At 61.3% G+C, this 56,269-nt stretch carries 52 protein-coding genes and 3 pseudogenes; 37 read left to right on the top strand and 18 right to left on the bottom strand.

Annotation, left to right across the window (positions count from 1 at the left end; genetic code table 11):
- Positions 1 to 218 (top strand): hypothetical protein (locus NKH73_RS30495; protein WP_352799390.1); only part of this gene is annotated, 218 nt, incomplete at its 5' end.
- 16 nt (positions 219 to 234) lie between these two features.
- Here NKH73_RS30495 and groL read toward each other — a convergent pair.
- The 11 genes from groL to NKH73_RS30440 form a co-directional block, all read right to left on the bottom strand.
- Positions 235 to 1,899: a chaperonin GroEL gene (groL, locus tag NKH73_RS30490; RefSeq protein ID WP_352487661.1), complete on the bottom strand. Its 1,665-nt coding sequence runs from the start codon at positions 1,897 to 1,899 to the stop codon at positions 235 to 237.
- A 63-nt stretch (positions 1,900 to 1,962) separates the two neighbouring features.
- Positions 1,963 to 2,259, bottom strand: a complete 297-nt coding sequence (groES, locus tag NKH73_RS30485) for a co-chaperone GroES (RefSeq protein WP_019863563.1) — start codon at positions 2,257 to 2,259, stop codon at positions 1,963 to 1,965.
- Positions 2,260 to 2,689: 430 nt separating this feature from the next.
- Positions 2,690 to 3,673 (bottom strand): 3-oxopimeloyl-[acyl-carrier-protein] synthase BioZ, encoded by a 984-nt coding sequence (gene bioZ / locus NKH73_RS30480; RefSeq protein WP_352938748.1) that lies wholly within the window; start codon positions 3,671 to 3,673, stop codon positions 2,690 to 2,692.
- A complete protein-coding gene (locus NKH73_RS30475) occupies positions 3,670 to 4,935 on the bottom strand; it encodes an adenosylmethionine--8-amino-7-oxononanoate transaminase (RefSeq protein WP_352938746.1) in 1,266 nt (421 codons plus the stop codon). Before NKH73_RS30475 ends, bioZ begins: the two co-directional genes overlap by 4 nt.
- On the bottom strand, positions 4,935 to 5,570 hold the full coding sequence (gene bioD, locus NKH73_RS30470) for a dethiobiotin synthase (protein WP_023735844.1): 636 nt from the start codon (positions 5,568 to 5,570) through the stop codon (positions 4,935 to 4,937). Before bioD ends, NKH73_RS30475 begins: the two co-directional genes overlap by 1 nt.
- On the bottom strand, positions 5,567 to 6,721 hold the full coding sequence (locus tag NKH73_RS30465) for an 8-amino-7-oxononanoate synthase (RefSeq protein ID WP_352938743.1): 1,155 nt from the start codon (positions 6,719 to 6,721) through the stop codon (positions 5,567 to 5,569). The genes bioD and NKH73_RS30465 overlap by 4 nt, the downstream gene beginning before the upstream one ends.
- Complete coding sequence (bioB, locus tag NKH73_RS30460; RefSeq protein ID WP_352938760.1) at positions 6,718 to 7,716, bottom strand: biotin synthase BioB; 999 nt, start codon at positions 7,714 to 7,716, stop codon at positions 6,718 to 6,720. Before bioB ends, NKH73_RS30465 begins: the two co-directional genes overlap by 4 nt.
- Positions 7,717 to 7,810: 94 nt before the next feature.
- Positions 7,811 to 8,665, bottom strand: coding sequence for a carboxylating nicotinate-nucleotide diphosphorylase (nadC, locus tag NKH73_RS30455; RefSeq protein ID WP_352631744.1), 855 nt, complete (start codon positions 8,663 to 8,665; stop codon positions 7,811 to 7,813).
- The gene (locus NKH73_RS30450) at positions 8,665 to 10,206 is read right to left on the bottom strand and encodes an L-aspartate oxidase (protein WP_352631742.1); all 1,542 of its coding nucleotides are present in this window, start codon (positions 10,204 to 10,206) and stop codon (positions 8,665 to 8,667) included. The genes nadC and NKH73_RS30450 overlap by 1 nt, the downstream gene beginning before the upstream one ends.
- Complete coding sequence (gene nadA / locus NKH73_RS30445) at positions 10,203 to 11,177, bottom strand: quinolinate synthase NadA (protein WP_352631740.1); 975 nt, start codon at positions 11,175 to 11,177, stop codon at positions 10,203 to 10,205. The genes NKH73_RS30450 and nadA overlap by 4 nt, the downstream gene beginning before the upstream one ends.
- 67 nt (positions 11,178 to 11,244) lie before the next feature.
- Entirely contained in the window at positions 11,245 to 12,213 is a 969-nt protein-coding gene (locus NKH73_RS30440) for an NUDIX hydrolase (RefSeq protein WP_352938740.1), read from the bottom strand.
- A gap of 169 nt (positions 12,214 to 12,382) precedes the next feature.
- On the opposite strand from NKH73_RS30440, the gene panB reads away from it, so the two are divergent.
- The 7 genes and pseudogenes from panB to NKH73_RS30405 all read left to right on the top strand — a co-directional run.
- On the top strand, positions 12,383 to 13,243 hold the full coding sequence (panB, locus tag NKH73_RS30435) for a 3-methyl-2-oxobutanoate hydroxymethyltransferase (RefSeq protein WP_352657666.1): 861 nt from the start codon (positions 12,383 to 12,385) through the stop codon (positions 13,241 to 13,243).
- Positions 13,240 to 14,103, top strand: coding sequence for a pantoate--beta-alanine ligase (gene panC / locus NKH73_RS30430; RefSeq protein ID WP_352938737.1), 864 nt, complete (start codon positions 13,240 to 13,242; stop codon positions 14,101 to 14,103). Before panB ends, panC begins: the two co-directional genes overlap by 4 nt.
- 92 nt (positions 14,104 to 14,195) lie before the next feature.
- Positions 14,196 to 14,921 (top strand): LuxR family transcriptional regulator, encoded by a 726-nt coding sequence (locus NKH73_RS30425; RefSeq protein ID WP_023735835.1) that lies wholly within the window; start codon positions 14,196 to 14,198, stop codon positions 14,919 to 14,921.
- Positions 14,922 to 15,014: 93 nt separating this feature from the next.
- Complete coding sequence (locus NKH73_RS30420; RefSeq protein WP_352938734.1) at positions 15,015 to 15,647, top strand: acyl-homoserine-lactone synthase; 633 nt, start codon at positions 15,015 to 15,017, stop codon at positions 15,645 to 15,647.
- A 22-nt stretch (positions 15,648 to 15,669) separates the two neighbouring features.
- Positions 15,670 to 16,044 carry a transcriptional regulator domain-containing protein gene (locus NKH73_RS30415; RefSeq protein WP_352487474.1) on the top strand — a complete coding sequence of 125 codons (375 nt, stop codon included), beginning with the start codon at positions 15,670 to 15,672 and terminating at the stop codon, positions 16,042 to 16,044.
- A gap of 58 nt (positions 16,045 to 16,102) precedes the next feature.
- A complete protein-coding gene (locus NKH73_RS30410) occupies positions 16,103 to 16,513 on the top strand; it encodes a DUF2285 domain-containing protein (RefSeq protein WP_023735833.1) in 411 nt (136 codons plus the stop codon).
- A 158-nt stretch (positions 16,514 to 16,671) separates the two neighbouring features.
- Positions 16,672 to 17,469: pseudogene (locus NKH73_RS30405) on the top strand (hypothetical protein); the annotation flags it as partial.
- Between the two features lie 487 nt (positions 17,470 to 17,956).
- Here NKH73_RS30405 and NKH73_RS30400 read toward each other — a convergent pair.
- Entirely contained in the window at positions 17,957 to 18,853 is an 897-nt protein-coding gene (locus NKH73_RS30400; RefSeq protein ID WP_352938730.1) for a hypothetical protein, read from the bottom strand.
- 728 nt (positions 18,854 to 19,581) lie between these two features.
- Here NKH73_RS30400 and NKH73_RS30395 point away from each other — a divergent pair.
- Positions 19,582 to 20,016: pseudogene (locus tag NKH73_RS30395) on the top strand (nitroreductase family protein).
- A gap of 11 nt (positions 20,017 to 20,027) precedes the next feature.
- Here the strand turns inward: NKH73_RS30395 and NKH73_RS30390 are convergent.
- Positions 20,028 to 20,339 (bottom strand): hypothetical protein, encoded by a 312-nt coding sequence (locus NKH73_RS30390; RefSeq protein ID WP_352938727.1) that lies wholly within the window; start codon positions 20,337 to 20,339, stop codon positions 20,028 to 20,030.
- On the opposite strand from NKH73_RS30390, the gene NKH73_RS30385 reads away from it, so the two are divergent.
- A complete protein-coding gene (locus NKH73_RS30385; RefSeq protein WP_352938724.1) occupies positions 20,332 to 20,508 on the top strand; it encodes a class I SAM-dependent methyltransferase in 177 nt (58 codons plus the stop codon). The two genes, NKH73_RS30390 and NKH73_RS30385, sit on opposite strands and share 8 nt — an antisense overlap.
- Positions 20,509 to 20,929: 421 nt before the next feature.
- Positions 20,930 to 22,750: a glutamine--fructose-6-phosphate transaminase (isomerizing) gene (glmS, locus tag NKH73_RS30380; protein ID WP_352611437.1), complete on the top strand. Its 1,821-nt coding sequence runs from the start codon at positions 20,930 to 20,932 to the stop codon at positions 22,748 to 22,750.
- Positions 22,751 to 24,442: 1,692 nt separating this feature from the next.
- Here glmS and NKH73_RS30375 read toward each other — a convergent pair.
- A complete protein-coding gene (locus NKH73_RS30375) occupies positions 24,443 to 24,832 on the bottom strand; it encodes a hypothetical protein (RefSeq protein ID WP_023735820.1) in 390 nt (129 codons plus the stop codon).
- Positions 24,833 to 25,235: 403 nt separating this feature from the next.
- On the opposite strand from NKH73_RS30375, the gene queC reads away from it, so the two are divergent.
- Genes queC through queE form a run of 3 tightly spaced genes read left to right on the top strand, consistent with a single transcriptional unit; the run spans position 25,236 to position 27,021 of the window.
- On the top strand, positions 25,236 to 25,934 hold the full coding sequence (gene queC, locus NKH73_RS30370) for a 7-cyano-7-deazaguanine synthase QueC (RefSeq protein WP_352938720.1): 699 nt from the start codon (positions 25,236 to 25,238) through the stop codon (positions 25,932 to 25,934).
- A complete protein-coding gene (gene queD / locus NKH73_RS30365) occupies positions 25,934 to 26,290 on the top strand; it encodes a 6-carboxytetrahydropterin synthase QueD (RefSeq protein ID WP_023673552.1) in 357 nt (118 codons plus the stop codon). Before queC ends, queD begins: the two co-directional genes overlap by 1 nt.
- Positions 26,287 to 27,021, top strand: a complete 735-nt coding sequence (gene queE, locus NKH73_RS30360; protein WP_023735817.1) for a 7-carboxy-7-deazaguanine synthase QueE — start codon at positions 26,287 to 26,289, stop codon at positions 27,019 to 27,021. Before queD ends, queE begins: the two co-directional genes overlap by 4 nt.
- Before the next feature lie 335 nt (positions 27,022 to 27,356).
- Here the strand turns inward: queE and hemN are convergent, their stop codons facing one another.
- A complete protein-coding gene (hemN, locus tag NKH73_RS30355; RefSeq protein ID WP_352938718.1) occupies positions 27,357 to 28,706 on the bottom strand; it encodes an oxygen-independent coproporphyrinogen III oxidase in 1,350 nt (449 codons plus the stop codon).
- 154 nt (positions 28,707 to 28,860) lie between these two features.
- On the opposite strand from hemN, the gene NKH73_RS30350 reads away from it, so the two are divergent.
- From NKH73_RS30350 to NKH73_RS30290, 13 genes and pseudogenes are all read left to right on the top strand, one after another.
- The gene (locus NKH73_RS30350) at positions 28,861 to 29,607 is read left to right on the top strand and encodes a Crp/Fnr family transcriptional regulator (protein ID WP_023766606.1); all 747 of its coding nucleotides are present in this window, start codon (positions 28,861 to 28,863) and stop codon (positions 29,605 to 29,607) included.
- A 543-nt stretch (positions 29,608 to 30,150) separates the two neighbouring features.
- Positions 30,151 to 31,761, top strand: coding sequence for a cytochrome-c oxidase, cbb3-type subunit I (gene ccoN / locus NKH73_RS30345; RefSeq protein WP_023809314.1), 1,611 nt, complete (start codon positions 30,151 to 30,153; stop codon positions 31,759 to 31,761).
- An 11-nt stretch (positions 31,762 to 31,772) separates the two neighbouring features.
- Complete coding sequence (gene ccoO, locus NKH73_RS30340) at positions 31,773 to 32,504, top strand: cytochrome-c oxidase, cbb3-type subunit II (protein WP_352938716.1); 732 nt, start codon at positions 31,773 to 31,775, stop codon at positions 32,502 to 32,504.
- Positions 32,505 to 32,515: 11 nt separating this feature from the next.
- The gene (locus NKH73_RS30335; RefSeq protein ID WP_023766610.1) at positions 32,516 to 32,665 is read left to right on the top strand and encodes a CcoQ/FixQ family Cbb3-type cytochrome c oxidase assembly chaperone; all 150 of its coding nucleotides are present in this window, start codon (positions 32,516 to 32,518) and stop codon (positions 32,663 to 32,665) included.
- A 2-nt stretch (positions 32,666 to 32,667) separates the two neighbouring features.
- A complete protein-coding gene (gene ccoP, locus NKH73_RS30330) occupies positions 32,668 to 33,531 on the top strand; it encodes a cytochrome-c oxidase, cbb3-type subunit III (RefSeq protein ID WP_023809313.1) in 864 nt (287 codons plus the stop codon).
- A 129-nt stretch (positions 33,532 to 33,660) separates the two neighbouring features.
- Positions 33,661 to 35,220 carry a cytochrome c oxidase accessory protein CcoG gene (gene ccoG, locus NKH73_RS30325; RefSeq protein ID WP_352938713.1) on the top strand — a complete coding sequence of 520 codons (1,560 nt, stop codon included), beginning with the start codon at positions 33,661 to 33,663 and terminating at the stop codon, positions 35,218 to 35,220.
- Positions 35,217 to 35,713 (top strand): annotated as a pseudogene (locus NKH73_RS30320) (FixH family protein). The gene ccoG and the pseudogene NKH73_RS30320 overlap by 4 nt, the downstream one beginning before the upstream one ends.
- Positions 35,710 to 37,998 (top strand): cation-translocating P-type ATPase, encoded by a 2,289-nt coding sequence (locus NKH73_RS30315; protein WP_352938710.1) that lies wholly within the window; start codon positions 35,710 to 35,712, stop codon positions 37,996 to 37,998. Before NKH73_RS30320 ends, NKH73_RS30315 begins: the two are co-directional and overlap by 4 nt.
- Complete coding sequence (gene ccoS / locus NKH73_RS30310) at positions 37,995 to 38,165, top strand: cbb3-type cytochrome oxidase assembly protein CcoS (protein WP_352938707.1); 171 nt, start codon at positions 37,995 to 37,997, stop codon at positions 38,163 to 38,165. The genes NKH73_RS30315 and ccoS overlap by 4 nt, the downstream gene beginning before the upstream one ends.
- Before the next feature lie 67 nt (positions 38,166 to 38,232).
- On the top strand, positions 38,233 to 38,508 hold the full coding sequence (locus NKH73_RS30305; RefSeq protein ID WP_245272648.1) for a CBS domain-containing protein: 276 nt from the start codon (positions 38,233 to 38,235) through the stop codon (positions 38,506 to 38,508).
- The gene (locus tag NKH73_RS30300; RefSeq protein ID WP_352938704.1) at positions 38,465 to 38,776 is read left to right on the top strand and encodes a BON domain-containing protein; all 312 of its coding nucleotides are present in this window, start codon (positions 38,465 to 38,467) and stop codon (positions 38,774 to 38,776) included. Before NKH73_RS30305 ends, NKH73_RS30300 begins: the two co-directional genes overlap by 44 nt.
- Positions 38,777 to 39,482: 706 nt before the next feature.
- Positions 39,483 to 40,664: a 5-demethoxyubiquinol-8 5-hydroxylase UbiM gene (gene ubiM, locus NKH73_RS30295; protein WP_352938757.1), complete on the top strand. Its 1,182-nt coding sequence runs from the start codon at positions 39,483 to 39,485 to the stop codon at positions 40,662 to 40,664.
- A 294-nt stretch (positions 40,665 to 40,958) separates the two neighbouring features.
- Complete coding sequence (locus tag NKH73_RS30290; RefSeq protein WP_023694859.1) at positions 40,959 to 42,869, top strand: putative bifunctional diguanylate cyclase/phosphodiesterase; 1,911 nt, start codon at positions 40,959 to 40,961, stop codon at positions 42,867 to 42,869.
- A gap of 94 nt (positions 42,870 to 42,963) precedes the next feature.
- On the opposite strand, the gene NKH73_RS30285 is transcribed toward NKH73_RS30290, so the two are convergent.
- A complete protein-coding gene (locus NKH73_RS30285) occupies positions 42,964 to 43,245 on the bottom strand; it encodes a DNA -binding domain-containing protein (protein ID WP_352938754.1) in 282 nt (93 codons plus the stop codon).
- A gap of 104 nt (positions 43,246 to 43,349) precedes the next feature.
- Here NKH73_RS30285 and NKH73_RS30280 point away from each other — a divergent pair, with 104 nt between their 5' ends.
- The 8 genes from NKH73_RS30280 (at position 43,350) to rlxS (ending at position 50,316) form a co-directional block, all read left to right on the top strand.
- On the top strand, positions 43,350 to 43,583 hold the full coding sequence (locus NKH73_RS30280) for a helix-turn-helix domain-containing protein (RefSeq protein ID WP_023735803.1): 234 nt from the start codon (positions 43,350 to 43,352) through the stop codon (positions 43,581 to 43,583).
- 537 nt (positions 43,584 to 44,120) lie between these two features.
- Entirely contained in the window at positions 44,121 to 45,083 is a 963-nt protein-coding gene (locus NKH73_RS30275; RefSeq protein ID WP_023766617.1) for an ArdC family protein, read from the top strand.
- A 348-nt stretch (positions 45,084 to 45,431) separates the two neighbouring features.
- Positions 45,432 to 45,677, top strand: a complete 246-nt coding sequence (locus NKH73_RS30270; RefSeq protein ID WP_156934444.1) for a hypothetical protein — start codon at positions 45,432 to 45,434, stop codon at positions 45,675 to 45,677.
- A gap of 502 nt (positions 45,678 to 46,179) precedes the next feature.
- A complete protein-coding gene (locus NKH73_RS30265; RefSeq protein ID WP_023735798.1) occupies positions 46,180 to 46,503 on the top strand; it encodes a DUF736 domain-containing protein in 324 nt (107 codons plus the stop codon).
- A gap of 168 nt (positions 46,504 to 46,671) precedes the next feature.
- Positions 46,672 to 46,941 carry a helix-turn-helix transcriptional regulator gene (locus NKH73_RS30260; RefSeq protein WP_023735797.1) on the top strand — a complete coding sequence of 90 codons (270 nt, stop codon included), beginning with the start codon at positions 46,672 to 46,674 and terminating at the stop codon, positions 46,939 to 46,941.
- On the top strand, positions 46,938 to 47,486 hold the full coding sequence (locus NKH73_RS30255; RefSeq protein ID WP_023735796.1) for a S26 family signal peptidase: 549 nt from the start codon (positions 46,938 to 46,940) through the stop codon (positions 47,484 to 47,486). Before NKH73_RS30260 ends, NKH73_RS30255 begins: the two co-directional genes overlap by 4 nt.
- Before the next feature lie 8 nt (positions 47,487 to 47,494).
- A complete protein-coding gene (locus tag NKH73_RS30250; protein WP_352938752.1) occupies positions 47,495 to 48,160 on the top strand; it encodes a lytic transglycosylase domain-containing protein in 666 nt (221 codons plus the stop codon).
- Positions 48,161 to 48,345: 185 nt separating this feature from the next.
- A complete protein-coding gene (gene rlxS / locus NKH73_RS30245; protein ID WP_352938701.1) occupies positions 48,346 to 50,316 on the top strand; it encodes a relaxase/mobilization nuclease RlxS in 1,971 nt (656 codons plus the stop codon).
- Between the two features lie 753 nt (positions 50,317 to 51,069).
- Here rlxS and NKH73_RS30240 read toward each other — a convergent pair.
- Together NKH73_RS30240 and NKH73_RS30235 are read right to left on the bottom strand one after the other, a co-directional pair.
- Positions 51,070 to 52,716, bottom strand: coding sequence for an MFS transporter (locus NKH73_RS30240; RefSeq protein ID WP_352938698.1), 1,647 nt, complete (start codon positions 52,714 to 52,716; stop codon positions 51,070 to 51,072).
- Positions 52,717 to 53,260: 544 nt separating this feature from the next.
- Positions 53,261 to 54,406 carry a trans-sulfuration enzyme family protein gene (locus NKH73_RS30235; RefSeq protein WP_023740430.1) on the bottom strand — a complete coding sequence of 382 codons (1,146 nt, stop codon included), beginning with the start codon at positions 54,404 to 54,406 and terminating at the stop codon, positions 53,261 to 53,263.
- 89 nt (positions 54,407 to 54,495) lie between these two features.
- Between NKH73_RS30235 and NKH73_RS30230 the strand changes: the two genes are divergently transcribed.
- Together NKH73_RS30230 and NKH73_RS30225 are read left to right on the top strand one after the other, a co-directional pair.
- Complete coding sequence (locus NKH73_RS30230) at positions 54,496 to 55,140, top strand: helix-turn-helix domain-containing protein (RefSeq protein WP_352938696.1); 645 nt, start codon at positions 54,496 to 54,498, stop codon at positions 55,138 to 55,140.
- 49 nt (positions 55,141 to 55,189) lie between these two features.
- The gene (locus NKH73_RS30225; RefSeq protein WP_352938694.1) at positions 55,190 to 55,828 is read left to right on the top strand and encodes an FMN-binding negative transcriptional regulator; all 639 of its coding nucleotides are present in this window, start codon (positions 55,190 to 55,192) and stop codon (positions 55,826 to 55,828) included.
- The last annotated feature ends 441 nt before the right edge of the window (positions 55,829 to 56,269 follow it).

Raw genomic sequence — 56,269 nt, 5'->3', positions numbered from 1 at the left:
TGTCAGCTTCGCCGGCCGAAATGCCAGATGCGACCGTCTCCACAACGGATTCGGTGGACGAAACGGTCGTGTCAGCGAACCGTCTGGCCGAGCGTTTTTCCTCCAAGTGCGTTGGTGCGCAAGGCTCGAACGAGATCCTCGGGACTGCACCTCCAAGGTGTCGATCATGTTCGGCACACAAGGAAAGGGCGGCATTGCTGCCGCCCTTGCCACTGTAGGTTGATAGGGGCTGGATTAGAAATCCATGCCGCCCATGCCGCCCATGCCGCCCATGCCGCCGCCGCCCATGCCGCCAGGCATGCCGCCGCCAGCCGACTCCTTCTTGGGAGCCTCCGCGATCATGGCTTCGGTGGTGACCAGCAGGCCGGCGACCGAGGCCGCGTCCTGGAGGGCCGTGCGGACAACCTTGACCGGATCGACGATGCCCATGGCGATCATGTCGCCATACTCGCCGGTCTGGGCGTTGTAACCGAAGGTCAAGCCCTTGTTCTCAAGGATCTTGCCGGCAACGATCGATGCTTCCGCACCGGCGTTGGCCGCGATCTGGCGGGCCGGAGCCTGCAGCGCACGACGAACGATGTTGATGCCGGCGGCCTGGTCGGCATTGACGCCGGTGACCTTGATGTCGGCCGAAGCGCGCAGGAGAGCGACGCCGCCGCCTGCAACGATGCCTTCTTCGACGGCCGCGCGGGTCGCGTTGAGGGCGTCATCGACGCGGTCCTTCTTTTCCTTGACTTCGACTTCCGTCGCACCGCCGACGCGGATCACCGCAACGCCGCCGGCGAGCTTCGCCAGACGTTCCTGCAGCTTCTCCTTGTCGTAGTCCGAAGTGGTCTCTTCGATCTGCTGCTTGATCTGGGCAACGCGGCCCTGGATCTCGGCCTTCTTGCCGGCACCGTCGACGATGGTGGTGTTCTCCTTGGAGATCGACACCTTCTTGGCGCGGCCGAGCATGTTGAGGCCGACGTTCTCGAGCTTGATGCCGAGGTCTTCGGAGATGACCTGGCCACCGGTGAGGATGGCGATGTCTTCCAGCATGGCCTTGCGGCGATCACCGAAGCCCGGCGCCTTGACGGCGGCGATCTTCAGGCCGCCACGCAGCTTGTTGACGACCAGCGTGGCCAGGGCCTCGCCTTCGACGTCTTCCGAGATGATGAGCAGCGGCTTCGAGGTCTGCACGACGGCTTCGAGAACCGGCAGCATCGCCTGCAGGTTGGACAGCTTCTTCTCGTGCAGGAGGATGTAGACGTCCTCGAGCTCGGCAACCATCTTGTCGGCGTTGGTGACGAAGTAGGGCGAGAGATAGCCGCGGTCGAACTGCATGCCTTCGACGACCTCGAGTTCAGTCTCGGCGGTCTTGGCTTCCTCAACCGTGATGACGCCTTCGTTGCCGACCTTCTGCATCGCTTCGGCGATCATCTTGCCGACCGACTCGTCGCCATTGCCGGCGATCGTGCCGACCTGGGCAACTTCCTCGGAGGTCTTGATCTTCTTGGCAGCCTTGCCGAGCGCCGCGACGACTTCGGTCACGGCCAGATCGATGCCGCGCTTCAGGTCCATCGGGTTCATGCCGGCGGCAACGGCCTTGTTGCCTTCCTGGACGATCGACTGCGCCAGAACGGTCGCGGTTGTGGTGCCGTCACCGGCGATGTCGTTGGTCTTCGAAGCAACTTCGCGGATCATCTGCGCGCCCATGTTTTCGAACTTGTCGGAAAGTTCGATTTCCTTGGCGACGGTGACCCCGTCCTTGGTGATGCGCGGTGCGCCGAACGACTTGTCGATGACGACGTTGCGGCCCTTGGGGCCGAGGGTGACCTTCACCGCGTCGGCGAGGATGTTGATGCCGTGAAGCATGCGCTCACGGGCATCGCGGGAGAATTTTACGTCTTTGGCAGCCATTTTTTTACTCCTGGGCATCTCGCCCGAAATTCAGATTTGATGGTGCGAAGGAAAGGCCTGATATCAGCCGATGATGCCCATAATGTCGGATTCCTTCATGATCAGAAGGTCTTCGCCATTGAGCTTGACTTCGGTACCCGACCACTTGCCGAACAGGATGCGGTCGCCGGCCTTGACGTCCAGCGGGACCAGCTTGCCAGCTTCGTCACGAGCGCCGGAGCCGACGGCGATGATCTCGCCTTCCTGCGGCTTTTCCTTCGCCGTATCCGGGATGATGATCCCGCCGGCGGTCTTGGATTCGGATTCGACCCGGCGAACGACCACGCGGTCATGCAGCGGCCGGAAATTCGACTTTGCCATTTTTGGATGTCCTTGGTGCGGATGTTGAACGGTTCTCCGTTGCCGGAGCGTGCTTAGCACTCAGCGGAAGCGAGTGCTAACGCGGCAATGAGATAAGCCGCATGCTCCTGCTAGTCAAGACGAAAGAGCAAAGAGCAAAGAGAAAAGAGCAGACAGCAAAGAGAAGAGAGCAAAGAGCGTGTAAGCATCGAGCCTTTTATGTGAACAATGTCGGGTATCAGACATATATGGGGCGGCTCACCCTTTGTATTTGAGCTTTATTCAGATGGCACGAATGATGCAACAGGTGATGCATTTGATCTCATCCAGAGGCTCGCACGGGGTCGTGCTGCGTCAGCTCGGTCATGTCGAGCTTCAGAAGGCCATTTTGGCATTGGTTCTGTTGCCCTATTCCCATTCATGACCAGTCCTGCGCGCGTGAGCCGGCCGGCTAGATTCCAACCACGAGAGCGCCGCCGCTGAGACCCGCACCCGCCGCCGACAGAAGGATTTTCTCTCCAGGCTGGAATGGCTCCGTCTGGTTGGCGAGCGAGAGCGACAGCGGGATCGTCGCGGCCGAAGAGTTGCCGTATTCGGCAATCGTCTTGACAATTGCTTGGTCCGCGATGCCGAGGTTCCTCCCGACCGCGTCGAAAATGCGGGCATTGGCCTGATGGGGCACGAACCGGCCGAGATCGTGTGGCCGCACTCCGGCAGCGGCTAGCGCGCTTATTGAGCAATTGGTCATCATCTCGACGGCCTTTGCGAACACTTCGCGGCCGTCCGTCATCCTCATTCGGGTTTGCGCGAGATCGAGGTCACCGTGGAACGGCTTGTTGCTTCCTCCTGCGGGAATCTGGATCAGCCCGTATCGCGAGCCGTCCGAAGCCACCGAGGCACCGAGAATGCCCCGATCAGCATCATCGCACTGACCGATCACCAGGGCGCCGGCGGCATCGGCAAACAGGACCGAGCTTGCGCGCTCGGCTGGATTGATGCGGCGGCTGAGGATATTGGCGGCGATAACAAGGCTCGCTTTGCCGTGCAGGCGGGTAAATCCGTCCGCAAACATCAGCGCATAGATGAAGCCGGCGCAGGCGCCTGTCAGATCCACCGCGCCTGCGCTGCCAAGGCCAAGCTTGTGTGCGACCAGCGGCGCGCTCGGCGGCAGAAGATGGTCGGGCGTCGAGGTGGCAAGCAACAGCAGACCGATGTCGTGGCGCGCAATACCGGCGTTCGCCAGCGCCATGTCGCCGGCCTGCGCAGCAAGACCAGACAGCGTGTCTTCGTCGGTTGCCCAGAAGCGCGACCGTATCCCGGTACGCCTTTCGATCCAGCCTGGATCAAGACCGAGATTGCTCTCGATTTCGGCATTCGCCACCTTTCGCCCAGGCGCATGATGGCCAAACCCGAGAATGCGCGACGACTTGCTCATGGCCTGGACCCGAAGCGTTCGCCCGCCTCCTCAATGGCGTCATAGAGTCGCTCGAGCTCGTCGCCGGTGATGCAATAGGGTGGCAGAAGGTAGAGGACATTGCCGAGCGGGCGCACAAGTAGCCCTCGCTCGAGGAAGAAAGCGCGCAGTTTCGGTCCGATCTCGGCGAGATAACCTGCGGAACCGGTTCGCAGGTCGAGCGCCGCGATCGTGCCGGTCGCCCGGCAGTCGGTGAAGAAGCTGTTGTCGCGAAAGCGTCGAAGCCCGGTGGCCTGCATTGCGCTCAAGGCCGCAATGCGCTCGGCCACCGGCTCGTCCCGCCAGATCTCGACATTGGCAAGTGCTGCCGCGCAGGCAATCGGGTTGGCAGTGTAGGAGCTCGAATGGAAAAATGTCTTCTTCCGGTCCTCGGAATAATGAGCCTGGAAGATGGCATCGGTGGCAAGCGTTACGGCCAGCGGGATGGCGCCGCCGGTCAGGCCTTTCGAGGTGCACAGGATATCTGGAGAGATCGATGCCTGCTCGCAGGCGAACATGGTTCCGGTCCGCCCCCAGCCGGTCATCACTTCGTCGGCGATCAGCAGCGTGCCGGAGGCCTCAGTGATCTTCTTCAATTCGGCCAGAACTGAAGCCGGATACATCAGCATGCCGCCGGCGCCCAGCACCAGCGGCTCGACGATTAAGGCTGCGGCTCGTCGATCGCGGGTCACAGCCTCAAAACGATCCAGCGTCTCTTGCTCGCGCCCCGCTGCCGGAAAGGGGATGGTGGCGACCTCGAACAGCAAGGGTTCGTAGGCGGCGTTGAACACGCCACGCGCACCGACGCTCATCGTGCCGATCGTGTCGCCATGATAGCTGTAATCCATGACGACGATGCGCGAGCGTGGGGCGCCGATGTTGCGGAAATAACCGAGCGCCATCTTCAGCGCTACTTCGACCGAGGTCGAGCCACTGTCGGAATAGAACACCCAGTCGAGTCCAGCGGGAGCGAGGCCGACAAGCGCCTTGGCCAAGCGCTCTGCCGGCTCGTGCGTGAAGCCCGCAAAGATAATCTGGTCGAGGCTCGACGCGGTTGTCTCGATTGCCTTCATGATGCGGGGATGGCGGTGGCCATGTGTGACGACCCACCAGGAGGAGATGGCGTCCAGGATGCGGGCGCCGTCGGCCCTGCGGAGATAGGCGCCTTCAGTCCGGACGATTTCTGGGATCGCAGGCTCGAGCGCGTGCTGGGTGAAGGGATGCCAGACATGGGACTGCGACATCAGTCACCTCCAGTAATCGAGGCGAAGGCGAAGCCGGCAATCATTGCGTCCCTCAGTGTCTTGCCGGTCAGCAGATCGAGGTGCGGCAGCCTGCCGAGCTGCGGCGCACCGCTGAATTCCACGATGGTCCGTTGCGTATCGGCCATCTCATCGCCGATGAAAGCGATGCCGGCCAACGGGATGGATCGGGCGCGGAGCGCCTCGATCGAGAGCAAGGTGTGGTTGATGGTGCCGAGCGTGGTGCGGGCGCACAGAATAACGGGCAGCCGCCATTCAGCGAAGATGTCGATGAGCCTTGTGCGCCGGTTAAGCGGCACCATCAGGCCGCCGGAACCTTCGATGACGAGCGGCGTCGGTAGGACGGGAAAAGCAAGATCGGCAGCCTTGATCGCCACGCCGTCGATCTCGGCCGAACGATGCGGCGACAGCGGGCTCCGCAAGCGGTAGGCTTCCGGCAGCACGCGCTCTGAGGGCAAGCCGGCAAGCCGCGCGACCACTTCGCTGTCGGTCTCGCCGTCGAGGCCCGATTGCACCGGTTTCCAGTAAAAGCCGTCGAGCAAACCGGCGAGCCCAGCCGCAAACACGGTCTTGCCAACTCCCGTGTCGGTTCCGGTGATGACGATGCGTTGGGTCATACCGCCTCCGGTGATGTTTGGGCCAACACCTCGACCAGCGCCTCGACCATGGCGGAAATGTCGGTTTCGCCGATATTGAGCGTCAGTGAGATGCGCAGCCGCGACGTGCCCTCGGGCACGGTCGGAGGACGAATACCGCGTATGTCGAAGCCGCGGGCCTGCAGGCGCGCCGCCACTGCCATGGTGCGCCTGACATCGCCGATTACCAGGGGCTGGATCTGCGAGCCGCTGGGTATCACGCCGCAGCGCTCGGCCAGCTGGCGGCCGGCGAGGGCAACGCGTTCATGCAGCTGAACACGCCGCATAGGCTCGTCGGCGAGCATTGCGAGTGCTTCGCGCACTGCCACTGCCATCAGCGGCGATGGCGCGGTCGCGTAGATGAATGGCCGGCAACGGTTGATCAGATACTCGCACAGTGTCCTCGGCCCCGTCGCGAGCCCACCAGATGCGCCGAGCGCCTTGCCGCAGGTATGGAGCGCGACGATGTTGTCGCGGCCCTCGAAAGCGGCGGCAAGCCCCCGGCCGTCCGGTCCCCAGACGCCGGTCGAATGCGCCTCGTCAATGACGATGAATGCCTCGTGCCGATCAGCAAGCGCGACCAGGCTTTCCAAAGGCGCGCGGTCGCCATCCATGCTGTAAAGGCTCTCCACCGCGATCCAGACGCGCCCCATGCCGCCTGCGGCGCGCCAACGCGTGATCGCATCCTCGACAGCGGTGGCATCGTTGTGCGCGGCCAGCACGAACTGTGCGCGCCCGGCCTGCGCACCCTCATGCATGCTGGCATGGGCGAGCTCATCGAGAACCAAAAGATCGCCCTTCTGCGGCAGGGCACTCAGCAGAGCGAAGTTGGCGATGTAGCCGCTGCCGAAGAACAGCGCGCGGTCGGCTCCAAAGAATGCCGCCGCGTCTGCCTCGAGCTGCTCGTGTTCCGGTGCATTGCCGCGCAACAGCCGCGACCCGGTGGCGCCAACCGGCGTGCCCCGCGCAATCGCCGCCACAACAGCATCGCCAAGTCTCCTGGACGAGGCCAGCCCGAGATAGTCGTTCGACGAGAAGTCCAGCCCGGCGCGGGGCGAAAGCGTCCGCAGCCGGTCCTTGCGCGCCAGCCTCTTCAAGGTCGCATCATAACTGGCAAGCGGCGCCCCGTTCATTGCGCTTCGAGTTCCATCGGCTCGATACCAAGGCGCCGGAACAGCAGGGTATCCTTGTCCTCACCGGGATTGTCCGCCGTCAGCAGCGTGTCACCGACGAAGATTGAATTGGCACCGGCAAAAAAGCACAGCGCCTGCATCTCGTCGGTCATGGCGGTGCGGCCGGCGGAAAGACGCACATGCGATTTCGGCATCATGATGCGCGCCAGGGCGATCACGCGCACGAATTCGATCGGCTCGATGGGCTTGGCTTCGGCAAGCGGGGTGCCGGCGATCGGGATCAGCATGTTGATCGGGACGCTTTCCGGCGGCTCGGGTAGGTTCGCCAGCGTCACCAGCATGTCGATCCGGTCCACCGGATCTTCGCCCATGCCGACAATACCGCCGCAGCAGACCTTGATGCCGGATCGACGAACCTGCTCAAGCGTGTCGAGCCGCTCGGCATAGCCGCGCGTGCTGATGATCTCGCTGTAGTAGCGTTCCGACGTATCGATGTTGTGGTTGTAGTAGTCGAGGCCCGCTTGCTTCAGTCGAGCGGCTTGCTCAAGATCGAGCATGCCGAGCGTCATGCAGGTCTCCATGCCCAGCGCCTTGACGCCCTCGACCATCGCCACCATCGCATCCATGTCGCGCGCCTTGGGGTTTCGCCAGGCCGCGCCCATGCAATAACGCGTGGCGCCGGCATCACGCGCCTTGGTCGCCTCGGCGATGACGCGCCGGACCTCCATCAGCTTCGATGCCTTCAGGCCGGTTTCGTGACGCGCCGACTGGCTGCAATAGCCACAATCCTCCGGGCATCCTCCCGTCTTGATGCTGAGCAGCCGGCTGAGCTGGACCTTGTTTGGATCGAAATTCTGGCGGTGCACCGTTTGCGCCAGGAAGAGGAGATTGTTGAAGGGGGCATGGTAAAGTGCCTGAGCCTTCTCCAGGGTCCACGCTCCGGGGTCAGGGGATTGAGCCTGTGGCGATGTCTGCGTTGAACTTGCCGTTTGCATGTCCATGCTGTTCCTCCGGTCTGTCTTGCGGGGTCTTTGCTATCTGACTGTTGACGATCGGAGAGGACAGTTGACCCAATCCTGACTCAGACAATCATGAGCCCCGATGGTCGAGGCCGATATCCAGGATCGGCGCGCTGTGGATGAGTCGGCCGACCGAAATCAGATCAACGCCGGTCGCGGCAACCGCCCGCGCTGTATGGGACGTGATCCCGCCAGAAGCCTCGGTGATAGCGCGGCCACCGATCATTGCGACGGCGCGGCGAAGATCGGGGAGGGACATGTTGTCGAGCAGAACCGCATCGGGATCGAAGCCAAGTACCTCCTCCAACTGGGCCAGAGTATCGACTTCGACTTCGATCTTGACGAGATGACCGGCCGCTCTTCGTGCTCGCTCGAGCGCTGGGCGGACGCCGCCTGCGATGGCGATGTGGTTGTCCTTGATCAAGATTGCATCGTCCAGACCGAAGCGGTGATTGGACCCGCCACCTGCGCGCACGGCATACTTTTCGACTGCCCGCAATCCGGGCGTCGTCTTGCGGGTGCAGACGATCTTCGCGCCATACCCACGAACCGCAGCGACGATCGATGCCGTTGCCGTGGCGATGCCGCTCAGATGGCACAAAAAATTGAGTGCCGTCCTTTCGGCTGTGAGAATGGCCCGGGCCGGGCCAACCACTGATGCAATGATCTCTCCATCCACGACATTGCAGCCGTCTGCGCGCTCCACCGAGATTTCGACAGCAGGATCAATCAAGCCGAAAGCGAGCATCGCCAGATCGAGGCCGGCGACAACTCCGGACTGTCGCGCCACCAACACGGTTCCCGCTTGGTATTCCTTCGGGACGATGGCCTGCGTGGTCAAGTCGCCGGCTCTGCCAAGATCTTCAAGAAGAGCTGCCCGTGCAAGCGGCTCAAGCACGACCGTGGGTAGCGGTGAAAGTGTCATCACTTCGGCCCTTCGAGACTTGGCGAGTGTCCGAGTCCCCGCGCTGTAGCCAAGGCGGCTTCGAGGGTGATTTCGGACCGTCGGGCGGCAGTCGCATGATGAGGAAAATCTGTCCGGTAATGAGCGCCGCGGCTTTCTTCGCGCAACAAGGCGGCAACCGCGATCATTAGCCCGACAGCCGCCGGATCCGAGACCGCATCCTTGCTTTCGGCGAGCGGCAATAAGGCACGTGTGGCTGCTTTCAAACCTTCACCATCCCGGACGATGCCGAGTGCGCGCGACAGGAAAACACGCACGGGTATCGGAGCGGGCGGTGGGTAAACGTTGGCAAACGCAGGCCTTGTTCTGCGCGCAGGCGCCCCGGCGACACTTTCAGCGACCCAGCGGGCGCACACGATGGCTTCTGTCAAGGAATTGCTGGCGAGCCTGTTGGCGCCATGCAGTCCTGTCGAAGCGACTTCTCCGCAGGCCCACAGCCCCTTGACGGAGGTTCTGCCGGAGCTGTCCACGGCAACGCCACCCATGTGGTAGTGTTGGGCCGGCCGAATGGGGATGAGATCGCGGGCGGGATTGATGCCCGCTCCACGACAGGCTGATGCGATTGTCGGGAAATGTCGAGCGAATGCCGGGCCAGGCCGTTGTCGGGCGTCGAGAAAAACACGGTGGCCGTCCGCAAGATGGTTCCACACGGCCCGGGCCAAGACATCGCGAGGCGCAAGTTCCGCCCCTGGCACGCTCTGGAGAAAAGCCTGGCCGGTTTCATCGATCAGGGCAGCACCTTCGCCTCGGACAGCCTCGCTGACCAGCGCCATAGGGCGTTCCGGGCCGTCAAGCGCGGTCGGGTGGAACTGGATGAATTCGAGGTCGGCTAGGACAGCTCCAGCGCGGGCCGCAAGTGCAAGGCCTTGTCCGCAACTTCCCCAAGGGTTCGTGGTGTCGAGAAACAGTCCCCCGATGCCACCGGTGGCGAGGACGACCCGCCGTGAGCCGAAGAAGAAAGGTCCGATCGAACAGCTCGCCCAGACGCCCCGGATCGCATTCTCTCGCACGGCCAGCCGGCGCGCTTCCACGCCCTCCACGACAACTATCGACGGAGTGGAACGCACAGCCGCGATCAGGGCACGCATGATCTCACGCCCGGTGCCGTCCCCATGCGCATGAACGATGCGACGTCGGCTGTGTGCGGCCTCCAATCCGAGGCACAGTGATCCTTTCGGCGTGCGGTCAAAGGGAACCCCAAAGGCCGCAAGCCCCTCTATCGCCTTGGGCGCGGCTTGGAGGATGCGGCTCGCCACGTCTCTGTCGCAGAGACCATCCCCGGCAGCAAGCGTATCGGCCAGGTGCATTGCCGGATCGTCGTCTTCGCCGAAACTTGCAGCCAGACCCCCCTGTGCCCAGGTGCTCGAATTGTCAGCTCCCAGCAGCGACCTTGACAGAAGAAGCACCGGCTCCGGCGACAGTTGAAGCGCGGTCATCAGTCCGGCGATGCCGCCGCCGATGATGATGGGACGCCCGAAGAAGCTGCGGAGGTCGGCGCTCAAACTGCCAGCATCCGTTCGACCGCAAGCCGCGCGCGCCCGGCGATCCCGGGTTCGATGGTTAGGACATGTTGGTTCTGCTCGAGCGCCGTGCGGATGTTGGCAAGCGTGATCCGCTTCATGTGCGGGCACAAATTGCAGGGCCGGATGAACTCGACCTCTGGGTGCGCTAACGCGACGTTGTCGCTCATCGAGCATTCCGTCATCAGCACGACACGTGGCGGCCTTTGCCTTTCGACATAGTCGGACATGGCAGCCGTCGAGCCGGAAAAATCTGCTTCAGCCACGACGTCGGGCGGGCATTCGGGATGGGCGAGCACGACCACGCCGGGATGGCTTTCGCGCAACTCGCGGATGTCGGCCGGTGTAAAGCGCTCATGCACCTCGCAATGCCCTTTCCAGGCGATGATCTGTACATCGGTCTGGGCGGCGATATTCTGGGCCAGATATTCGTCCGGCAGCATGATCACCCGGAGAACCCCAAGGGATTCGACGACCGCCTTGGCGTTGCCGGATGTACAGCAGATATCCGACTCGGCTTTCACTTCGGCCGACGTGTTTACATAAGTAATGATCGGAACGCCGGGATAACGCTGGCGCATCAAGCGCACGTCTTCTGCCGTGATTGATTCCGCCAACGAGCAACCGGCGCTGAGATCCGGAATGAGCACGGTCTTGTCCGGATTAAGGAGCTTGGCCGTTTCGGCCATGAAATGGACGCCGGCCAGCACGATGACTTGCGCCTCGATCGTCGCAGCCGTGCGGGCTAATGCCAAGCTGTCGCCGACGATGTCGGCCACGCAATGGAAAATCTCGGGCGTCTGATAGTTGTGCGCCAGGATGATGGCGTTGCGCTCGCGCTTCAGTGCAAGGATCGCCTCGATATCGTCGACGAAAGCCGGCCATTCGATCGGCGGGATCACTCGCCGGACGCGCTCGTAGAGCAACGCGGCCGCAGGCAGCATGGCGCTCATCAACCCCCTCCCGCTTATACTCTAATTGAAAATAACCAGCATATACTTGCTGTGAGTATAAGGGATGTCAACCCCGCGCCAGCGGCAATTTTGTCCCGGCGATGAGCCTATCGTCGAGAACGGCGTGGCGGAAACGGAAAAGCTTCGCTGGCCGGCCGCCGGTCTCAGTGGTGGCCTCTCCGGTCTCCTCGACCAGTTCCTGCTGTTCGATCAGTCGGCGAAAGTTCGGCTTGTGGATGAGCCTGCCGGCGAGCGCCTCCACGGTTCGCTGCAGCTGCAAAAGCGTGAAGACCGTCGGCATCAGCTCAAAGACGACCGGCCGGTATTTGATCTTGGAGCGCAGCCGCGCAATGCCGGTCGCCACGATGCGGCGATGATCGGCGACCATGGACTTGCTGGGCACCAGCGGAGGGGGCGCCCCGTCCCGCCCTCTTACGGCCTCTTGGACCAAGCCTGCTTCGTAAACTAACTCATAGCGTTGCAGCGTGAGTTCCTCGTTCCAAAGGCGGTCGTCGAAGCCAAAGGCTATCGTCGCCCGCTGCCAGCGTTCACGTCGCGTGGCCGCATCGCGGACGCCGTTTGCCCATTCAATCAGGCGTGGTCGCAGAACATCCAGCACGACCGGAGGCGTGCCGGAGCGATGGTCCTCCCATGGAAAATATTCATACCAACTCTGCCATCCGCACTTGGGCGGGCCCGCTGCCTGTTCCTTGCGGGTCAATGCAAGATAGCTGATGGAGATGACGCGCTGCTGGCGCTCGGCGCCGATGCGATCCCGATCAGCGAACGTGTAGAGTTGCTCAATGTACCCCAGCCGATGGCCGGTCTGCTGCTCGACCCACCCCCTCAAGCCGGATTGCAGCGATCGGTGCTCAAGCGCAAAGGGACCGGAGGGCAAGGTGTCCGCCTGGCCGATGGTGAGCACACAGGGTTCACTGTCGTTTACGGCGACCACAAAGGCGATCAGGTCCACTTTGACGTCGTCGGCATTCATGGCGGCTCTGTCTTTCCTGAGTCGTATTGCCTGATCGTCCATGTTCGCGAATTGGTCGCCAGCTTGGGGGGCACCTTAATCGATTTAGTGTAAGCGCGCCTGTCGGCACGTCAACACCCCACAGCTGCACGGCCATTTTTTTAGCTCTTCGCACCTGCACAAAAATGTGCGAAAGGCGACACCCGCGGTAACGTAGGGGAAGGAGGATCCATTGAGCGCGTTTGGTGATACCAAGGCGATCACACCGCCGGATATTCGTTCGCGCAAAGGTGGGACGCCGCTCGTCTGCCTTACCGCCTACACCACCCCAGTCGCCCGGCTTGTCGATCCCCATTGTGATGTGGTGCTCGTCGGCGACAGCGTCGGCATGGTTCTCCACGGCCTGCCCTCGACGCTCGGTGTCACGCTGGAGATGATGATCACGCACGGCCAGGCGGTGCGCCGTGGCATCAAGCAGGCGCTGATGGTGGTCGACCTGCCGTTCGGTTCCTACGAGGAAAGCCCAGAGCAGGCTTTCCGAAATGCTGCGCGCGTCATGTCGGAGACCGGCTGCACTGCCGTCAAGCTCGAAGGCGGCGAAACGATGGCAGAGACGATCGGCTTCCTCGCCGCACGCGGCGTGCCCGTCATGGCTCATGTCGGCTTGACGCCGCAGGCCATCAACGCCATCGGTGGCTACCGCGTGCAGGGCAGGGGCGGGGATGCCGAGCGCATCAGGCGCGACGCAATTGCGGTGAGCGAAGCGGGCGCCTTTGCGGTCGTCCTGGAAAAGGTTCCTGAAGCGCTCGCCCGCCGGATCACCGGGGAGGTGGCGGCCCCGACCATTGGCATCGGTGCCTCGGCAGCCTGTGACGGCCAGCTTCTCGTCGTCAACGACATGCTGGGCCTCTTCGGCGACTTCCGACCCAAGTTCGTCAAGCGCTATGCTGAACTGGGGGAGGCGGCTGCGGCTGCAATCGCTTCCTATGCGCACGAGGTGAAGGAGCGCCAGTTTCCGGCCGCCAAGCACGTGTTTGCCGATGCGCCCAAGCCCGCCGACACGGACGCCACCAAGAGCGGAGAAGCAGCGTGAGCGTGCCGATCGTCAGGAGCGTTGACCAGCTTCGCGAAATCGTCGCCGCATGGCGCCGCGAGGGCGTGAGGATTGCCGTGGTGCCAACGATGGGCGTCCTGCATGAGGGCCATCTCAGCCTGGTGCGCGCTGCACTCAAGAAAGCAGACCGTGTGATCGTGACGCTCTTCGTCAACCCGAAGCAATTCAATAGCCAGGCCGATCTTGCCGCGTATCCGCGCACCGAGGACGAGGATGCCGCCAAGCTGGCACCGGTTGGCGCGCACCTGCTTTATGCGCCAGATGCAGAGGAGATGTATCCGGCGGGCTTCGCCACCACCGTTTCGGTGTCCGGTGTCAGCGAGGGCCTGTGCGGTGCCTTCCGGCCGGGACATTTCGATGGCGTGGCGACCGTCGTCGCCAAGGTCTTCCTGCAGACCAGCGCTGACTTCGGCTTCTTTGGCGAAAAGGACTTTCAGCAAATTCACCTGGTCAGGCGCATGGCCCGGGATCTGGATATTCCAATCACCATTGTTGCCTGTCCGACAGTCCGTGAAGCCGACGGTCTTGCGCTATCATCGCGCAATGTGCGGCTCTCGCCAGCGCAACGCGCTGTTGCTCCCAAGCTATCATCGGTCCTGCTCAAGACGGCTGAGCGGCTTGGGCGCGGCTCACCCGTCCTGCCAACGCTTGCAGAATCTCGCGCAGCAATTCTGGCTGCAGGCTATCGCGAGGTCGAATACCTGGAACTTCGCGAAGAGGCAGATCTGCACCCGATGACAAGCCTTGATCGACCGGCACGGTTGCTTGCGGCGGCCTGGCTCGGCGGCACACGTCTCATAGACAACGTCAGACTATTTCGGATTGGTTCAACAGATTAGCCACGTTCTCGGCACGCGCTGTATCCGTCCGGGATCGTTCAAAACAAGGTCTCTGCCTGGCATTGAGCGAACGGAGGTTACGCACAGGGCAAATGCATCGCGTGTTTGAGAACTTCGTCGAGCAACTGTCTGCAAGTGTTGATGCTGCCGATCTCTGTGAGGCAATGGCCTCCGCTGCAGCCGGCTTCGACTTCCCGCTATTCGCCTATTTCACTTACCCGTCGGCCTCCGGCGACGCCCCCCAATTGATTTCAAACTATCCTTCATCCTGGACATCACGTTATCTGCAACAGCGGTACCACAGTCTTGATCCGGTCATCCTGCGCGGGCTGCAAGGCTGGGATACATTCGATTGGGGTGTGGACCGCGCTCGACACTGTCTGCCGAATTCGCAGCAACAAATTCTGGAGAGTGCGGCTGAGTTTGGCATCTGCGGCGGCCTGACGATGTCCATGCATGATCATCTCGGCCGGTTTGCTGCCCTGACCTTTGCTTCCGACGAGTCCCGTCCGCTTCTGTTGCGGTCACTGGCACGTTACGAAAAAGCATTGCAGCTGGTGGCCATCAACTTTCATATCCATGTCCGGCGCAGGCTCGCCGATGATCGCGTGGTGGATGGTGTAACGCTCACCCCGCGGGAGTTCGAGTGCCTGAAATGGGCAGCGCGCGGCAAGTCGGCTTGGGATATCAGCCAGCTTCTCGGCGTCTCAAAGCGCACCGTGACTTTTCACTTGGAAAACGCCAAGGCAAAGTTTGGCGTTCGAACGATCAACCAGGCCGTTGCACGCATGGCTGCCTCCGGCCAGACGAGATCCTGATTCTTCAGCCACGATACCTGTAAACCTCTACAGGCTGCATCGCTGTCAGCTTTGCCCTTCGATGGCGGGAACACATCCCACACGGAGGCGACCATGATGCAACTGATAACACCAGACTTTTACAACGAGTTTGCAGGCGAACTCAAAGAGATGCACGGGCTCAGGTTTCGGGTGTTCAAGGAAAGGCTCGATTGGGAAGTTGATACCGAAGACCAGATGGAATCCGATTCGTTTGATGCTCTGAAGCCCGTCTATCTGCTCCTCAAAGGATCCGACTGGCGAATTCGCGGTTGCGTGCGTCTTCTGCCCAGCACCGGACCCACAATGTTGCGCGACACCTTCCCGGTGCTGCTGGGTGCTGACGTCGTGCCCTCGACCACCGACATATGGGAGAGCAGTCGTTTCGCGCTCGATCTTCCTCCGTCGGCGCCCAAGGCTGCGGGCGGGCTGGCCCAGGCGACCTACGAGCTCTTCGCGGGCATGATCGAGTTCGGCTTGGCCAAGGATCTGACCCGGATAGTAACGGTGACGGATACGCGCATGGAGCGGATCCTCCGCCTGGCTACGTGGCCATTGTCGCGCATCGGAGAACCCAAGTGCGTCGGCAAAACGCAGGCGGTGGCTGGGTTTCTCGACATTTCCCACGCGAGCCTTTTGCGCATCCGCAGCAGGGGACGTCTGATTGGACCGGTACTGTGGCAACCGGTTGTAGGCCCGTCGGCATAGCGCCATAGTGGACACCTGAGCCATGAAGGATGCTGGTCTGTCCAAGGAAGCGACGGTCGGCCTTGTATGCTGGCCGGACTGGCGTCGCCACGACGCTTACCACTATGCCAGACGATTGCCACGCACTGGCTGGGCCTGGGAGTTTCTTCGGCGCAATCCACAATTCCAGCGCGACCACGCCAAAATGGCACCGTCCGCCTGCATTGTCGGACCCCAAGGCGACATGCAGATAATCGAGTTGACGACAGGATCAGCTCTCCTAAGACAATGGAGCCTTCTTTTTCGCCGACGCGCCACTTTCGGACGCTACATCGGCAAGGGTCTTTTGGGATCCGCGCGATTGCGCCTGTATTCTACGAGCGGCCGCGGAGCCGCTTGGGCTCGACCACGATTTTGAACCGCTTCACCTTTCTTCGCTCTCATGCTGCAAGGACATCCTGCTGACAGCTGCGGGCGTGCAGCACGTGCTGCTGAGGGAGAACTGCCGGAGTCTGCAGATCGCCGTTTCCGGTGCGTCCGTCCTCCGCCCGTTGCGGCTATATGTCGACGCGATCGTTCAGCCGCAGCACCTCAAGTTCCATGTCGCTGCCCTTCAGTTCTTGAACCACGTCAATGGTTGCGCCCGCCTGTCAACTGCTTGCTTTCCGCCGGAACACCGCGGAGCGCGTCTGCGTATCGTACTCCAGGCTTTGGATGGCTCGCTTGCCGGAGCATCTCATCAGGAGGTCGCCATTGCCTTGTTCGGGACACGCCGCGTCGAAGAAGATTGGCGTCATCCAGGTGGCCATCTTCGCGATCAGGTACGTCGCGCCATCCAACGTGGCCGCTACCTGATGGGCGGCGGCTACAGACAGTTCCTGAGGTAATTGGGGTGGTTGCGATTGTCTTATTCGAACGCGCAACCTCCATTTCTGAGTGCAATTGTGCGTTGTACAAAACGTGGCAAGCGCCTAGTTCTTCCGGCGCGGCGAAGCACTGGGACCCAACCTTCGTCGATGAGTGCATTCATGCCTTGAGGATCCCGATGACCGTTATGAACCCCGACAAAGCCGGCGCGGCAAGCCTTGAGACGATCGCGCGAAACGGCAGCATGCTGCGTCGCATAGCCGTACGCATTCCGACCTACCTGTCGGATATTCGCGAGAACCCGGCGTGGCTGCCCATGTTCATGTTGGCGCGCACCATGCCGGCACGGAGAATGCACTGGCGTGGTGCAAAGCCGGTCCGAAGGTCGCAAAGAGCCCAGGACACGATGTTTGCCGGTATCAATTGCCAGGACGTTGTCGACGCGCTGCGGATGGATGGGCTTTTTCCCGGCCTCGTCCTGCCAACACTGGTGGCTGAAGATGTAGCCGCATTCGCCAGGTGCACACCTTGTTTCGGCAATTTCGATCGCCGACTCGAATTCATGCCGGCGGAGCATGCGGAGGCTGAGGCGCGGTTTGGCCGTCCGTTGCTCAGCGGTCATTATTTCGAGCGCATTCTGGGCTGTAACTCGGCCGTTGCCATCCAAAACGATCCGCTGCTCGTGGATATCGCGGCGCACTATCTCGGCGGCCAGGCGACGCTGATCACAACTCGCGTCTGGTGGAGCTTCCCGACCGGCCAGGCGTCGGACGCCGACAAGAACCTGGCTTCGCTCGGCAAATACCACTTCGACCTGGATGATTGGCGGATGCCGAAGTTCTTTTTCTATCTGGTGCCTGTCGACGAGGGGACCGGTCCGCATGTCTATGTCCGCAGCAGCCATAATCGCCGCGCCCTCAAGCACCAACTTACGCTTGTCGTCGGCCATCCCGCGCAAGAGACGTGTCGCAGCTTCGCTTAGCCCAAGGGTCTTGACCCGGCCGACCAGTCGAGCTTCAGCCCCTCGGCCTTGTCTTCCTTACGTCACTTCGGAACCGGGCCGCCGACCTTGCCCTGCACACGATCCCAGAGCGTTTGCCGCTTGTCGGCCTTGAAGGCTACCATCGCCCGCCCATGATCACCTGCGCAGCTTTGCCGCGTTCGTGTTGCACTCCAATGATGTCCATCTGCTTTTGCCCGAAGCATTTGATTTTGCCCCGGTGCTCACTCCGGCTCGACGACGGCTGTCGAAATCAGACTGCTGTGGATGCACTACCATTGACCGGTACCAGGATTCTCGACCTCGCCGATAAGCTCGTCTGTACAGCAAGCGACCTTCCTTCCTGCCTATCCCAATATCAAAAGTCAAACCCGTCCGCAGATGCATATGCCTGGCAGTATGTGTCGGTCTTTGGCCACGCATCTGCGACACCGAAATCAAGTAGCCCGCCATGGCGCGACCCTCAATCTTCCACTTCAGGGAGCCTGCCCTGCCATTCAAGGTCAGTCAGCACTTCGGCCTCCACAGTCATATTTTCCGCGAATTCACCGGCATGTTCGGCGAGAAGCTTTCTCGCCGCGACGACCGCTGAACGCTTTCCTTCGCACTTCTCGTGGAACCTGGCTACGCTCTGGCCTACGTGGTCGCCGTTCCATTTTATTACGCCCACTATGGCATACCAGACGCCTTTCCCGGTCCTGCGACGTCGCAGAATTTCGAGTCGCTGATCTGCCAACTGGGCGATGGCTTGGTAGAGAAGTTCGTGCTCCGGGCGGTCGGCACCTCTCGAACGAGCCTCATGGGCAAAGCCCTTCAGGCTAGGCTCCTTAAGTTCAGCTACTGCGTGTGAAATCTTCCACAGATTTGCGGTAGCCTCGTCGAGTGCGTGCCGAGCATCATAGGTAAGCGGCGGTCGCTTCACCGAAACCCCCTGCGCGGATCTAATCTTGTCCGACTTCACCTTCGGCCAGATGTCTGCGGCAATCCTGTCGAGTTCGGCCTTGCCCACTACCCAGCGGTGCTCCTCCTCAGCCCTCTTCTTGGAGAGCTTTGGCTGAAGTGCCACCACCGTTCCCTTGTTGTCGGAATCATTGAAGGTGGCGCTCATAATGTCGCTAGTCGACCGTGTGAGGCCTTTTCGGATATCGCCCGCAGCATCGAAAACCCAATAGGCTCCTCGGGCATCTAGAATCCGATTCGGCGCGGTGCCTTCGTTCTCAACTATCACCGAGACGACCCGCTGGCGTGTGCCGGCGTATTGCGGGAGAGCGTCCTTTCCGAAGATCATTCCCTCTACAAGCCGCCGCGATAGCCGCAGAGGTTCGCTGTTCTCCGGGAATATGTAATGACGACTGGACACCCGGCTTCGCTCCTTCGATCGCCGAAACGCGATGGCACATTCATGGTAGGCGGCTGTCTAAAGATTGCAGTATCAAAACTCATTGGCAGCATTTGATCAACTATCGCTCACGCTGCTGGATACGAGCAGCTGTCGCACTTCGCCGGAGACAAATAAGTCAACCGCGAATTGACTGTGAGAGGGATGAGTCCCAATTGGGTGATGCCTGACACTGGTGGAAGGCGAAACTGAGGGCGACTGGAAGCTCAGCAATGCCCATGAAATTGGGCAGCTGGTGCTGGTCCGGCGCTATGACGTCAGACGATGGTATCTGCCGAATGACCTGGGGAACCTTCGGGGACGTCGAGGCCGACGTGGTCGGAAGCAAAATGAGTTACAGGCGGTGCGGCAGGAACGAGTATATGCAAGCTGAGACGCCTGTCGCCGTCGCCGCGTTCTAGGCCGACGTTCTCCGCATTCCGAGGCCTGGTGAGCGATACGGGTGCGCCTGAGTGTCAATGGCGCATTAGCAAAGGCCTGGCACATGATTCACCGCCGTGCGAGCTGATCGAAACTGGTTTGCTGGATTGCATCGTAATAGCGCCGCCCACCAGGAAACATTTTTCTATCGTTTGCGGTTAGGGCCGCATGGCGCGCTTGTCGGACGCAACAAGCCAGCTTGGGCAATAGGCAGCTGGCAATCCACACCGTTCTCCCTACTGCAATCCCTAGCCCCGAACGAGACCGCCATGCCGTCACCTCCCGATTTCGCCGACGATTTTCGCGCCGGGCTGATCACGCTGCTGCGCTGGCAGGGATGTGCGGCGCTTCGAGCCGACGGCTCTGCCGGAGGGCAAGCTGGAACGGCTGCTCGAGCTCGCCAGCATTGCGCCCTCCGTTGGCCTCAGCCAGCCCTGGCGCTTCCTTGGGCTCGGTCGCATAACCATGCCGGCGACCATCGACTATTCGGCCGTCATGGCGGTGCACACACTGTGGCTAGCGGCGCGGGCGGAAGGCATCGGCATGGGCTGGGTGTCGATCCTCGATGCGACCGAGATGGCCGAGATTCTCGACACGCCGCCCGAGTGGACGCTGATCGGTTATTTCTGCCTCGGCTAGCCTGCGAGGAGCACGACATGCCCACCTTGGAACGCGAGGCGGCCGCCGGTGGTAATCAGCGGTAGGGGGGTGCCCATCACTTCGTCTCTTCCCTGGCGATGAGCTTGACGCAGATCGGGTCGCCCTTCGCCATCGGGGTACATTGCCATTCCGGACCGAAGCCGAAGTTCTTGTTCTTGCCAAGGCCAGGAAAGAGCACTGACAAACCGGACCGCAGCGAAGATGGCGCTGGCGGCAACCGGGCTGAAGCCGGGCATGGAGGTGGTCGACCTCTGCTGCGGCGACGGCTGTGCCGATCGCCACGGTCGCCCGCCATGTCGTCGCCATAGACATCGACGCCGACCAGCTGGAGGCCACGCAGCGCCGCTACCGGCGCCGGCGTGACCAATTGCGAATTCGTCGCCGGCGACGCCTATGAACTCGCTACTCTGGTGTCACGCCCCGCCGACCTCGTCTTCATGGCCAACGCTTTCCATGGCGTCCCGGACCGACCGCGGCTGGCACGTGCCGTGCGCGAGGCGCTCGCCCCCGGCGGGCATTATGCCGTCGTCAACTGACACCGGCGCCGCGCCAGACGACGACGGTCCTGGGCGAGCCGCGCGGCCCGCGAAGCGAACTCAGGCTGTCGCCGAGACAGACCATCGCCGATGCCGAAGTCGACGGCACAATGCTTCTACATGCCGGACTGCCTGACTAGGGCTCGCAGGCCGGTCGTCCGTCCACTGTCCAAGGCCTGCTGGCCTTTCTGAGGCCGTGATCATGCCGCGGGTGAGTCTGCGATTCTCATAAGAGCGTCAGGCGCGAATAGAACTTTAGGCCCCCACAGCAGCCGACCTATCCATGGGGTGGATGGTAGTGATCACTACAATCAATTGTACCAATATCATGGAATACTACTACAAGGCCGCCACTTAAAGCGGCCGGATGGGTATCCGTCTCGCGTGGGCTGATGCTGCTCGCAAAAATGCGGAGACGAACATGTGCGGGATTGTTGGCATCGTTGGGCAACAGCCGGTGTCGGATCGGTTGATCGGCGCGTTGAAGGGTTTGGAATATCGCGGCTATGATTCCGCCGGCGTTGCGACGATCATCGACGGTGCCTTGCACCGCCGGCGCGCCGAGGGCAAGCTTGTCAATCTCGAGAGGCGACTGAAGGAAGAGCCGCTGAGCGGCAAAGTCGGCATCGGCCACACGCGTTGGGCAACCCACGGGGCCTCGACGGAACGCAATGCGCACCCGCACTTTACCGACGGTGTCGCCGTCGTCCATAACGGCATCATCGAGAATTTCACCGAGCTGAAGGACGAATTGGCGGCGGATGGCGCCGAGTTCCAGACCGACACCGACACCGAGGTCGTTGGGCATCTCTTGGCAAGATACCGCCGCGAGGGCATGAGGCCGCAAGAGGCCACGCGTGCCATGCTGAAACGCGTCAGGGGCGCCTATGCGCTTGCCATCCTCTTCGAAGATGAACCGTCGACCATCACGGCGGCGCGCAACGGACCACCGCTGGCGATCGGTCACGGCGACGGCGAGATGTTCCTGGGCTCCGACGCGATCGCTCTTGCGCCCTTCACCAATGAAATTACCTATCTCATGGACGGCGACTGGGCCATTGTCGGCAATTCGGGCGCCCATATCTTCGATATCGACGGCCATCCCGTCGAGCGTCCGCGCCATATCTCCACGGCCGCGGCCGATCTGGCCAACAAGGGCAGCCATCGCCATTTCATGGAGAAGGAAATATACGAGCAGCCCGAGGTCGTCGCCCATGCTCTTCGTCGTTACATCAACATCATAGAGGGCCGCGACATGGTTCCTGGCATCGATTTCGCCAAGGTTCCGAGCTTGGCGATCTCTGCCTGCGGGACCGCCTATCTCGCCGGACTGATCGGAAAATACTGGTTCGAGCGCTATGCGCGCCTGACAGTTGAAATCGACGTTGCGTCTGAATTCCGTTACCGCGAGATCCCTTTGCCGCCGCAGTCCGCGGCTCTTTTCATTTCGCAGTCCGGCGAAACCGCCGATACGCTTGCATCGTTGAGGTACTGCAAGGAGCGTGGGCTGAAAATTGGCGCTATCGTCAATGCCTGCGAATCGACCATCGCTCGGGAGGCCGATACGGTCTTCCCGATCCTTGCCGGACCGGAGATCGGCGTCGCCTCTACCAAGGCTTTTACCTGCCAGCTTGCCGTTCTAGCCGCACTCGCCATCAGCGCCGCCAGAGCCCGCGGGACCGTCCCCGAAGGCGAGCTGCAGGCACTCGTCAGGAGCCTCGCCGAATTGCCGCGCGTCATGGGCCAGGTACTCAACAGCATCCAGCCGGAGATCGAGTTCTTGTCGCGCGAACTGTCAAAGTGTCGTGACGTCCTGTATCTCGGCCGTGGCACCAGTTTCCCGCTAGCGATGGAAGGAGCGCTGAAGCTCAAGGAGATTTCCTACATCCATGCCGAAGGCTATGCAGCGGGTGAATTGAAGCACGGGCCAATTGCATTGATAGATGAGAACATGCCGGTGATCGTCATCGCGCCCCATGACCGCTTTTTCGACAAGACCGTCTCCAACATGCAGGAAGTGGCTGCCCGTGGAGGGCGGATTATCCTCATCACCGATAAAAATGGGGCAGCCGCATCGAAACTCGACACCATGCACACGCTCGTGCTGCCGGTAGTCGACGAGATTATCGCGCCAATGATCTTCTCGCTGCCGATACAGCTTCTTGCCTACCACACGGCGCTCTTCATGGGGACAGATGTAGACCAGCCGCGCAATCTCGCAAAATCGGTCACGGTCGAATGATTGTGAACCTGTACAGATGGCGAAGCTCTCGATGGAAAGCTACCCTTTGTCTGGATCCGGATGAAAACCAGATGACCAGTGTTTGCTGGAATTTGGAATCCCTTTTTTCGGCCGGTCGATCGGGGCACAGGGCGATCGAGCTTCCTAGAGCCGACGTCAGCACGCAGCCGGGGGCTTTCAAGAGTGGGTCTTTCGCTCCCCCGCCGGTGGAGATTGGCCGAAGGAAGCAGTGTCCGTACCGGGAGTTCGAGTTGGTGTTCAGAGTTCCAGGGCCCCCTCCTGAGATGGCCTGATCGGCTGTAGCGCATCCGACCTGCGATCCTTCGCGAATAATTCTCGCCGTTGGCTTTCTTGATTAGAAGGAGGTGAGCCGCCATATTCCGACCCAGCTCCTAATTCAGGCGGCCCATTCCATGGATGAAGCCGGTCCGGCTGAATGGACGTCCATTTTTTGATTTGCTTGGTCTGCGCCGCCGGGGGGTATCTCCCGAGGGAGCTCCCATGTTCTTGGAGATGTTTATGAACGATTCGCGCATTCCCGAACCAGTCTTGACGGCTCGCAGGGGACCCACATCGTCCGCGCTTATCGTGAGCACCTTGGGTATTCGATCGAGGACCTGACGGTCGCGAGCGGGCTTGCCGCTGAGGAAATTCAAAACATCGAGCGAGGTCTGAGGTACAACAAGGGATATCGGGATCGGATAGCGAGATCGCTTTCCATACCTGTGGGAATCCTTGAGGCAGAGTCGCACATTTCGGACGCCGCCTGATCAGTCGGATGATCCGCAATGGGTGGACTACCGCTCTTGTGATGTGAAGCTTGCGGCTGATTGTAGACGCTGATTCCGTTGGGATGCCTCTGGCGCAGTACCGCCAAGAGAATCTCGTCAACTTTCCGATGCAGGAACCCTTCACATGGGCTCGCGAACAACAACGCGATATAGCCGCCCGGAGTGCTACGAAACGTGCACGAGGGCATCGGCTCGCGACGAAGGATTGTAACGGCGAACTCTTGGTAGTTCGGCGAGGCGATGCTGGCGCTTGAGCATCAACTCGGCCTACGAGAGTGGCTACTCCTAGGCTGAATCGGCCAACATGGCCGGCATCGCGCCGCTCTGAAAATAACATGGCGGGCATCCTGACGTTTCCGGGTTGACTATGGGTGTTCGAACCACGAAAAGGGGCCGCTCTTCGTGAGTGGCGTGCGCCGGCAGTCTAACCCCAAGCCCCCCGCCCAGGCTGCCGGCGCGCTTCTAGAAAGATCGAGGTAGGCACTCGCTGCGCTCTGCCCGCCGACACCTTGTGCTTCCTCCAGCGAGTCCAGCGGACCACCATGGGTGTTGCAGTTCTGGTGCTTACCCACGTCCATTTGCGATCTCGGGTCATTGAGAGTACCGCAAGCACCCTCTCTGCTGGATGGCAACGCGGCTCGCGCCGCCCGTATGCAGCGCAAGCTCCATGCATGAGGTCGTCCCTTCAAAATACTTGATGCAGCTGCGCTTGCGTAGCTCCTTGCATGCGCTCGATGCCAGGAGGAGACCTCTGTCTACGCTCGCATCGATGCAACGCCGTTGATCACCATCATCGCGGCGACCGCTTCGCGGGGCCGCAGCCGTTTTGGAGCATGACGATCATGCCGGCGCCATCGCAGTGACGCACATGCAAAATTCACAGATGCATTCTCGCCCAATGCTAGGTGCCCAGCATATGTCCGGCATCCCGCAACGCGGCTACGAAGAGACGGGCATTGCCGTTGGCATCCATCTTGGCCTGCATCGACAGGGGCATCCTGTGCCAGCTCTCCAAGGACGCAATGTAATGTGAGAACATACCGTTAACGATGCAATAGTGGGTAACTAGGCCGTGTACATCCAACGCCAGCACGCCGAATTGGCCGCCGTGATATCGGATGGCTGCGACCCGCTGGACCTGCGCGTCACCGTCGATCCGCACGTCGAAAAGCAGGATTCCGCGGCTCCTGGTGGCTATCTCGGCGGCTTTTTCAGCGAAGCTCAACGAGAGCGAGCGGACGCTTTCGACTGCCATCTGTAAAACCATCAAGTTCAGTTCATCCACTGACATAAGGTACCTGTGCGCAAGACATGGGTGATTGCAATCGACCACACCGCTTGTTCACAGATGTCGGCTCATCACCGGTTATTCAGGGTTTGCCGGTCATCTTTGCGGCAAGCCATCCGGGCTCCTTGTACCCTGCAACCGTTGCAGTGGCGTCCCTCGGCGCTCGGAACCGCCAGGCTCTGCTCGTCGAGAACTTTGTCCGCGAGCAGCGTTCGCTTGAGCATTCCGCTGAAGCGTGACGTCTCACCAGTCCGTGTCCTTCCAGCTCACCGCGAGGGCGTTTTGCGCACCGCACGCAAGCGCACGAAACTGGTCTCCGTTCACTTCACAAAATGGTTTTCCTGAAGTACTGGAGCGCAGAGAAATCTCCGGTCGCAGCCTACCCGGTTAAAACAAGGACCCAACGATGAAGACTCTCGTCGTCTGCTCCGGCGGATTGGATTCCGTTACTCTTGCTCACAAGGTGGCAGCGGAGCACCAGCTTACCGGCCTGCTATTGTTCGATTACGGCCAACGGCATAGGAAGGAATTGGGCTTCGCCACCCTTTGCGCGGAGCGCCTGGGCGTCCCGCAGCGAATCATCGACATCCACGACATCGGCGGCGGCCTTTCCGGCTCCGCGCTGACCGACAATGTGGACGTGCCCGATGGGCACTATGCCGAAGATACGATGAAGGTAACGGTGGTGCCCAACCGGAACGCCATCATGTTGGCCATTGCCTTCGGCCTCGCCGCAGCGCAAGACGCTGACGCGGTGGCGACGGCCGTGCATGGTGGGGATCATATTGTCTATCCCGATTGCCGTCCGGCCTTCATCGATGCTTTCCAGATGATGCAGGACCACGCGCTCGACGGCTACGCGCAGATTCGCCTTTATGCACCCTATGTGAACCTGACGAAGGCGGACATTGTTAGGGATGGAGCCACATACGGCACGCCGTTTGCGCAGACCTGGTCCTGTTACAGGGGCGCCGAGCGTCATTGCGGGAGGTGCGGGACCTGCGTCGAGCGGCGTGAGGCGTTTCACATCGCCGGGCACCCGGACCCAACCGAGTACGAGGACTCCGACTTCTGGCTCGGAGCGCTGCGAAGGACCACCGCGTAATGTTCCGCATCACCAAGGAATTCCACTTCTCAGCCTCGCATCAGCTCACCTCATTGCCACCCGATCACCAATGCGCGCGCCTGCACGGACATAACTACATCGTCGAAGTGGAGCTTTCAGCGGATGGACTGGACGATCACGGCTTCGTGCGCGACTACCACGATTTGGCGCCATTCAAACGCTACATCGACGAGAGCTTCGACCACCGACATCTCAACGACGTGCTGGGACACGAGCAAGTCACGGCGGAATATCTGGCCAGACATTTCTACGACTGGTGCAAGGCACGCCTGAGCGAAACCGCGGCCGTGCGGGTGAGCGAAACGCCGAAAACCTGGGCGGAATACCGGCCATGACCAATACGCATCCCGCAATCCGCGTTAGCGAGATTTTCGGGCCGACGATCCAGGGCGAGGGCGTGCTCATAGGTTTGCCGACGATCTTCGTCAGAACCGGCGGGTGTGACTTTCGCTGTTCCTGGTGCGACAGCCTGCATGCTGTGGACAATCAATTCCGCCATGAATGGGAGATGATGTCCGTCGGCGCGGTGTGGAAAAATGTGCTTGCGCTTTCCGGTGGCCGCCCGCTTATGGTGTCACTGTCAGGCGGCAATCCGGCCATCCAGCCGCTCGGCGCGCTCATCGACCGAGGCCATGGTGACGGTTACCGTTTTGCGCTGGAAACCCAAGGTTCGCTTGCCAGGGACTGGTTTGCGCACCTTGACGTGCTGATCCTCAGCCCAAAGCCGCCGTCAAGCCAAATGACGACAGATTGGGCCGCTGTCGAGGCGTGCCTCCAGGCGGCACAAGGCAAGCCCCAAATCGTGCTCAAGCTCATTGTTTTCGACGAAAGGGACTACGCCTACGCGAAAGACGCCGCTGCGCAATTTCCGCAACTTCCGATCTATCTGCAACCCGGCAATCACACGCCGCCACACCCGGCAAATGATGACGCGCCCGTCGACCTTGACGGAATATTGAAGCGCATGGAGTGGCTGGTTGACAGCGTGACCCGCGACAAATGGTTCGAAGCCCGCGTGCTACCGCAGCTGCACGTTATGCTCTGGGGTAACAAGAGAGCCGTCTAGGCCAGGCCCTTTCCACCGGAACTGCACCGGCATATTCGGCTGAACGGGTGGTTCAACGTTGACCGCGCTGCCGGGGTGCTTGCGGACTTCTGCCACCGGCCCAAGTGTTGTCAGCCGCTTGCACGGCACCTTGCATTCTCCTTGCAAGGTCGAAGGGAGCTGTCGCCGACAACCATGATCTGACAGGCAGGGCATGAGCGGGCGATATCGTCGCTATGCCAAGACGCGTCTGGTCCGCTTCGAACCGTCTCGGCCGACGGTCGCCGGTCAACAGTGGAAAACGATCGCAATCGGTTCACGATCGAGTGAGAGCCATGACCGTTCCTCTGCGGTGCTCAGACTGCCGCCGAGTGCCTGGCCGTTTCAGTTTCGAAATATTTGTCGAACCTGGCCGCGATGCTTCGGACGAAAGGGCGACTTTCAGCCGGCACAACGAATCTGTCGCCATCAAGTTCAAGCAATCGAACCGGATCGTGGAGGGCCATGGAACTTGACTGAAGGAGGAGCCTCTGGCCGGCCTCGCCGAAGCGTTCCACCAGATCGATGGCCGAGAAGGCGAAGTCGCACATCAAACGTTCGATGATCCAGCCGCGAACGCGGTCGTCGTTGGAAAGTGCGATACCCCGAACAGCGGCCAGCCCGCCGTCATCAACCGTGCATCGATATTCGCTGGTCGAAGGCATGTTCTGCGCATAGCCCTGCCGAAACTGGCTGATGGACGATGGGCCTAGCCCAATCAAGGTTTCGCAGCAATCGTCGGTGTAACCCTGAAAGTTCCGGTGCAGTGTTCCGGCGCGGGCGGCAAGGGCCAGGGCATCGCCGGGTTTGGCGAAATGGTCGAGGCCGATTGCTTCGTACCCCTGGTCCACGATCGCCCGCGCCGCCAGTTGCAATTGAGCAAATCTCTCCGCGGGACCGGGCAGCCATGCCTCGTCTATCATGGTCTGATGTTTCTTGAACCACGGCACATGGGCGTAGCCAAAAAGCGCTATCCTGTCGGGTTCCAAGGTCAGCGCCTGCGCGACGGTGGAGGAGACGCTCTCCCTCGTCTGGTGCGGCAAGCCGTAGAGCAGGTCTAGATTGACCGATTCGACGCCGCGCGAACGAACACCGTCGACTACCGCTTTGGTCTGCAAAAAGCTCTGCTCGCGGTTGATTGCCTTCTGAACCTTCGGATCGAAGTCCTGGACGCCGAGGCTCGCACGGGTCGTGCCGATTTCGGCAAGCGCATCGAGGCGGGCATCGTCCATATCATTGGGTTCGATTTCAACGCTGATCTTGGCGCCGGGAAGAAAGGCGAAGCTGTTGCGCAGGACGCTTCCCAGCGCCACAATATCCTCAGGTTCCAGCATCGTCGGGGAACCGCCGCCGAAATGAACCGCGCGAACTCGGCCCTTGCCGGTAACAAGGCCGCCAACCGTGGCGATCTCCGCATACAGCGAGCGCAGATAAGCGGCCACCGGCTCGTAGTGGCGGGTCTGTTTGGTATGGCACGCGCAGAACCAGCAGAGCCTGTCGCAATAGGGAATATGCAGGTAAAGCGATATCTCGTCACCACCTTCGAGCGCCTCCAACCAGCCTCGGTAAACGACGGCATCGACGCCCGCATGGAAATGGGGCGCAGTCGGATAACTGGTATAGCGCGGGACGTTCTCGCCAAGTCTGGCAGCCAGCTTTTGTCGCATGTCGTGGTCCACCGTGTTTGCGTCGCCCGAACTGTGGATGCTTGGATGAGCCTAAGCCCTGATTTCGATCAACCTTCAGCACGGACAAACTGCCGCAAGGATTTTTCTACCGTGGATTGCTATCCTGCCCGCACTGGACCGGTAGAGCGATCGAATGACATTACGGCAGGATATTCACAGTTCCGGCATTCCCGTTCTTTGCTTGCCTTGCGAGGCACGGCGCCGCGGTGTCTGTGGCGCGCTCGAGCCAGACGATTTGGCTCAGCTCGCCAAGACGTCGTCGCGGCACAATATCGAGCCGGGGGTCGAACTGATCGGCGACGCCGAGGCGGTCGACTGTTATTCAAACGTGCTTTCAGGCGTGGTGAAGCTCACGAAGAGCCTTTCGGACGGCCGCCAGCAGATCGTCGGTCTCCAGTTCGCGCCGGATTTTCTGGGACGGCCCTTCAAGATGAAAAGTGCGATCAATGCGGAAGCGGCAACAGCTGTCTCGCTGTGCTCGTTTCCGAGAGCGGCCATCGAACGGATGATGAAGCAGTCACCCGAATTTGTGCATCGCCTGCTCAAGCAGGCGCTGAACGAACTTGACGAGGCCCGCGAATGGATGGTGACTCTGGGGCGCAAGACCGCACCAGAGAAGGTGGCGAGCTTTCTCCTCATGATTGCCCGGAACATCGACTCCAATGTTGACCCGGCGGCTAGGTCGGCGTGCTTCGAGCTGCCGATGACGCGTGCCGACATCTCTGATTTCCTTGGAATCACTAACGAGACCGTGAGCCGTCAGCTGACCAGCCTGAGAATGGACGGCGTGATTCGGATCGAGAACAACCGCCGCGTCACCGTGGACAGCATGAGCCGGCTGGAACGGCGCTGCGGCGGCCGAGGCGCAATAGCCGTTTGAATGACACGAAGCTGCATGGCCCACGCCACTTACTTCATTCGGGGCAGGGCATGCTCGCGTTGGGCTCAGAAGACATCGCGTAGCGACAGCCCGTTCTAATTCCGATCGTATACGCCAGTTGCGTTTGGGCTCGTCGGCGAAGCATCCACACTTGGCCGAAGTCAATATGCCTCATACGCAGGCGAAAATCGCCGTCCAAACTATAAATGTCGCGAAGGCAGCGCAACGCTGGCGCTGGCTGTTCCAAGGCATTGAAACGATCGACGTTCGGTAAGGCATCGGCCTGCTTACCAGCGTCAAGGTGCGCTTCCCCACACGCCCACGGTCGCCTCCTACCCGGGCCCCGACTGGGGACGCCGGGCCTGTCCATAAACCGTCGGCCGGTGCTGCACTTCCACATTCGACACAGTCTGATCGCAACGAACTCGATGCTGCTCGAAGCAAAATGGTGCGGCTCTGACATGGATCAGGGCGAGCAGGCGACGGCTGCGCAATAAGGCACCGCGGTTTGGCATCCGCCGGAATTGGAAATCGGGGCTTGCGATGAAATTCGGCAAAGAAATCGTGCTTCTAAGCCTGTTCGCATTCGCGGCTTTGGTGGCCGCTGGCGCTGGGGTGAATGAACCCTTTCGCCAGCATATGTGGGTCTTATTCTTCGCCTTGGCTGGCTTCACTGCGATCCTGTTGCGCAACACTGAGTTCAGGCCTGCCGCGCCGATCGACCCGTCCGCTTACATGGACGGGCCAATCCGCTATGGCGCCATCGCCACCATGTTCTGGGGTGTCATCGGCATGCTTGTCGGCGTGGTCATCGCGCTGCAGCTTGCCTATCCCGATCTCAACATCCAGCCCTGGTTCAACTTTGGCCGTTTGCGGCCACTGCATACGTCGGGAGTCGTCTTCGCCTTCGGCGGCAACGCGCTGCTTTGCACGTCTCTCTATGTCGTGCAACGCACCTGCCGCGCCCGGCTGTTCGGCGGCGATCTCGGCTGGTTCGTGTTCTGGGGCTACCAGCTCTTCATCGTCATGGCCGCAACCGGATACCTGCTCGGCATCACCGAGAGCCGCGAATACGCCGAGCCCGAATGGTATGTGGACATCTGGCTGACCATCGTCTGGGTCGCCTATCTCATCCTGTTCCTCGGCACGATCCTGAAGCGCAAGGAACCCCACATCTACGTCGCCAACTGGTTCTACCTGTCCTTCATCGTCACCATCGCGATGCTGCATGTGGTCAACAACCTCTCCATGCCCGCCTCCTTCCTGGGCTCGAAGAGCTATTCGGCTTTCTCCGGGGTCCAGGACGCTCTGACGCAATGGTGGTATGGCCACAACGCCGTGGGCTTCTTTCTGACCGCCGGCTTTCTCGGCATGATGTATTATTTCGTACCCAAGCAGGCGAACCGGCCGGTCTATTCCTACCGGCTGTCGATCGTCCATTTCTGGGCAATCATCTTTCTCTACATCTGGGCTGGACCCCATCATTTGCACTACACCGCCTTGCCCGATTGGGCGCAGACGCTCGGCATGGTGTTCTCGATCATGCTGTGGATGCCGTCATGGGGCGGCATGATCAATGGCCTGATGACGCTGTCGGGCGCCTGGGACAAGCTCCGCACCGATCCGATCATCCGCATGATGGTGATGGCCATCGCCTTCTACGGCATGTCCACCTTCGAGGGCCCGATGATGTCGATCAAGACGGTCAACTCGCTGTCGCACTATACCGACTGGACCATCGGACACGTCCATTCGGGCGCACTCGGCTGGGTTGGCATGATCTCGTTCGGCGCGCTTTATTACATGGTGCCGAAGCTGTGGAACCGTGAACGGCTCTACTCGCTGCGCCTCGTTACCTGGCACTTCTGGCTGGCGACGCTTGGCATCGTTGTCTACGCGTCGGTCATGTGGGTGTCCGGCATCATGCAGGGCCTGATGTGGCGCGAATACGACGAGCAGGGCTTCCTGGTCTACTCCTTCGCCGAAACCGTGGCCGCCATGCACCCCTACTACATCATGCGCGCCATCGGCGGAGCCATGTACCTGTCCGGCGCCCTGATCATGGCCTGGAACATCGCCATGACCATCCTTGGCTACCGGCGCGAGGAGGATCCGATGCCCGGCTCCGTTCCCGCCCTCCAGCTTGCGCGATGATGAGACAGAAAATGAGGTTGATGAACAGACACGCGGTCATCGAGAAGAACGCTACACTTCTTCTCCTCGGGTCGCTGCTGGTCGTGACAATCGGCGGCATTGTCGAGATCGCGCCGCTCTTCTATTTCGACAACACGATCGAGAAGGTCGAAGGCATGCGGCCCTACTCGCCGCTCGAACTCGTCGGGCGCAACATCTATGTGCGTGAGGGATGCTATCTCTGCCATAGCCAGATGATCCGCCCGTTCCGTGACGAGGTCGAGCGCTATGGGCATTACAGCCTGGCGGCCGAGTCGATGTATGATCATCCCTTCCAGTGGGGATCGAAGCGCACCGGACCGGACCTCGCTCGGGTTGGCGATCGCTACTCAAATCTTTGGCATGTCGAGCACCTCACGGACCCTCGTTCCGTGGTGCCGGAATCCATCATGCCGAGCTATGGCTTTCTGAAGGATACGCCGATCGCGGTGAAGGATTTCTCGACGCATCTGGTTGCCAACAGGCGCGTCGGCGTCCCCTACTCCGACGACATGGTCGCTAACGCCAATGCCGATTTGATGGCGCAGGCTGATCCCAATGCCGACACGTCCGGCCTCGAGGCCCGCTACCCCAAGGCCAGGATCGGCGATTTCGACGGTGATCCGCAGCAAGTCACCGAAATGGACGCCCTGGTTTCTTATCTCCAGATGCTCGGCACGCTTGTCGATTTCAAGAACTACGATGAGACCGCCGGCTACCGCTGAGGACAATGGCGATGACGTACAATTTCATGCGGGAGTTTGCCGACAGCTGGGGCCTGCTTGCCATGGCTCTTTTCTTCATCGGATCCGTTGCCTTTGCACTTCGTCCCGGCAGCCGCAGGCAAGCCGGCGAAGCAGCTCAAATTCCTCTGAAGGAGGACTGATCATGAGCAGCGATCACATTGACGAGGTTTCCGGCATCTCGACGACCGGTCATGAGTGGGACGGCATTCGCGAGCTCAACAACCCGCTCCCGCGCTGGTGGGTCATCACCTTCTACATGACCATAGTCTGGGCGATCGGTTACACAATTGCCTACCCGGCATGGCCGCTGTTGCACTCCGCGACAAAGGGTGTACTTGGCTATTCCAGCCGCAACGAAGTCAAGAACGAGTTGTCCGCGGCCGAAGCGGCAAAGGGCAAATATGTCGCCGCAATAGAGTCGAAAAGTGTTTCGGAGATTGCTGCGGATGACACGCTGCGCGAATTCGCCGTCGCTGCCGGCGCCGCCGCGTTCAAGGTCAATTGCGTGCAGTGCCACGGTTCCGGCGCCCAGGGGTCCAAGGGCTTTCCGAACCTAAATGACGACGACTGGCTGTGGGGCGGCGAGGTGGACCAGATCCAGCAGACGATCGCTCATGGCATCCGCTTCGCCTCCGACCCGGCTACGCGCCTGTCGGAAATGCCGGCCTTTGGCGACATCATCACCGCCGATCAGATCAAACAGGTCAGCACCTACGTTGCCAGCCTGTCCGGCACTGTCGGCGATCAATCGTTGGTCGCGCCCGGCGCCAAGGTCTTCGCCGAAAATTGCGTGGCCTGTCACGGCGACAATGCAAAAGGCAACAAGGAACTCGGCGCTCCAGATCTGACCGACGCCATCTGGCTCTACGGGTCAGGCGAAGCGGCCATCGCCGCCCAGGTCACCGCGCCGAAACAGGGCGTGATGCCGGCCTGGGGCGCGCGCCTCGGCGAGACCAAGGTCAAGGAACTGGCGGTCTACATCCATTCGCTTGGCGGCGGAGAATAGGAGCAGAAGCCTATTCTCGTCCTCCCCCTCCCGCCAAGCGACGAGGCCCGGCGCAAGCCGGGCCTCGGCATCATCCAGAACCGATGAGTCGGCTTCCGGCGAAATCGTCGCTGGTGACTGGAGCTTCTCGTGCTTGATAACACGCAAATAGAAAGGATCGAACCTACGCCGGTCAACTCCGCCAAGGTGCGTCAGCCAATGTACGCTGCGCGCAAGAAGATCTTCCCGAAGCGGGCCTCGGGCAGCTTTCGCCAGTTCAAATGGCTGGTGATGGCGGTCACGCTCGGCATCTACTATCTGACGCCGTGGCTGCGCTGCGATCGGGGCTCGTTTAGCCCGGACCAGGCCGTGCTGCTCGATGTCGCTAACCGGCGTTTCTACTTCTTCTTCATCGAGATATGGCCGCAGGAATTCTATTATGTGGCAGGCCTTCTGGTCATGGCCGGCGTCGGTCTTTTCCTGATCACGTCGACTGTTGGCCGTGCCTGGTGCGGCTATACGTGCCCGCAGACCGTATGGGTCGATCTGTTCCTGGTCGTCGAGCGAGCCATCGAGGGTGACCGCAATGCGCGCATCAAGCTCGACGCCGGTCCCTGGACCAGCCGCAAACTCGTGCTGCGGGTGTCGAAACACGCCATCTGGCTGATCATAGGCGCGCTGACGGGCGGCGCGTGGATCTTTTATTTCGGTGACGCGCCCAGCCTGCTTGGCGAACTCTTCACCGGCACGGCAGCCCCCGTCGCCTACATCACCGTCGCCGTGCTGACGGCAACGACCTACACGTTCGGCGGGCTGATGCGCGAGCAGGTCTGCACCTATATGTGCCCATGGCCGCGCATCCAGGCGGCGATGCTCGACGAAAGTTCGCTCACCGTCACCTACAATGACTGGCGCGGCGAACCGCGTTCGCGTCATGCGAAGAAGGTGCAAGCTGCAGGGCAGTCCGTCGGCGACTGCGTCGACTGCAATGCCTGTGTCGCGGTCTGCCCGATGGGGATCGACATTCGCGACGGCCAGCAGCTCGAATGCATCACCTGCGCGCTTTGCATCGACGCCTGCGACGGCGTCATGGACAAGCTCGGCAGGGAGCGTGGGCTGATTTCCTACGCGACGCTCTCCGATTACAACGCCAACATGATGCTGGCGACCGCGGGCGGCTCCAGTTCAGTCAACCCGTCGCTGGTCAGGACTGCTGGTGGCCTTTTCTCCGACAAGGTGGCGCATTTCCATGTCAGCAAGATCTTCCGGCCACGCACTTATGTCTACATGGGTTTGTGGTCGCTGATCGGTCTCGGCCTGCTCTATTCGCTGCTGACGCGCGATCGGCTCGAAGTCAACGTGCTGCATGACCGCAATCCGCAATTCGTCACGCTCTCCGACGGCTCGATCCGCAACGGCTACACCGTCAAGCTGCTCAACATGATCCCCGAACCGCGGACCATTGTTGTCACGATGCAGGGCTTGCACGGGGGCGAGATGAGCGTCGTCGGCGACGACATCCCGGCAGGCCGTTCTTTCGCCATTCCGGTCGAACCCGACCGCCTGAAAATGCTGAAGGTCTTCGTGCGCCAGCCAGCGGGTCAAATCCAGGACACAGCGCAGACCTTCAAGTTCCGTGTCGAGGACAAGGCGAGCTTCGAGTCGGACGAATACACCGCCACCTTCAACGCGCCGGAGACTGCCAGATGAGCGCCAGAACACAAAAAACCCGCGAATTCACCGGCAGGCACATGCTGTTCACCATCCTTGCCTTCTTCGGTGTGGTCATCGCGGTCAATCTGACCATGGCCACGCTCGCCAACACAAGTTGGACCGGCCTTGTCGTCGAAAACACCTATGTGGCGAGCCAGCAATTCAACAAGCAGGCCGAGGAGGGGCGCGCGCAGCAGCCCTTGGCTGGACCGGCAAGCTGACCATTGCATGGGGCGAAGTCCGCTACGGCCTCACCGACGCCGCCGGCAAGCCGGTTCCCTTGCACGGCGTCAAGGTGCTGTTTCGCCATCCCGCATACGAGAAGGAGGACAAGTCGGTCACCCTCGCACCCGCCTCGGGCCAGGAATTCGCAGCCCAGCACATGCCGAAGGACGGCGTCTGGATTGTCGAAGTCGACGCCGACGCCGGTCTGGACAAACCGTATCGCGACGTCCGCAGGATCATGATTTCCAATGGAGCGCTGCAATGAGTTGTTGTGCACCGGGCGCCGAAATGGCGCTTGATCTGGTCAACGCCGGATCGGTTCTGCCGTCCAGCCAGGAGATCAGGCTGGCGAGCCGCTCGCTTGGCGATGGTCTTCGCCAGACCGATCTTTCGGTCCCCACGGTTCATTGCGCGGCCTGCATCCAGGCGATCGAGACAGCACTGGGAAAGCTCGATCAAGTGGAGAGCGCTCGTGTCAACCTGTCGACGAAGCGGGTCGCGGTCCGCTGGCGTGGAAACCAGGTACCACCATTCGTCGCCGCGCTGGGACGGCTGGGCTACGAGGCGCATCTGTTCGACCCCGAGGTCGACAACAAGGACAAGACGCTTTCGGAGCTGATCCGCGCCGTTGCTGTCGCCGGCTTTGCGGCGGGCAATATCATGCTGCTTTCAGTCTCGGTCTGGTCCGGCGCCGAAGGCGCAACGCGGGACCTGTTTCATTGGGTCTCGGCGCTGATCGCGATCCCGGCACTGGCCTTCGCCGGCGGCATCTTCTTCCGCTCGGCCTGGAATGCGCTGCGTCACGGCCGCATGAACATGGATGTGCCGATCGCGGTCGGAGTGTCCCTCGCCTACACCATGAGCCTCTATGAGGCGATCAACCATGGCGACCACGCTTATTTCGATGCATCGGTGTCGCTACTGTTCTTCCTGTTGATCGGCCGCACGCTGGATCATGTCATGCGGGAGCGCGCCCGGACTGCGGTGAAAGGCTTGTCGCAGCTGGCGGCGCGTGGCGCCATGGTGCTGCGCAGCGATGGTACACGCGACTACCTGCCGGTTGGCGAGATCGAACCAGGGATGCAGCTGCTGATTGCTGCCGGCGAAAGGATACCCGTCGACGGCGAAATCTTTCAAGGGGCATCGGATCTGGACTGTTCGCTTGTCTCGGGCGAGAGCACGCCTCGAAGCGTCGCAGCAGGCGAAGCCGTGCAGGGTGGTGTCCTCAACCTAACCGGCCCGCTGACGATTGAGGCGACAGCCGCCGCGAAGGATTCGTTCCTGGCGGAAATGGTTCGGCTGATGGAGGCTGCAGAGGGCGGCCGCGCGTATTATCGCCGGATCGCCGATCGCGTTTCAGCGCTCTATGCCCCGGTGGTTCATCTCACAGCCTTCGCGACGTTCCTTGGCTGGATGGCGGCGACCGGCGACTGGCACCGGGCGACAACCATCGCCATTGCCGTTCTGATCATCACATGCCCCTGCGCGCTCGGCCTCGCCGTACCGATCGTTCAGGTGGTCGCCGCGCGGCGTTTGTTCGAGAGCGGCATCATGGTCAAGGACGGTTCGGCCATGGAGCGCCTAGCGACGATTGATACAGCGGTGTTCGACAAGACCGGGACGCTCACGCTCGGCCAGCCCCGGCTGGTCAATGCATCGTCGATCGATCCGGCCATGCTGGCAATCGCGGGAGACATGGCTGCGCATTCCCGCCATCCTTTTTCAAAGGCCATAGCCGGTTTTGCCCATCCCGGCGGGCAGTACAAATTTGATGCCGTCACCGAGCATCCAGGGTTTGGAATCGAAGCCACCGACGCGGGAAGCGCCTGGCGGCTAGGTCGACGCAGATGGGCCGGCTGGAAGGCCCGGACCGGAGGTGAAGGCAAACATGGCTATGGTGGAACGGTCCTGACAAAAGACGGGTTCATTGTCGCGACCTTCGATTTCGAGGATGCGCTGCGCGCCGACGCGGCGGCGGCGATCAAGCGATTGAACGATGCTGGGGTGTCGATGCAAATGCTGTCGGGCGATACTGCCGGCGCCTGCGGTGAAGTTGCAGAAAAGCTGGGTATCGAGGACTTCGTCCCGTGCCTGCTGCCGTCAGGCAAAGTCGAGCGCATCGAGACCCTGGCGAAAGACGGACACAAGGTTCTGATGGTTGGCGACGGCCTCAACGACACGCCGGCGCTGAGCGCGGCGCATGTCTCGATCGCTCCGGCCACCGCCGCCGACATTGGCCGCAATGCCGCCGACTTCGTATTCCTGCGCGAAAGCCTTCTGGCAGTGTCTCTCGCGCTGAACGTCTCGCGCAAGGCGGGACACCTGATCCGCCAGAACATCGCGATTGCGATCGTCTACAATGCCATCGCCGTGCCGATCGCCATACTGGGGCATGTCACGCCTCTTATCGCCGCGATTGCCATGTCCGCTTCTTCGCTCCTTGTGATCGGAAATGCGCTGCGCTTGCAGAGTTCGGTGCCAAATTCGCCGGCGAGAAATGTTCGGCGCGACAGGCGTTCCAACATCACCAAATTGGCCCAATTCTCATGACAACCCTTGCCTACCTCATACCTGTGGCACTCTTTCTTGGTGCGCTTGGCCTGGGGGGCTTCCTGTGGGCTTTGAAGAGTGGTCAGTACGAAGATCTCGACGGTGCCGCCGAGCGAATCCTCATCGACAGCGACGACGGCGCGGAGAATGCCACTCGTTCCAAGTGATTCAGATCCAACGCGCCGCGGGTCGGGATGTCCTATCGTCGTCCGACGAAAGATCAGGAGGGTGAGGATGCAAGCCGAATCCTTAATGACAAAGCCAGTCATCACGACGCATGCGAACGCGACGATCGCCGAAGCGGTCATGCTTTCAAGCAAAGTCAGCTGCCTGCCGGTAACGACCAGCGACGGCACCTTGGTTGGCATTGTAAGCAAAAGCGACTTCTTGCGCCGAGAGGAACTCGGAACCCAGCGTGTGCGTCCGCGCTGGCTGGAGCTTGATCTTGGCCCGGGCACAACCGCCAATGACTATGTGTGCGCTCGAATGGACGGATCATCCATCAGGTGATGACCACACACGTCATCTCGGCGACACGCCACCCGATGACGAACTGATCCGCAAGGCTATCCTTGCCGAACTGCAGCCACAAACCTGGAGCGGTGGTGACTTGATCGATGTGAGGGTCAGCGACGGCCTTGTCGAACTGAAGGGGGCGATTGTCGACGAGCGTCAGCGGAAGGCAGCGATCGTTGCGGCTGAGAAGGTTGCCGGCGTCGGGCAAGTCAAGGACCGCCTCCTCCTCAGTACGGATCCGTTCTCAGTGATGGTTTCATAGCTGCGAAAAAAGCGGGGACGCCAAGCAGAGTCCCTTTGGTTTGCTCCCTTCCCACATCACTTGGACATGAGGCCGTCGGCGAGTTCCTTCGGCGTCTAGCGCGTTATGGTCGGAGAGCACGCTGTCGGCAGCAAGACGCCCGTCCTGACAGAAATGCGATGGCCGCTGCCTGTTTTGGTGGGGCTTGGACCGGGGCTTCCTGTGGATCTTGAAGAGCGGCCAATACGAAGATCTCGACACGGCTCCGCCGAGCGGGTCCTTATCGATCGGGAAGAGCCGCGAGGCTGAACCGGTTGGCGGCGCCAACGACTGTGCGGATGCTGGTCGTCAGTCGACCGAATCTTTGCTGGCGATTGCCCGCGTCATGCCGATATCGGCGCGCGTGCGAAGAACGGATCAGCCACAATACGTTGCCGAACCTGTGGCCAGGAGGGGCACGCGATTGGGAAGCCGACCATTCAGAATGCCCAGACATGGAGACGTTTTCACGGCAATCGACCACTCGACCGTGAACCCGCCGCTGCCGGGTTTGTCGAGCCTGGTTGATCCAGATCAGCGTTATCTCTTCATCGGCATGGTTTCATTGACCAGGCTTCCAACGGAGAACGCATGTCTATCGAGTTGGGGAGATGAGCGGCAAACCGTGGGTGATTGCGATGCTTCAAGAGCGCTTCGTATCGAAGATAGCCGCTATGGCGGCACGCTGATGGCCGGCTATGTCGACACATTCGACATCATTGTCGTCGGAGCTGGGCCGGTCGGACTTGCCTTCGCAGCATCGCTCGCCTGGAGCCGACTCAAGGTGGCAGTGGTTGAACGGCAGTCGCTCGACAGCCTGGCGAATCCGGCTTTCGACGGTCGCGAGATCGCGCTGACCCACGCATCAGTGAGAATCCTTCGCGAGCTCGGCGCCTGGGATGCCATCCCCGCATCGGACAAATCACCGCTTCATGGCGCGCGCGTGCTCAACGGATCCAGCCCTTTCGCCCTGAGCTTCGATGCTCCCAGCGGATCTGGGGAACCACTCGGATTTCTGGTCCCAAATTGTCGGATCCGCGATGCCCTGTTCAAAATTGTCCACTTCCAGGATCATGCCCGGCTGCTGTGCGGCAACTCGGTCGTCAATGCAACAAATAGCGAAGACGAGGCGGTCATAACGCTTTCTGATGGCAGGCAATTGGCCGCTCGGCTGCTCGTAGCAGCGGATTCGCGTTTGTCCCCGATGCGCGACCTGCTCGGCATTGGCGCCAACATCCATCCGCTTGGCCACTCCATGCTGATTTGCCGAGTGAGGCACGAGCGCGTCCATCACCAGATCGCGGTCGAATGGTTCGACCACCATCAGACCATAGCGATGTTGCCGCTCATGCAAGGCGTGTCGTCGCTGCTTCTGACTTTGCGCTCAAGCGAGGCCGACAGACTGTTTGCTCTCGACGACGAATTGTTCCGCATGGAATTGATGAACCGGTGTCGAGGACGCCTCGGGCAGATGACCCTGGCAAGCACCCGCCATGCCTATCCGCTGGTCACGACCTGGGCGCACAAGTTCTCGGCTCCGAGTGCGGCACTGATCGGCGATGCTGCCATCGGCATGCACCCGGTGACGGCGCATGGCTTCAACATCGGCCTCGGCGGCCAGAAGCAACTCGCTCATAAAATACTGACAGCATGTCGCGCCCGCCGCGACATTGCCGATCCCGACATGCTCGGCAGATACGAAAGCCGGCTGCGGCTGTCGGCGGGGCCGCTCTATCATGCCACCAACATGCTTGTCGGTCTCTACTCAAGCGAGCACCCGGCGGCACGGCTTGCAAGACATGCTGCGCTCCGCTTTGCCCAACATCTTCCCTTTGTCCGCCATGGCATTTCGGCCATGCTCAGGCGGTGAATCGCACAGAGCGCTGCCGCTCTGGAACGCTGTCTCGGCGAGGCTTCCTTGTCTTGCTGGCGCGCGTCGTCGCGGGGCAAGGCTGTCTCCTGGTGACGTTGCCGATCATGGCATGATTCGGATCAAGGCACGCGCGCGGGCGAAGCCTTGATGATTCGGCAATGCTAAGCCAAAGGTGTGACCCGCAGCATGGTGAGCGCACTGGTTACCCTCGCTGGGTAGTTAACCCGTCCTTCAGTGGGCTTGCATAGGTTTGGTCCTCGCGAACAACGACGCAAGCAAGCTGGTCCATTCATGGCACCCCTAAAGGAAGAAGAATCGCTGGAGGCCAAAATCCGTCAGGATCAGCTTGCTGACCTGAGGGCCGGGCTCTTCGTGTCGATGCCGATAAGCGCGATCCTGTCAGGCCTGATTTGCGCGGTGCAGGCCCTTTCTGGCGGCGGCTTTGCCGCTGCAAGCTGGTTCCTGGTCGTCAATGCGCTAAATGCCGCCCGGCTTGCACTCGCCCGTTTTCAGCTAAAGGAAACGGGGCGCCATCAGGATTTGCTTGGCGTTTTGCCGCGCCTTCGCATGTTTGGCGTCCTTGCCCTTCTGGCAGGGTTTGCCTGGTCCTTCCCGGCCGTGCTGACTGTTGGATACACAACACCACAAGCACCGATGCATCTGGTCATACTGGCGGGCATTTCAGCTGGTGCGGTTACATATGGCAGTTCGTATGCCGCGGCGGCGACCAGCTTCATCACACCTCCACTCCTCATCACGGTGGCGTGCCTTTTGGCGAAAGGCAATTTTGAACGCTACATTCTGGCTTTCACCGTTCTGCTCTTCATGGGCGGCTTGGTCCGAGCTTCGTTTGTTGGGCAGGCGCGCTTCCGCGAAGCAAGCCGCCTGAGACACGAGGCAGAGCGATTTGCGTCGGAAATGGAGCGCAACTCCAGGGAGGACCATCTGACCGCCCTTCTCAACAGGCGGGGCCTTGAACACGCCATCGGTCGGTTCAAGACCGCGGATGGCCCCTTCGTGGCAATGCTGATTGATCTGGACGGCTTCAAATCTGTCAACGACACCTACGGTCACAGGACCGGTGATGAACTGCTTGTCATGATCGCCCGCCGCATAGAGCAGGAAGCACCCGAAGGCTCAACGCTCGCTCGTATCGGCGGCGATGAATTCGTGCTGGTTTTTCCCTCAACGAGAGCTTCGCTTTCTGCCAGTGATCTCGCCTCCAATATCATAGCCAAAATTGCTCGCCCCTATATCGAGGTCGCGTCCGTTCGGGTCGGGGCATCGATAGGGATATACTTGGCGCAGACGCCGAGCCTGACTGAAATGTTGTTGCGGGCGGATATCGCCCTGTATACGGCCAAGCGCCATGGCAGGAACGAATTTTGCCTGTTCGATGCCGAACTCGACAGGGAACTGCAACGTCGCCAGTCGATCGAACGGGATCTTCATTCGGCGATAAAGACGGGAAGATTGCAACCTTGGTTCCAGCCGATCGTGAAACTCGAAACCGAGACGGTGGTCGGTTTTGAAGCCTTGCTGAGATGGTCCCATCCGACGCATGGTGCCATCTCTCCACCCGAAATCATCACGGCCGCACGCGAAACCGGAATGCTTCAGCTGCTGACGCAAACCGTATTCGCCGACTGTTGTGCTTTTATCGACGGCTTGGTGAAAGCTGACTGTCGTGACATTCGTGTGGCGATGAATGTTTCCCCTCGCGAACTGGAAGCCGGCGATATCGACGACATGGTTCTGGATGGTCTGGCGGCAAGAGGCCTGCCTGCGACGATGTTCGAAATCGAGATTACCGAAGAATCGCCGGTGGACCCGGACAGAGTGGATGAAAAGCTCGGACGGCTTTCACATGCCGGTATTTCCATCGCGCTCGATGACTTCGGCACCGGCTTTTCTACCTTGGCATCTCTCAAGGACCGTCGGATACGCAAGGTGAAAATAGACCAGGGCTTCATTCGCGGCTTGGCCAAGTCCCGAGAGGACCGACTGCTTGTCAAATCGGTCATCGAACTCGGTGACATGCTCGGGATCGAGGTCATGGCCGAGGGCGTCGAAACAGAGGCGGATCGGCAAACCCTGCACAAGCTTGGCTGCCGAACCGCTCAAGGCTTCCTCTTCTCCAAGGCTGTGCCTTTGATGCAAGCACTGGAAGTGGCAGTCAAACAGCACGCGAACCAGTTGTGACCGCTCCCGCCGCGCCGGCCGTCGCGGCCGTGCGCTGCCGAATTTGGCTACAGAGACTTGCCTGCTCGAAACACGTGGCAGTGGGCGTTGTGCATCAGCCGCCGAACAGTTCCTTGTAGCCGGTCGTCACCATCCAGTTCGCACGGTCGATATGGCTGCGAAGAGCTTTGCGGGCGCGGACCGGGTCAATGGACGGGTCGATGCCGAGAATGCGCTCGGCCATCTCCTTTTCGCTGGCATTGTCGGCGCAGGCATCCAGGATCCGCAGGTAGATTGTGAAATGCTCCCTGTCGTAGCTCGTGAGGTTCTCCGACCAGGGGACTTCATCGCTCAAAGTTGAGCTTCGAGTCTCATCTGTTCCCATTGGTCCATTCATGCCTGCGAACCTCGCCTGTGAGCGCACGCAGTATATCCCAAAATGGGATAATCCGAAACCGGGATTAGTCGCTGATCCGGTCTTTACCCGACCGGTTCGCCTCCATGCCCAAATCCCTTCGATCGCCCCGCCACCAGCGGTTTCTGGCCCAGCTGGTTTCGCTGCGCAAGGCCAAAGGCCTGACCCAGGAGCAGCTGGCTGACAAGCTTGGTCGTCCCCAATCCTTCGTGGCCAAGTACGAGGGCGCAGAGCGGCGTCTCGACGTCATCGAGTTTCTCGACATAACTGCGGCCATTGACGCTGATCCGTGCGAGATTCTGTCCAGCCTCCGGTCCTAGCGGGCGCGCCGCATCTATCATGATCCGGACAGGAATATTGTCTAGGACAATGCCTCAATTTGTTGAAAGGCGAGCGCTGGTTTTCGGAGGAAGCCGCGCGCACGGCGGCGGTGCCTTTGGGTTCTCGACGTAACTGCGCCGCCTGACCATGTGCGAAAAAACTTGGCGCGCGCCCGCGCGCCTGACGACGCGCACCAGGTGCTCGTGAACCGAGCCCGCTTTTCTTCGGCAAGCTCAGGCGGTCTCGGCCATTCGGCTTCGCCCCTTGGCGTGGGCAGCCCTTCGGGCTGTGACGGCCGCCGCCCTTGCGGGCGGCGCGGTTTGTCTGTTGGCCTTTCCCGGTGGCGCGGGGCGGGCGGCACTCCCTTCTAGACCCGCTGCGGCAGCCCGCAACCCTTCGCGTGCCGCTCAGGGTCCTCCTCTTCGTTCCGGTCCTTCGGATGCGGTCCGCCTACTGGGCGGGCCCTTCCGGTCGCGACTCGCCGCCCACCCCGCTTCCGGGGAAAGGCGCGGCGATTGGTGAGCGGAGGATAACACATGCGTGCAAACAGCAAGCGTACCACCAGCGGAGAGGCTGGCGCAGGCAAGGGCAGGCGCCCGGGCGCCAGCCTCTATCAGGAGATCACCGACCGCATCATTGCCGAGCTGGAGCGCGGTACCGTGCCATGGGTCAAGCCATGGGGCAGCGCAAAAGCAGGCCTCGGCCTGCCGAGGAATGCGTCCACGGGGCGCAGCTATTCCGGCATCAATATCCTCATCCTGTGGGGCGCCGTCATCGAGCGCAGCTATCCCAGCCAGAATTGGCTGACCTTCCGGCAGGCGCTTGCCCTGGGCGGCAATGTCAGGAAAGGCGAGCGCGGCACGACCATCGTGCATGCCGACCGCTTTGTCCCCAAGGACGAGAAGGAGCGCGCACGCCACGAGGGCGATGCACCACAGGCCGTGCCTTTTCTGAAGCGCTTTACCGTCTTTAATGTCGCGCAGTGCGACAATCTTCCGGAACACCTCCATGCCCCCGCCGAGCCGCTGCCTCAGTGCGAGATCGCGCCGCAGGCCGAAACGCTGATTCGCGCCAGTGGTGCGGATTTCAGGGTCGGCGGCGATCGCGCTTTCTACATGCCGGGCAGCGACCACATTCAGGTGCCGCCGCAGCCGGCGTTCCATCAGCAGATCGACTATTACCGGACCTGCTTTCACGAGCTTGGCCACTGGACCGGCCACCCGACGCGGCTTGCTCGCGACCTCTCCGGCTCCTTCGGCTCCAAGGCTTACGCGCGTGAAGAATTGGTCGCCGAAATCACTGCCGCCTTCGTCTGCAGCAATCTCGGCATCGAGCCGACCGTGCGTCACGCCGATTACATCGGCTCATGGCTGAAGGTGCTGCGCGAGGACAACCGCGCCATTTTCCGTGCCGCCAGCCTCGCTTCGAAGGCCGCCGATTTCCTGCTTGGCCTTCAGGCCGATGCGGAAGGCGAGGCGCAAGAAGGGACTGCGGCATGACGATGCCCGATGCTCAACTGGCCACGACCGAGCCGACGCCGGATAGCGAGGAGATGCCCATTCCCGACGGCGCCCGGGACTCACCCGCCCCGATGCAGAATTATGCCGATCTGCATCGCCAAGGTGCGCCCCGGGTCGCAGCGCGCAGCCAACGAGACGGTGACTGCCATCCTTGCCGGCTGCAAGGCTGACGCCGCATTCGGCAAATGCGGCACAAGCTGTTGGCCTGCCCGGTGGTGGCCAGCGGCAATCGCGACCCCTTGCTGCCGCCGGCATGTTCGCGCGCAAGGTGGGCGCTCGGCGACGATAATCTCGTGCGCGTCGTGGGCATATGGTGGCAACCGGACGATGCCTTTCGATCGCTTGCGCGACGAGGAAATCGCCGATTCGATGCTCACCGAGATCGGCGGCAAGAACATCGAGAAGCCGCCTCAGCTTGAGGCCTGGCTGCCGCGCTGGGTGAAATTCCCGGCCGAAAGCTACACCAGCCGCGAGGCCTTCCTATTCGCCGATCTGTGCGCAAGGAAGCAGTCGCTGTTCGTGGCGAATAGTCGATCAGGGCCCGAGCGGCGTTTTCTCGAGTACTGCCGCTAAGGACGCGCGCGCCGCTCCGGGCCGCGCCGGCTCCGATTGATCGTCTTGCCGAGCCAGTGCCGCGTGCGATAAATTTCAACGCCAATTCGCCCCCATTTCGGCAGCCCCGCACCGCCCCGGATTGCTTGCTGAGGCGCCAGGCGCATGGGGCCAATTGTACATCCGGTTGCCGAGAGAGCCTGCGCCGCCGGCCCCCTGCATAGTGCCGCCTGCTTATTGTGCCCCCGATCGCGCAACCTGTCTCCATTGTGTCTCAGGGACCATTCCCCTGCGCCTGGCTTGACGACCTATGGGCGGATCCGGCCGGCCCGAAACCCTCGCCGGCAGCTTTTTTCCCCGCCGCCTGCGGCGGCTTCCTCGCGCCGCTTCGCTTCAAAAAAGCTCCCCGCTCGGGTCCTCCGCTATCGCTGCGGCCGTGCCGGTTCCGGCGGTCCGGACGCGCCCATCACGGTCCGCCATCGCAGGGGAATGGTCCCCTGCGAGCACCAAGAGGAGACTGAAAATGACCGCAATCGGATACGTCACCAAACAGGAAAACGGCGGCTACAAGGGCCAGCTCAAGACGCTCAGCGTCCGCGCCGACATCGACATCGTGCCCAATCAGGCAAAGAGCGCCGACACCCATCCGGACTACCGGGTGCTGACGCAAGGGGTCGAAGTGGGTGCGGCCTGGATCCGCACCGGCGAGACCTCCGGCAAGGACTATGTGAGCCTGTCGATTGCGGCCCCCGAGTTTGGCCCGCGCAAGCTCTACGCCAATCTGGGCCGCGCCGCCGGCCAGGATGACGACGACACTTACGCCATCATCTGGAACCCGGTCGACTGACCGGCCGACCCGCAAAGCCCTGCGCCGCCCACCGGCGCAGGGCCTCTCTCAGGACCCGTGAGGCCGCCGAAGGGGCGGCGAAAACTCGCCCCCCACTCTTCGCCCGTCCCCAAAACGATCTCGCTCGCCGATCCTCGCCTCGCTTGCCGTAACGAACCGAGGATCATCATGGACGACGAAAACGAACGCGCAGCCCGCGCCAAGAAGGGCAGTCCGTTTCTCAACACCGCGCAGGCGGCCTTCTATATCGGGCTGTCCCAGCGCACGCTGGAGAAGATGCGCCTCAAAGGCGGTGGCCCACAATTCCGCAAGCACGGCCGCTATGTCCGCTATCACATCGACGAACTCGACGACTGGTCGAAGGGGCACGCGCAGGAGACCGCGCCCGAGGATGGCGCGCACGAATCCGGCTCGGCCGGTGAGGGAGGCCGCTCATGAGCCGGCGTCCCACCATCCGTCTGATCGGCAGCCATCTGCGGCGCATTCGAGCCCGCAAGACGATCGTCGTTGCCACAATCGGCCTTGGCCTGATCGGCTTCGCCGCCTTCGGCAAACCATCGCCCTGGCTGGTCTGGAACGCCTCGGCGAGTGCGCCGGTCGGCCTCTATCGCGTCGCATCCGGATCGCCCGCTCGTGGTGATCTCGTACTCGTCCGCCCACCAAGACCGGTCGCCGATCTCGCCGCCGAACGCTTCTATCTGCCCAGCAACGTGCCGCTGATTAAGCGCCTTGCGGCGCTGCCCGGCGAGCATGTCTGCACCTTCGGCGACGCCATCATCATCGGCGGCGAGATAGCCGCGCGCCGGCTTGCAACCGACACGCAGCACCGTCCGCTGCCTTGGTGGAATGCATGCCGAAAACTCGCCGCCGCCGAGGTTTTCCTGCTCGGCAGCGATAAAGATCGCTCGTTCGACAGCCGCTATTTCGGGCCGGTGCCGGCCGAAAACATCATCGGGAGGCTCGTGCCGCTATGGACTGAGTGACCCTCCTTATGCTGAGCATGGCGTGTCTCGCACCATGCTCCTGTTCCGCCGCGACCAACACGAAGCCGGTCGTCATCTCCCATAGTCCGCAGCTTGCAAGATGGCAGCCCTTCGTAGCCGAAGCAAGCCGGCGTTTCAGCATTCCACAGACCTGGATTTATGCCGTCATGGATGCCGAAAGCCGGGGGCAGACGACGCTCAATGGGCGGCCGGTCACGTCGAGCGCCGGCGCCATTGGCCTCATGCAGGTGATGCCAGCCACCTACGAGGAGTTGCGCGCAGAGCTTGGCCTGGGAGCCGTCCCGCACGACCCTCGCGACAACATTCTGGCAGGCACTGCCTATCTGCGCGCCATGTATGACCGCTTCGGATTTCCAGGCCTGTTTGCAGCCTATAACGCCGGGCCGGAGCTCTACGAGCAGCATTTGCAGCGCGGGCGACCGCTGCCCAGCGAGACGGTTTCGTATCTGGAAGAGATCAAGGCGGCGGGCATTTCGGCCGCCGATATGGACGCGCTCACCGGCAAATCCCGTTCCAAAAGCGCGCCGGGAATCCCGTCCGGGCAGTCGCTGTTTTTTCTCCGAAACGGTGTTTCCGTGACCGGCCCGAATGGCCAACTCCTGGTGCCGCTCGGATCGGAGCGAGCAAGGTCAGGCCGGCCGGATCGCAGGTGAGGGCAGCGGCTACCGTGGTTCGGGCGGGGCAGGGAGGCAGGTCGGCGGAAGGCAAGATAAAGGCAGCGCCTCCTGGAGGCGGCGAAGTGTCTGTCTGCACATCGTTTTCCCCGGAGGTTGCCTCCGAGTCCAGGAGGGTGTGGCGGGCAAGCTTCTGATTTTGCTGCTGGTTCATCGGAGGCCGCATGCAGGATAACGAATTCACGCCGAAGCTCGGCAAAATTGGCTCGCGCGGCTCGAAGGCGGGCAAACGCTACGCTGGCCAGGTGCAGGCCGCGGTCAACCGAGCAGGCGGCAGGAGCGGACGTGGCAGCCGCTTCATCGGAAGCCGGGTGGGGCGCGGCGGGGCCGCTGCCGCCGTTCTTAGAGCGCGCGACCGCCACGCGGCGTTTCGGCAGCGGCGCGCAGTCGTCAAGGCACGCATCGTCAAGCTGGCCGGCAAGGGAGTCGACGGGGCTCGTGCGCACCTCCGCTACCTCCAGCGCGACGGCGTCACCCGGGAAGGCGAGCGTGGCGAGCTCTACGCTGCCGACAATGACCGCGCGGACGGCAGGGCCTTTCTCGATCGCGCGAACGGTGACCGTCATCAGTTCCGCTTCATCGTCGCCCCTGAAGACGGTATCGAGTATGATGACCTGAAGCCGCTCACCCGTCGCCTCATGGCGCAAATGGAAGAAGACCTCGGCACCAGGCTAGACTGGGTGGCCGTCGACCATTTCAACACCGGCCATCCCCACACCCACATCATCGTGCGCGGCAGGGACAATCACGGCGAAAACCTCGTCATAGCGCGGGACTACATCTCCTCTGGCTTGCGCGAGCGCGCAGCCGAACTGGTTAGCCTCGACCTTGGCCCGCGCACCGACCGCGAGATCGAGCAGCGCTTGCGCCAGGAGATGGAGCAGGAACGCTTCACCAGCATCGACCGGCAGCTGATGCGCATGCGCGACGATGAGGGGTGTGTCTCACTGGCCAGCCGAGACACCTTTCGCCAGACGCTGCACCAGGGCCGCCTGCGCAAGCTCGAGCGGATGGGCCTCGCCGAGGAGATGCCTGCCGGTCGCTGGCGCCTGGAGGATGAGCTCGAAGCCACGCTACGCCGCATCGGCGCGCGCGGCGACATCGTCAAGACCATCCATCGCGAGCTGACCGGCAAGGGGCTCGTCCGCAGTGCCGCCGACCATCTTATCCACGATCGATCCGACGGGTCGGCTCAAACCGTGGTCGGACGTGTCGTCGGGCGCGGGCTGGCCGACGAAATCACTGACCGCCATTACCTCGTCGTCGACGGCGTGGACGGCAAAAGCCACTATTTTGATATCGGCAAAGGCGAGGCCACCCAACCGACACCAGAGGGCTGCATAGTGCGGGTCAGGCCGAGGGACACCGGGCCAAGAAAAGTCGACCGCACAATTGCCGGCATCGCGACGGTCAACGACGGGCGCTACAGCATCGATATCCATCTCAAGCATGACCCCTCGGCCACCGAACGCTTTGCCGAAACGCACGTGCGGCGACTGGAGGCGATCCGCCGTGCGACCGGTGGCGTCGAGCGCGAGCCGGACGGCACATGGACAGTCGCGCCCGACCATCTCAACCGCGTTGCGGATTACGAGCGTCAGCGAGCGAGGGCCCAGCCTGTTGTCATCGACAAGCTCTCATCAATGCCGCTGGAGAGCCAAGTAGGCTTCGACGGCGCCACCTGGATCGACCAGGAGCTGGTATCAGCCCACCCTGAGTCCTTGCGCGACTCTGGCTTCGGTCGCGAAGTACGTCAGATCCAGGCCCGCCGACAGCAGTGGCTGATCGCGCAAGGTCTTGCCCATGATGCGCAGGATCGGGTCATCTATCGCGCCAACATGCTTTCAATGCTGCGCCAACGAGAGCTGAACCGTGTTGCCAGTCAGCTCTCGGACGAACTCGGGCTCTCGTATTCTGAAGCGCAGCATGGCAATCGAATAGACGGAACGCTGCGCCGCTGCGTCGAGCTCGCCGGCGGAAAATACGGTGTCATCGAGAAATCGCGCGAGTTCACGCTGGTGCCTTGGCGGCCGGTGCTTGAGCATCATATCGGTAAGGAGGTGTCTGGCGTGGTGCGCGCCGAGGGGATTTCCTGGACGATCGGACGCCAGAGGAGCGGGCCCGGCGTTTCGTGAACTGGCTACAATTTATTTGTCCGCGTTGAAACAGGTACTCAGCCCAGACGGAGTTCCTCCGCCTGCTGCTTGCTCGCAGCATTCATTTGGCGGAGAGTCAGTGTTCTGCATTTTGTAGTTCGCTCTGTCAAAAAGCGCTGGGAATATGCATCATGTTCTGCGTTGACACGGAAGGCGCGCCGACAGGTGCTGCGGATCGGCTCCCGATGGGCTGCCAGCTAGAAGGTGGGCTGACTCGTGACAGCGCAAGGGGCTCTGGCGGCCGCGGTACGGCGATGCGAGTTCTGGCATCGAGGATGAAGCCGCACTTCCCGATCTTATTCTACTCGCAGGACCGGCAGACGCGGCGGTCGCCCGTGCGAGCAACCATGCTGTTGGCCCTGGCGTGAACTTGCAGTCCGTCCCGGGAGGACTTTGTAACGGAGAAAACTAGGCGGAAAGAGGCGCGCGGCCCCTCTCCCCAGCAACCCGCCTTGCGGATTCCTCCTCTGCCCCGCTTCGCAGACGGGGATACCCTCCGCCCCCTTGCTATTCGTTGCCCGCCGCTATGCAAAGGACAGGCGACCTGAATCCGTGCTCAAGCCGATCTGGCGGCAGAGGGGGTGTCGGGCTGAACATGGGACCCGTGATGGACATAATTGCCACGCGAATCCTCATGTTCGCCTAACCGGCCGGAACGATTTGCAATCCGGGCAGGCTCAACATTAAGGAGTAGCTCGTTCCGTGTCCAAGCCCAGACAAGTCTTGGTTTTCTCACGGGCGCGATACAAAAGGCACAGGCTGGACTTGGCTGCCGGGGGCGGGGCTTGTCGACCGCTCGATTGAAAGTGAGATGCGAGGCGGAGAATCACCCATGTGCAGAGCGGCAAGGCGCTCGCCTATGTCCCTGTCATTCACCGTTAGCCGATGGTTTAGACGAAGATAGTCCGTCCATGTCGGCGTGCGGAAGGTCTCGGTCCAAAGCGTCGACTTCTGAAGGTCGCGCTGGAGGGTCCAGTCCCGCGCACCGGCGCGGCTCTGAACGCGCCGCCTTTCGCGCATGCAGCTCAGAAATTCATCGATACTCTCCTCCAGTATCGAGTACTCCACCTTGATCACGATCGGACCGCTCCTGGGCTTCAAAGGGAGGGCCAGTTCTGGTGGCCTGAAGTCGACGGCCGCTTGATCCGATTCCTCCCATAGCCGCACCGGCAATAGCTTTCCCACAGCCGCGACCAGCAACAGTGCCGCTGCAGCACCTTCCAAAGCCCACGTCAGCGAATAGTACTGCGCGACAGCACCCCAGATCCAGCTACCCGCTGCCATGCCGCCGTAGGTCAGGGCGTAATAAATGGACAGGGTGCGACCAACGACCCACCTTGGGCTTGCCAACTGCACACACACGTCGGTTCCGGTCCAGGTGACAACCCAGCCAGCGCCACCGATTGCAAGCGCGATCGCCGCCACAGCCACCGACGATGTGAGGGCCATCAAAAGGCAGCACGTTGCGCAAGCAACGGATGCGAGCGTGATCAATCGGTTCTGGGACGTGATGCGTCTCAAGTAGCTGCTGCCAATGCCGGCGATGAAGGCGCCTGTGCCGAAGCCGGCCAATAGCACGCCGTACACAATTGGCCCTCCCGCCAGTTGGTCGCGAACCAGGAGGGGGAGCAAAGCAAGGATCGAGATGCTTGATAGCCCGAACAGGGTTGCACGCACGATCGCCACTCTGATCTCTGAGGATATCGCCGTGAATCGCATGCCATCATGAATGGCCGTAGTCATCCGCTCGCGCGGAAGAGGCGAAGAGCGAACTTGCCACTGTGAGCGCAGAACAGCGCTCAACGGGACCGGGTCACTTAGCGCAGCGAGGGCGAAAGCCGTAAGGGGGCCCAGCAAAGCTAAGATTACACCGCCCAGCGCCGGTCCTATGCTCCGAACCACGTTGTACCCCACCGACATCAGCGTCACTGCAGCGGGTATGTCGCGCTTTTCCAGGATATCGCCGACCGAGGCGTGCCAGGCTGGATCGTTCAAGGCAAAGCCGCATCCGGCCAAGAAACTCAGTCCCAGGATTAGCCATGGACTAGCAAAGCCCAGTCCCACAGAGAGTGCCAGCGCCGTGGATGCCAGTGCGATCAGGCAGTGTCCGGCAAGCATCACGCCACGGCGGCTGAAGCTGTCTGCAATGGCTCCAGCAAGGATCGACAAGAAGAACGCGGGCAGTGTCGATGCAGCCTGTACGAGCGCAACCATCAGATCGGAGGCTGAAATCGTGGCCATGAGCCAGCTTATAGCCACGCTCTGCACCAGCCAGCCAAGGCTGGATATCTGCGTGGCTGTCCAGATAGAACGAAAGACCGGGTTGTGAAGAGGGATCAGTGTGTTTGCCGCAAAGCGCGGAGGATCTTGACGCCGCATCACTTCTCACCTCCACTGGTGTCGTTCTTCCGCTCATTTGCTTGCAGCGGTGCGCTCTGTGCACTGACTGCGTCACAACGAAGTTCCGAGATCGCGCTCGCAACAAGGACAATGTGGCATCCACGGTGCTGATGCGCGTTGAGGTACCAACCTGGCCGTTAGCTGATGGGTCCCGCAGCCCGCTTGGTGCGGTCAGTTCTGCCCTGCGACTATTGGCTTTGGACGGTGCTAGCGCCCCGATGGCCGGCTTGTCAAACTGCCGTAGTGCCAGCACATCCATCCCATCTGCTGACCGCGATCTCCGACGAGGTTGAGCATCAGCAGGTCAACGGCAAATCTGGGTATTTCCGCTTCCGGTCGGGCGCGTGGCCATCGTCCAGAAACCCGAAGACGTTCATCACCCATGCGACCACGCGCCCGAGACGATGCGACACGGCGGTAGCGGTTCACCAGAGGACGTGCGTTCTACTCAGCAGGAACATTGTTCTGCCGATCGTCGGCTGCGCCAGCCGCCACATAAAGCGGCGCCAGAGTCTTGCACCCGTCATTGGACTCCCGCTTTGCAGGTTTCGCCTAGGGCCTGCATCAGGTCATCGATAATGTCCTGAGGATGTTCAAGCCCTACAGAGATTCGCAGCAATCCGCCTGGCGCTTTGGACTTCGCACCTTCAACGGATGCGCGATGCTCTATCAGAGAATGCGTCCCGCCAAGGCTTGTCGCCCGGACAACAATCTTCAGGCGGCCGGCCACGGCCATTGCAGCATCGGCTCCGCCCTCGACGATAAAGGATAGCATCGCTCCGTAATGGCTCATTTGCCGCGTAGCAAGATCGTGTCCCGGATCAGTTTGCAGACCAGGAAAGAGCACTTTTTCGACGCGCGGATGAGACGCCAAGGCCTCGGCCACTTTCTGGGCGCCTTCGCAATGGGCGCGCATGCGGACCGGCAATGTCTGCAGGCCCCGCAACGCCAGCCAACAGTCGAAGGGCGCTGCGACGCTGCCCTTGTGTTTCTGGACCATCCGCAATGGGCGACCGAGGGGTGACGCGTTTGGGACAATGACGACACCGGCCATCAAATCCGAGTGGCCGCCAATGTACTTTGTCGCCGAGTGCATCACTGCGTCTGCCCCGATTTCGAGTGGCAGTTGAAGCACTGGGGTGGCCCACGTATTGTCCACCACCGCCAAGGCGTTTGCCTCGTGCGCGATTGCGCAGATGGCCGCAATGTCGACAACGCGGATCATCGGGTTTGACGGCGTCTCGATCCAGACGAGGCCAGTCCGCTTCGATGTCACCGCGGCGCGCAAAGCGTCCAAATCGCGCATGTCGACTGGGGCAAAGTCGAAGCGAGACCCAATGTCGGTCTCTTCGATCAGCGAACGAATGCCGAAATACATGTCATCCGGCAGAACGATCCGACCCGCCGACGGATGGCTCTCGAAAACTGCAGCGATTGCGGCCATGCCCGAAGCGAAGGCGATGCCGTCTTCCCCTCCCTCAAGCGTCGCCATGGCCGCCTCGAACGCATTGCGTGTAGGATTTCCATCCCTTGTGTATTCGAAGCCGGACGGAAATGACCCGTTGACGCCGCGTTCGAACGTCGTGCTGGTGTGCAGCGGCATGGATACGGCCCCCGTGGACGCGTCGACCCCTCGGCCGCAGTGGATCGCCTTCGTCTCAAAACGCATCGGTTATTTCCTTCCTAACGGGCAGTTGCAATTTCGCCCCGGTCATTATACTGACCGCAATAGGTGAGCCGAGGTCCTAAGTCAATATAATGACCGATGTTACGACAGCCTTTGATGCCGAGCAGGTCCTTGGGCAAGCGATAGCGGTCCGGATCCGAGACTTGAGGCGTGACCAAAACCTGACCCTGGATCGACTGGCAAAACTGAGCGGCCTGTCCAAGGGAACCGTGGTCGCGCTGGAGCAGGGTAGGGCGAACCCCAGTATCGGCATACTGTGTCGGCTGGCGGCGGCGTTTTCGCTCTCGGTGGCCGATTTGTTGAACGAGCACCCTTCCACGGTGTGCCTTCCCATCGAGCGGACAGAGACCAGGAGGCTTTGGACGAGCGCCAAGGGAAGCTCTGCACAACTGCATTCGTCGACCTCGGGACGCACGATGTTCGAATTGTGGAGCTGGGTCATTATGCCGGGCGACGTGTTTTCCGCGGATGCTCATAGTCCGGATACGCGCGAGTTGATCTCGGTCAGTCAGGGTGCCCTGAGCGTTGTGGTAGGTACCCATGTGGTCATTTTAAGCGAAGGCGAGAGTGCGCGGCTTGTCACTGACCAACCGCACTCATACGCGGCGGCATCTGATGTGCCCGCCCATTTCTCGATGGCGGTTCTTGAGCGTGGTGGACACCGAGATCCGGGGCACTCGTCGACGGCAGCGAAGATTCAGGAGCCCGTTCCGTAAGGCTCCGCCGATTACTAGCAACCGCACATTCGCGACAGGAGATAAACCGTTGTACGTTCCGCCTCATTTTGCCGTCCCTGATCAGAACGCCCTGTTCGAGCTTATCGAGAAACACCCGCTTGGTACCCTCGTCACCCAAAGCAAAGGCACACTGGACGCGAACCACCTCCCCTTCGAGCTTGACCGCTCGAAGGGAGACAAGGGCGTTCTCAATTGCCATGTCGCTCGCAAGAACCCAGTCTGGGAGGAAGTCGCCAATGGCGATGAGGTTCTCGTAATCTTCCGTGCGGCCGACGCTTACATCTCGCCGAACTGGTATCCAAGCAAGTACGAACTCCACAAGCAGGTGCCGACGTGGAACTATCTCGTCGTCCACGCCCACGGACGCATCACTGTCCGGGATGATGAGCGATATGTACGCCGTAACGTGGCGAAGCTCACTCATATGCAAGAAGCCTCGCAGCCTGCCCCGTGGAAGATGGGCGACGCGCCGAAGGACTTCATCGACACGATGGTTAAGGCAATCGTCGCCCTGGAGATCGAGATCACCGGCCTGGTTGGAAAATCAAAACTCAGCCAGAACAAAGACTTGCGCGACATTCAGAACCCTGGTGAAATGCTGCGTGCCCAAGGGGCCATTGCGATGGGAGAAGCGATGCTCGCGGCTGCGGCGGCCAAATCCCAATAGCATGGTCTTGTCCCGACAAAGCCGCTGGTGCCGGCCTCCGACGGGTCACCTAGCCCGCCTTGATGCACGGCAATAGCTTTTGACGGCCTGAAGCGACGCTGTGGTCACCGTTGTGATACTTTTCCACGCGCCTGGTCAGGCGGCAGGATTGCTCCGTCGTGGCCGACGGGTTCGTTTCAGTCGCCGGCGCCCCGTTGTATGTCGGCGACCACCCGCTACCGGTCTTGAATGAGGCGCAATCGCACGCATTTCGAAGCCACGTACCTTGGGCGGCAAGCTCGACCATGCACTCGACGCAGCTCCCAAGTGGCGGCGCCGTCAACGATCTCCTTGAACCTGCGGAACTTGCCCGAAAGGTACCCATCCGGTGAAGACCGCAGACGTGTATCCGGCGGCCATGAGCCCCTGAGCACCGCGGTGCCGGCGTCAAGCTTTCTTTGG

The organism is Mesorhizobium sp. M0938 (assembly GCF_040319125.1).
Lineage (GTDB): Bacteria > Pseudomonadota > Alphaproteobacteria > Rhizobiales > Rhizobiaceae > Mesorhizobium > Mesorhizobium robiniae.
The sequence above is the reverse complement of the archived record's forward strand: the minus strand, read 5'-3'. Positions and strand labels throughout refer to the sequence as shown.

Coding starts and splice junctions, on each gene's coding strand:
- NKH73_RS30265 (WP_023735798.1), top strand. CDS start 46,180: ATGACCGCAATCGGATACGTCACCAAACAGGAAAACGGCGGCTACAAG.
- NKH73_RS30235 (WP_023740430.1), bottom strand. CDS start 54,406: ATGCGTTTTGAGACGAAGGCGATCCACTGCGGCCGAGGGGTCGACGCG.
- NKH73_RS30465 (WP_352938743.1), bottom strand. CDS start 6,721: ATGAACGGGGCGCCGCTTGCCAGTTATGATGCGACCTTGAAGAGGCTG.
- ubiM (WP_352938757.1), top strand. CDS start 39,483: ATGGCCGGCTATGTCGACACATTCGACATCATTGTCGTCGGAGCTGGG.
- NKH73_RS30420 (WP_352938734.1), top strand. CDS start 15,015: ATGATGCAACTGATAACACCAGACTTTTACAACGAGTTTGCAGGCGAA.
- NKH73_RS30300 (WP_352938704.1), top strand. CDS start 38,465: ATGACTATGTGTGCGCTCGAATGGACGGATCATCCATCAGGTGATGAC.
- NKH73_RS30255 (WP_023735796.1), top strand. CDS start 46,938: ATGAGCCGGCGTCCCACCATCCGTCTGATCGGCAGCCATCTGCGGCGC.
- NKH73_RS30425 (WP_023735835.1), top strand. CDS start 14,196: ATGCATCGCGTGTTTGAGAACTTCGTCGAGCAACTGTCTGCAAGTGTT.
- ccoS (WP_352938707.1), top strand. CDS start 37,995: ATGACAACCCTTGCCTACCTCATACCTGTGGCACTCTTTCTTGGTGCG.
- NKH73_RS30440 (WP_352938740.1), bottom strand. CDS start 12,213: ATGGACGATCAGGCAATACGACTCAGGAAAGACAGAGCCGCCATGAAT.
- NKH73_RS30250 (WP_352938752.1), top strand. CDS start 47,495: ATGCTGAGCATGGCGTGTCTCGCACCATGCTCCTGTTCCGCCGCGACC.
- ccoN (WP_023809314.1), top strand. CDS start 30,151: ATGAAATTCGGCAAAGAAATCGTGCTTCTAAGCCTGTTCGCATTCGCG.
- bioB (WP_352938760.1), bottom strand. CDS start 7,716: ATGCAAACGGCAAGTTCAACGCAGACATCGCCACAGGCTCAATCCCCT.
- NKH73_RS30270 (WP_156934444.1), top strand. CDS start 45,432: ATGCCTTTCGATCGCTTGCGCGACGAGGAAATCGCCGATTCGATGCTC.
- ccoP (WP_023809313.1), top strand. CDS start 32,668: ATGAGCAGCGATCACATTGACGAGGTTTCCGGCATCTCGACGACCGGT.
- NKH73_RS30335 (WP_023766610.1), top strand. CDS start 32,516: ATGACGTACAATTTCATGCGGGAGTTTGCCGACAGCTGGGGCCTGCTT.
- NKH73_RS30305 (WP_245272648.1), top strand. CDS start 38,233: ATGCAAGCCGAATCCTTAATGACAAAGCCAGTCATCACGACGCATGCG.
- NKH73_RS30315 (WP_352938710.1), top strand. CDS start 35,710: ATGAGTTGTTGTGCACCGGGCGCCGAAATGGCGCTTGATCTGGTCAAC.
- NKH73_RS30375 (WP_023735820.1), bottom strand. CDS start 24,832: ATGTCAGTGGATGAACTGAACTTGATGGTTTTACAGATGGCAGTCGAA.
- NKH73_RS30275 (WP_023766617.1), top strand. CDS start 44,121: ATGCGTGCAAACAGCAAGCGTACCACCAGCGGAGAGGCTGGCGCAGGC.
- bioZ (WP_352938748.1), bottom strand. CDS start 3,673: ATGAGCAAGTCGTCGCGCATTCTCGGGTTTGGCCATCATGCGCCTGGG.
- NKH73_RS30475 (WP_352938746.1), bottom strand. CDS start 4,935: ATGTCGCAGTCCCATGTCTGGCATCCCTTCACCCAGCACGCGCTCGAG.
- bioD (WP_023735844.1), bottom strand. CDS start 5,570: ATGACCCAACGCATCGTCATCACCGGAACCGACACGGGAGTTGGCAAG.
- NKH73_RS30260 (WP_023735797.1), top strand. CDS start 46,672: ATGGACGACGAAAACGAACGCGCAGCCCGCGCCAAGAAGGGCAGTCCG.
- ccoO (WP_352938716.1), top strand. CDS start 31,773: ATGAGGTTGATGAACAGACACGCGGTCATCGAGAAGAACGCTACACTT.
- rlxS (WP_352938701.1), top strand. CDS start 48,346: ATGCAGGATAACGAATTCACGCCGAAGCTCGGCAAAATTGGCTCGCGC.
- hemN (WP_352938718.1), bottom strand. CDS start 28,706: ATGCGACAAAAGCTGGCTGCCAGACTTGGCGAGAACGTCCCGCGCTAT.
- nadC (WP_352631744.1), bottom strand. CDS start 8,665: ATGACACTTTCACCGCTACCCACGGTCGTGCTTGAGCCGCTTGCACGG.
- NKH73_RS30280 (WP_023735803.1), top strand. CDS start 43,350: ATGCCCAAATCCCTTCGATCGCCCCGCCACCAGCGGTTTCTGGCCCAG.
- NKH73_RS30290 (WP_023694859.1), top strand. CDS start 40,959: ATGGCACCCCTAAAGGAAGAAGAATCGCTGGAGGCCAAAATCCGTCAG.
- glmS (WP_352611437.1), top strand. CDS start 20,930: ATGTGCGGGATTGTTGGCATCGTTGGGCAACAGCCGGTGTCGGATCGG.
- NKH73_RS30230 (WP_352938696.1), top strand. CDS start 54,496: ATGACCGATGTTACGACAGCCTTTGATGCCGAGCAGGTCCTTGGGCAA.
- queD (WP_023673552.1), top strand. CDS start 25,934: ATGTTCCGCATCACCAAGGAATTCCACTTCTCAGCCTCGCATCAGCTC.
- NKH73_RS30285 (WP_352938754.1), bottom strand. CDS start 43,245: ATGAATGGACCAATGGGAACAGATGAGACTCGAAGCTCAACTTTGAGC.
- nadA (WP_352631740.1), bottom strand. CDS start 11,177: ATGAGCGCCATGCTGCCTGCGGCCGCGTTGCTCTACGAGCGCGTCCGG.
- NKH73_RS30415 (WP_352487474.1), top strand. CDS start 15,670: ATGAAGGATGCTGGTCTGTCCAAGGAAGCGACGGTCGGCCTTGTATGC.
- groL (WP_352487661.1), bottom strand. CDS start 1,899: ATGGCTGCCAAAGACGTAAAATTCTCCCGCGATGCCCGTGAGCGCATG.
- queC (WP_352938720.1), top strand. CDS start 25,236: ATGAAGACTCTCGTCGTCTGCTCCGGCGGATTGGATTCCGTTACTCTT.
- groES (WP_019863563.1), bottom strand. CDS start 2,259: ATGGCAAAGTCGAATTTCCGGCCGCTGCATGACCGCGTGGTCGTTCGC.
- NKH73_RS30350 (WP_023766606.1), top strand. CDS start 28,861: ATGACATTACGGCAGGATATTCACAGTTCCGGCATTCCCGTTCTTTGC.
- NKH73_RS30240 (WP_352938698.1), bottom strand. CDS start 52,716: ATGCGGCGTCAAGATCCTCCGCGCTTTGCGGCAAACACACTGATCCCT.
- queE (WP_023735817.1), top strand. CDS start 26,287: ATGACCAATACGCATCCCGCAATCCGCGTTAGCGAGATTTTCGGGCCG.